General features: G+C 72.5%; 58 protein-coding genes (2 of these 58 only partly in view). 29 read left to right on the top strand and 29 right to left on the bottom strand.

What is annotated here, in order from left to right; genetic code table 11:
• Positions 1-490 carry the beginning of an ROK family protein gene (locus tag ACIQ6Y_RS01285; protein ID WP_404031146.1) on the bottom strand. Its footprint begins 677 nt before the window's first position, so only the first 490 of its 1,167 coding nucleotides appear in the window; it begins with the start codon at positions 488-490; the stop codon falls past the left edge of the window.
• A gap of 227 nt (positions 491-717) precedes the next feature.
• Between ACIQ6Y_RS01285 and ACIQ6Y_RS01280 the strand changes: the two genes are divergently transcribed.
• Positions 718-2,871 (top strand): alpha-galactosidase, encoded by a 2,154-nt coding sequence (locus ACIQ6Y_RS01280; protein ID WP_404031144.1) that lies wholly within the window; start codon positions 718-720, stop codon positions 2,869-2,871.
• 101 nt (positions 2,872-2,972) lie between these two features.
• Here the strand turns inward: ACIQ6Y_RS01280 and ACIQ6Y_RS01275 are convergent, their stop codons facing one another.
• From ACIQ6Y_RS01275 to ACIQ6Y_RS01255, 5 genes are all read right to left on the bottom strand, one after another.
• A complete protein-coding gene (locus ACIQ6Y_RS01275; protein ID WP_404031142.1) occupies positions 2,973-3,827 on the bottom strand; it encodes an RICIN domain-containing protein in 855 nt (284 codons plus the stop codon).
• Positions 3,828-3,947: 120 nt separating this feature from the next.
• Positions 3,948-4,778, bottom strand: a complete 831-nt coding sequence (ppk2, locus tag ACIQ6Y_RS01270; protein ID WP_404033635.1) for a polyphosphate kinase 2 — start codon at positions 4,776-4,778, stop codon at positions 3,948-3,950.
• 142 nt (positions 4,779-4,920) lie between these two features.
• Positions 4,921-6,249, bottom strand: a complete 1,329-nt coding sequence (locus tag ACIQ6Y_RS01265) for a phosphoribosyltransferase family protein (protein WP_404031139.1) — start codon at positions 6,247-6,249, stop codon at positions 4,921-4,923.
• A gap of 23 nt (positions 6,250-6,272) precedes the next feature.
• On the bottom strand, positions 6,273-6,857 hold the full coding sequence (locus ACIQ6Y_RS01260; RefSeq protein ID WP_404031137.1) for a hypothetical protein: 585 nt from the start codon (positions 6,855-6,857) through the stop codon (positions 6,273-6,275).
• Between the two features lie 115 nt (positions 6,858-6,972).
• Entirely contained in the window at positions 6,973-7,239 is a 267-nt protein-coding gene (locus tag ACIQ6Y_RS01255; protein ID WP_404031134.1) for a DUF1876 domain-containing protein, read from the bottom strand.
• A gap of 176 nt (positions 7,240-7,415) precedes the next feature.
• Between ACIQ6Y_RS01255 and ACIQ6Y_RS01250 the strand changes: the two genes are divergently transcribed.
• From ACIQ6Y_RS01250 to ACIQ6Y_RS01240, 3 genes are all read left to right on the top strand, one after another.
• On the top strand, positions 7,416-8,156 hold the full coding sequence (locus ACIQ6Y_RS01250) for a transcriptional regulator (RefSeq protein ID WP_404031131.1): 741 nt from the start codon (positions 7,416-7,418) through the stop codon (positions 8,154-8,156).
• 192 nt (positions 8,157-8,348) lie between these two features.
• Positions 8,349-9,326, top strand: coding sequence for a threonine/serine dehydratase (locus ACIQ6Y_RS01245; RefSeq protein WP_404031129.1), 978 nt, complete (start codon positions 8,349-8,351; stop codon positions 9,324-9,326).
• Between the two features lie 100 nt (positions 9,327-9,426).
• Entirely contained in the window at positions 9,427-9,792 is a 366-nt protein-coding gene (locus ACIQ6Y_RS01240; RefSeq protein ID WP_404031126.1) for a cupin domain-containing protein, read from the top strand.
• 42 nt (positions 9,793-9,834) lie between these two features.
• Here the strand turns inward: ACIQ6Y_RS01240 and ACIQ6Y_RS01235 are convergent, their stop codons facing one another.
• The 4 genes from ACIQ6Y_RS01235 to ACIQ6Y_RS01220 all read right to left on the bottom strand — a co-directional run bounded on the left by ACIQ6Y_RS01235 (position 9,835) and on the right by ACIQ6Y_RS01220 (position 13,764).
• Positions 9,835-11,193 (bottom strand): VWA domain-containing protein, encoded by a 1,359-nt coding sequence (locus tag ACIQ6Y_RS01235; RefSeq protein WP_404031123.1) that lies wholly within the window; start codon positions 11,191-11,193, stop codon positions 9,835-9,837.
• Positions 11,190-12,047 (bottom strand): AAA family ATPase, encoded by an 858-nt coding sequence (locus ACIQ6Y_RS01230; protein WP_404031120.1) that lies wholly within the window; start codon positions 12,045-12,047, stop codon positions 11,190-11,192. Before ACIQ6Y_RS01230 ends, ACIQ6Y_RS01235 begins: the two co-directional genes overlap by 4 nt.
• A 90-nt stretch (positions 12,048-12,137) precedes the next feature.
• The gene (locus tag ACIQ6Y_RS01225; protein WP_404031117.1) at positions 12,138-12,812 is read right to left on the bottom strand and encodes a VOC family protein; all 675 of its coding nucleotides are present in this window, start codon (positions 12,810-12,812) and stop codon (positions 12,138-12,140) included.
• A 106-nt stretch (positions 12,813-12,918) separates the two neighbouring features.
• Positions 12,919-13,764 carry an NAD(P)H-binding protein gene (locus ACIQ6Y_RS01220; RefSeq protein ID WP_404031115.1) on the bottom strand — a complete coding sequence of 282 codons (846 nt, stop codon included), beginning with the start codon at positions 13,762-13,764 and terminating at the stop codon, positions 12,919-12,921.
• 138 nt (positions 13,765-13,902) lie between these two features.
• On the opposite strand from ACIQ6Y_RS01220, the gene ACIQ6Y_RS01215 reads away from it, so the two are divergent.
• Complete coding sequence (locus tag ACIQ6Y_RS01215; RefSeq protein WP_404031113.1) at positions 13,903-14,289, top strand: winged helix-turn-helix transcriptional regulator; 387 nt, start codon at positions 13,903-13,905, stop codon at positions 14,287-14,289.
• A 249-nt stretch (positions 14,290-14,538) separates the two neighbouring features.
• Here the strand turns inward: ACIQ6Y_RS01215 and ACIQ6Y_RS01210 are convergent, their stop codons facing one another.
• From ACIQ6Y_RS01210 to rhaI, 6 genes are all read right to left on the bottom strand, one after another.
• Positions 14,539-15,177: a lactate utilization protein C gene (locus ACIQ6Y_RS01210; RefSeq protein ID WP_404031110.1), complete on the bottom strand. Its 639-nt coding sequence runs from the start codon at positions 15,175-15,177 to the stop codon at positions 14,539-14,541.
• Entirely contained in the window at positions 15,174-16,652 is a 1,479-nt protein-coding gene (locus ACIQ6Y_RS01205) for a LutB/LldF family L-lactate oxidation iron-sulfur protein (RefSeq protein WP_404031107.1), read from the bottom strand. The genes ACIQ6Y_RS01210 and ACIQ6Y_RS01205 overlap by 4 nt, the downstream gene beginning before the upstream one ends.
• Positions 16,649-17,404 (bottom strand): (Fe-S)-binding protein, encoded by a 756-nt coding sequence (locus ACIQ6Y_RS01200; protein ID WP_404031104.1) that lies wholly within the window; start codon positions 17,402-17,404, stop codon positions 16,649-16,651. The genes ACIQ6Y_RS01205 and ACIQ6Y_RS01200 overlap by 4 nt, the downstream gene beginning before the upstream one ends.
• A gap of 348 nt (positions 17,405-17,752) precedes the next feature.
• Positions 17,753-19,198, bottom strand: coding sequence for a rhamnulokinase family protein (locus ACIQ6Y_RS01195; RefSeq protein WP_404031101.1), 1,446 nt, complete (start codon positions 19,196-19,198; stop codon positions 17,753-17,755).
• Positions 19,195-21,234, bottom strand: coding sequence for a bifunctional aldolase/short-chain dehydrogenase (locus ACIQ6Y_RS01190; protein ID WP_404031099.1), 2,040 nt, complete (start codon positions 21,232-21,234; stop codon positions 19,195-19,197). Before ACIQ6Y_RS01190 ends, ACIQ6Y_RS01195 begins: the two co-directional genes overlap by 4 nt.
• Before the next feature lie 121 nt (positions 21,235-21,355).
• Positions 21,356-22,516: an L-rhamnose isomerase gene (rhaI, locus tag ACIQ6Y_RS01185; protein WP_404033633.1), complete on the bottom strand. Its 1,161-nt coding sequence runs from the start codon at positions 22,514-22,516 to the stop codon at positions 21,356-21,358.
• Positions 22,517-22,772: 256 nt separating this feature from the next.
• Between rhaI and ACIQ6Y_RS01180 the strand changes: the two genes are divergently transcribed.
• The 10 genes from ACIQ6Y_RS01180 (at position 22,773) to ACIQ6Y_RS01135 (ending at position 33,389) form a co-directional block, all read left to right on the top strand.
• Complete coding sequence (locus ACIQ6Y_RS01180; protein ID WP_404031096.1) at positions 22,773-24,290, top strand: sugar ABC transporter ATP-binding protein; 1,518 nt, start codon at positions 22,773-22,775, stop codon at positions 24,288-24,290.
• Positions 24,287-25,327: an ABC transporter permease gene (locus ACIQ6Y_RS01175; RefSeq protein WP_404031094.1), complete on the top strand. Its 1,041-nt coding sequence runs from the start codon at positions 24,287-24,289 to the stop codon at positions 25,325-25,327. Before ACIQ6Y_RS01180 ends, ACIQ6Y_RS01175 begins: the two co-directional genes overlap by 4 nt.
• On the top strand, positions 25,320-26,309 hold the full coding sequence (locus tag ACIQ6Y_RS01170) for an ABC transporter permease (RefSeq protein WP_404031092.1): 990 nt from the start codon (positions 25,320-25,322) through the stop codon (positions 26,307-26,309). Before ACIQ6Y_RS01175 ends, ACIQ6Y_RS01170 begins: the two co-directional genes overlap by 8 nt.
• A gap of 104 nt (positions 26,310-26,413) precedes the next feature.
• The gene (gene rhaS / locus ACIQ6Y_RS01165) at positions 26,414-27,478 is read left to right on the top strand and encodes a rhamnose ABC transporter substrate-binding protein (RefSeq protein ID WP_404031090.1); all 1,065 of its coding nucleotides are present in this window, start codon (positions 26,414-26,416) and stop codon (positions 27,476-27,478) included.
• 20 nt (positions 27,479-27,498) lie between these two features.
• The gene (locus tag ACIQ6Y_RS01160; protein WP_404031087.1) at positions 27,499-27,819 is read left to right on the top strand and encodes an L-rhamnose mutarotase; all 321 of its coding nucleotides are present in this window, start codon (positions 27,499-27,501) and stop codon (positions 27,817-27,819) included.
• 15 nt (positions 27,820-27,834) lie between these two features.
• The gene (locus ACIQ6Y_RS01155; protein WP_404031084.1) at positions 27,835-29,169 is read left to right on the top strand and encodes a BNR repeat-containing protein; all 1,335 of its coding nucleotides are present in this window, start codon (positions 27,835-27,837) and stop codon (positions 29,167-29,169) included.
• Between the two features lie 79 nt (positions 29,170-29,248).
• Positions 29,249-30,268, top strand: a complete 1,020-nt coding sequence (locus ACIQ6Y_RS01150) for a LacI family DNA-binding transcriptional regulator (protein WP_404031081.1) — start codon at positions 29,249-29,251, stop codon at positions 30,266-30,268.
• A gap of 123 nt (positions 30,269-30,391) precedes the next feature.
• A complete protein-coding gene (locus ACIQ6Y_RS01145) occupies positions 30,392-31,693 on the top strand; it encodes an alpha/beta fold hydrolase (RefSeq protein WP_404031078.1) in 1,302 nt (433 codons plus the stop codon).
• Between the two features lie 80 nt (positions 31,694-31,773).
• Positions 31,774-32,511, top strand: a complete 738-nt coding sequence (locus ACIQ6Y_RS01140; protein ID WP_404031076.1) for a PIG-L deacetylase family protein — start codon at positions 31,774-31,776, stop codon at positions 32,509-32,511.
• Positions 32,508-33,389: a sigma-70 family RNA polymerase sigma factor gene (locus tag ACIQ6Y_RS01135; protein WP_404031073.1), complete on the top strand. Its 882-nt coding sequence runs from the start codon at positions 32,508-32,510 to the stop codon at positions 33,387-33,389. Before ACIQ6Y_RS01140 ends, ACIQ6Y_RS01135 begins: the two co-directional genes overlap by 4 nt.
• Before the next feature lie 36 nt (positions 33,390-33,425).
• Here the strand turns inward: ACIQ6Y_RS01135 and ACIQ6Y_RS01130 are convergent, their stop codons facing one another.
• Entirely contained in the window at positions 33,426-33,614 is a 189-nt protein-coding gene (locus ACIQ6Y_RS01130) for a DUF5999 family protein (protein ID WP_404031070.1), read from the bottom strand.
• Between the two features lie 108 nt (positions 33,615-33,722).
• Positions 33,723-35,213 (bottom strand): cytochrome P450, encoded by a 1,491-nt coding sequence (locus ACIQ6Y_RS01125; RefSeq protein WP_404031067.1) that lies wholly within the window; start codon positions 35,211-35,213, stop codon positions 33,723-33,725.
• 107 nt (positions 35,214-35,320) lie between these two features.
• Between ACIQ6Y_RS01125 and ACIQ6Y_RS01120 the strand changes: the two genes are divergently transcribed.
• Together ACIQ6Y_RS01120 and ACIQ6Y_RS01115 are read left to right on the top strand one after the other, a co-directional pair.
• Positions 35,321-35,929: a TetR/AcrR family transcriptional regulator gene (locus ACIQ6Y_RS01120; protein ID WP_404031064.1), complete on the top strand. Its 609-nt coding sequence runs from the start codon at positions 35,321-35,323 to the stop codon at positions 35,927-35,929.
• Positions 35,930-35,990: 61 nt separating this feature from the next.
• Positions 35,991-36,710 (top strand): DUF2470 domain-containing protein, encoded by a 720-nt coding sequence (locus ACIQ6Y_RS01115; protein ID WP_404031061.1) that lies wholly within the window; start codon positions 35,991-35,993, stop codon positions 36,708-36,710.
• Here the strand turns inward: ACIQ6Y_RS01115 and ACIQ6Y_RS01110 are convergent.
• The 3 genes from ACIQ6Y_RS01110 to ACIQ6Y_RS01100 all read right to left on the bottom strand — a co-directional run bounded on the left by ACIQ6Y_RS01110 (position 36,678) and on the right by ACIQ6Y_RS01100 (position 39,810).
• A complete protein-coding gene (locus ACIQ6Y_RS01110; RefSeq protein ID WP_404031058.1) occupies positions 36,678-37,871 on the bottom strand; it encodes a lactonase family protein in 1,194 nt (397 codons plus the stop codon). The genes ACIQ6Y_RS01115 and ACIQ6Y_RS01110 overlap by 33 nt on opposite strands.
• A 164-nt stretch (positions 37,872-38,035) precedes the next feature.
• Positions 38,036-39,274, bottom strand: coding sequence for an aromatic acid exporter family protein (locus ACIQ6Y_RS01105; protein ID WP_404031055.1), 1,239 nt, complete (start codon positions 39,272-39,274; stop codon positions 38,036-38,038).
• 41 nt (positions 39,275-39,315) lie between these two features.
• Complete coding sequence (locus ACIQ6Y_RS01100) at positions 39,316-39,810, bottom strand: FBP domain-containing protein (RefSeq protein ID WP_404031053.1); 495 nt, start codon at positions 39,808-39,810, stop codon at positions 39,316-39,318.
• 197 nt (positions 39,811-40,007) lie between these two features.
• Here ACIQ6Y_RS01100 and ACIQ6Y_RS01095 point away from each other — a divergent pair, with 197 nt between their 5' ends.
• Positions 40,008-41,297 (top strand): ROK family protein, encoded by a 1,290-nt coding sequence (locus ACIQ6Y_RS01095; protein ID WP_404031050.1) that lies wholly within the window; start codon positions 40,008-40,010, stop codon positions 41,295-41,297.
• 61 nt (positions 41,298-41,358) lie between these two features.
• Positions 41,359-41,595, top strand: coding sequence for a hypothetical protein (locus ACIQ6Y_RS01090; protein ID WP_404031047.1), 237 nt, complete (start codon positions 41,359-41,361; stop codon positions 41,593-41,595).
• Positions 41,596-41,676: 81 nt separating this feature from the next.
• Here the strand turns inward: ACIQ6Y_RS01090 and ACIQ6Y_RS01085 are convergent, their stop codons facing one another.
• The 3 genes from ACIQ6Y_RS01085 to ACIQ6Y_RS01075 all read right to left on the bottom strand — a co-directional run bounded on the left by ACIQ6Y_RS01085 (position 41,677) and on the right by ACIQ6Y_RS01075 (position 45,252).
• Complete coding sequence (locus ACIQ6Y_RS01085) at positions 41,677-42,705, bottom strand: SDR family oxidoreductase (protein ID WP_404031044.1); 1,029 nt, start codon at positions 42,703-42,705, stop codon at positions 41,677-41,679.
• A gap of 213 nt (positions 42,706-42,918) precedes the next feature.
• Complete coding sequence (locus ACIQ6Y_RS01080) at positions 42,919-43,890, bottom strand: SDR family NAD(P)-dependent oxidoreductase (RefSeq protein WP_404031041.1); 972 nt, start codon at positions 43,888-43,890, stop codon at positions 42,919-42,921.
• 327 nt (positions 43,891-44,217) lie between these two features.
• Positions 44,218-45,252: a PHP domain-containing protein gene (locus tag ACIQ6Y_RS01075; RefSeq protein WP_404031038.1), complete on the bottom strand. Its 1,035-nt coding sequence runs from the start codon at positions 45,250-45,252 to the stop codon at positions 44,218-44,220.
• 98 nt (positions 45,253-45,350) lie between these two features.
• Here ACIQ6Y_RS01075 and ACIQ6Y_RS01070 point away from each other — a divergent pair, with 98 nt between their 5' ends.
• Both ACIQ6Y_RS01070 and ACIQ6Y_RS01065 read left to right on the top strand, forming a co-directional pair.
• Entirely contained in the window at positions 45,351-45,830 is a 480-nt protein-coding gene (locus tag ACIQ6Y_RS01070) for a hypothetical protein (protein ID WP_404031035.1), read from the top strand.
• 80 nt (positions 45,831-45,910) lie between these two features.
• A complete protein-coding gene (locus ACIQ6Y_RS01065) occupies positions 45,911-46,147 on the top strand; it encodes a hypothetical protein (RefSeq protein WP_404031033.1) in 237 nt (78 codons plus the stop codon).
• Here the strand turns inward: ACIQ6Y_RS01065 and ACIQ6Y_RS01060 are convergent.
• Positions 46,128-46,658 carry a VanZ family protein gene (locus tag ACIQ6Y_RS01060; protein WP_404031031.1) on the bottom strand — a complete coding sequence of 177 codons (531 nt, stop codon included), beginning with the start codon at positions 46,656-46,658 and terminating at the stop codon, positions 46,128-46,130. The genes ACIQ6Y_RS01065 and ACIQ6Y_RS01060 overlap by 20 nt on opposite strands.
• A gap of 206 nt (positions 46,659-46,864) precedes the next feature.
• Here ACIQ6Y_RS01060 and ACIQ6Y_RS01055 point away from each other — a divergent pair, with 206 nt between their 5' ends.
• Genes ACIQ6Y_RS01055 through ACIQ6Y_RS01030 form a run of 6 tightly spaced genes read left to right on the top strand, consistent with a single transcriptional unit; the run spans position 46,865 to position 50,601 of the window.
• On the top strand, positions 46,865-47,047 hold the full coding sequence (locus ACIQ6Y_RS01055; RefSeq protein WP_404031028.1) for a hypothetical protein: 183 nt from the start codon (positions 46,865-46,867) through the stop codon (positions 47,045-47,047).
• Positions 47,044-47,496, top strand: coding sequence for an MrpF/PhaF family protein (locus ACIQ6Y_RS01050; protein WP_404031025.1), 453 nt, complete (start codon positions 47,044-47,046; stop codon positions 47,494-47,496). The genes ACIQ6Y_RS01055 and ACIQ6Y_RS01050 overlap by 4 nt, the downstream gene beginning before the upstream one ends.
• Complete coding sequence (locus ACIQ6Y_RS01045) at positions 47,489-47,749, top strand: Na(+)/H(+) antiporter subunit B (protein ID WP_404031022.1); 261 nt, start codon at positions 47,489-47,491, stop codon at positions 47,747-47,749. Before ACIQ6Y_RS01050 ends, ACIQ6Y_RS01045 begins: the two co-directional genes overlap by 8 nt.
• A complete protein-coding gene (locus tag ACIQ6Y_RS01040) occupies positions 47,746-48,486 on the top strand; it encodes an MnhB domain-containing protein (protein ID WP_404031019.1) in 741 nt (246 codons plus the stop codon). The genes ACIQ6Y_RS01045 and ACIQ6Y_RS01040 overlap by 4 nt, the downstream gene beginning before the upstream one ends.
• A gap of 10 nt (positions 48,487-48,496) precedes the next feature.
• Positions 48,497-48,844 carry a sodium:proton antiporter gene (locus tag ACIQ6Y_RS01035; RefSeq protein WP_404031017.1) on the top strand — a complete coding sequence of 116 codons (348 nt, stop codon included), beginning with the start codon at positions 48,497-48,499 and terminating at the stop codon, positions 48,842-48,844.
• Positions 48,844-50,601 (top strand): complex I subunit 5 family protein, encoded by a 1,758-nt coding sequence (locus tag ACIQ6Y_RS01030; RefSeq protein ID WP_404031014.1) that lies wholly within the window; start codon positions 48,844-48,846, stop codon positions 50,599-50,601. The genes ACIQ6Y_RS01035 and ACIQ6Y_RS01030 overlap by 1 nt, the downstream gene beginning before the upstream one ends.
• A 15-nt stretch (positions 50,602-50,616) precedes the next feature.
• On the opposite strand, the gene ACIQ6Y_RS01025 is transcribed toward ACIQ6Y_RS01030, so the two are convergent.
• Both ACIQ6Y_RS01025 and ACIQ6Y_RS01020 read right to left on the bottom strand, forming a co-directional pair.
• Complete coding sequence (locus ACIQ6Y_RS01025) at positions 50,617-51,279, bottom strand: DUF4230 domain-containing protein (protein ID WP_404031012.1); 663 nt, start codon at positions 51,277-51,279, stop codon at positions 50,617-50,619.
• Positions 51,280-51,373: 94 nt separating this feature from the next.
• Entirely contained in the window at positions 51,374-51,754 is a 381-nt protein-coding gene (locus ACIQ6Y_RS01020) for an anti-sigma factor antagonist (protein WP_404031009.1), read from the bottom strand.
• A gap of 238 nt (positions 51,755-51,992) precedes the next feature.
• Here ACIQ6Y_RS01020 and ACIQ6Y_RS01015 point away from each other — a divergent pair, with 238 nt between their 5' ends.
• Positions 51,993-52,850 (top strand): hypothetical protein, encoded by an 858-nt coding sequence (locus tag ACIQ6Y_RS01015; protein ID WP_404031007.1) that lies wholly within the window; start codon positions 51,993-51,995, stop codon positions 52,848-52,850.
• 179 nt (positions 52,851-53,029) lie between these two features.
• Positions 53,030-53,497, top strand: coding sequence for a pyridoxamine 5'-phosphate oxidase family protein (locus ACIQ6Y_RS01010; protein WP_404031004.1), 468 nt, complete (start codon positions 53,030-53,032; stop codon positions 53,495-53,497).
• A 129-nt stretch (positions 53,498-53,626) separates the two neighbouring features.
• Here the strand turns inward: ACIQ6Y_RS01010 and ACIQ6Y_RS01005 are convergent, their stop codons facing one another.
• Complete coding sequence (locus ACIQ6Y_RS01005; protein ID WP_404031002.1) at positions 53,627-53,932, bottom strand: DUF4235 domain-containing protein; 306 nt, start codon at positions 53,930-53,932, stop codon at positions 53,627-53,629.
• Positions 53,933-53,950: 18 nt separating this feature from the next.
• Positions 53,951-54,321 carry the end of a glutathione S-transferase family protein gene (locus ACIQ6Y_RS01000; RefSeq protein WP_404030999.1) on the bottom strand. It continues 649 nt past the right edge of the window, so only the last 371 of its 1,020 coding nucleotides appear in the window; its start codon lies off the right edge, out of view; its stop codon occupies positions 53,951-53,953.

Genomic DNA, 54,321 nt, shown 5'->3' with positions numbered 1-54,321 from the left:
TGACGGTCGTGTGCCGGGCGACGCGTCCGCCGAGACTGACACCGACCCGGCTGAGCGGCGGGCCCTCGGCGGTGAGGTCGTCGGTGAGTTCGCGGACGGCGTTCACGACCGACTCCGGATCCCGGCCGGTCAGGGGCCTGCGCGCGGAGGCGACGACCTCGGCGCGGAGGGTCGTCAGGACGGCGTGGACGTCGTCGCCGGTCACCTTGGCGCCGACGAAGTGGTGCGCCGAGGGGTTGATGTCCAGCGGCCGGGTCCGCCGTCCGGTACGGACCCCCTGGTCGGGGCCGGTGTGCTCGAGGCCGGTGTCCACCTCCACGAGCAGCCCGTCGTCGACCAGCGGCTTGGTGAGCCGGGTGAGGCTGCCCGCCGACAGGTCCAGCCGCCGGGCCATCTCGCTGCGGGAGACGGGCCCGCGCAGGAGCACTTCCAGGGCGACGGCGCGCGTCGCCCCGGTCAGCGGGGCCGACGGCTCTGAGGTGGCATCCACCGGGGGTACCTCCGCGGGGTGGTGACGGTGGGCGGGTGGGGTCAGCGTCCCATAGGGTCAGATTACTTCCGGTACAGAAATCGGATACGGAGGTTCGCCTGGAATGTCGGGTCAGCCTCGGGGCTTGACGGCAAGACACTTTCGCGGTGAAAGTCTCTGGCGAGTCCGTGCCCACCTCCGCTCCAGAGTCCGCGCCCACTCCTCCACTCCTCTCGAGGGGACCCCGCATGCCCGACGACGACCTCCTCCACCTCCGCGCCGCCGGCACGAGCCTCGTCCTGGACTGCACCGGCGGCCTGCTGCCCCGGATCGTCCACTGGGGCGCGGACCTAGGTCCCCTCACCCGTGACGCCCTGGCCGGCCTGGCCCTCGCCGACGCGCAGCAGGTCGTGTCGTCCTCGATCGACGATCCGGTCCCGCTCAGCGTGCTGCCGCAGCAGTCCGCCGGCTGGCTCGGCACCGCCGGACTCACCGGGCACCGCGACGGACAGGACTTCTCAACGGCCTTCAGCGTCCGGTCCGTTCGGCCGGAGAGCGGCGAGGGCCCGGTCGCGCACCGCCTGACGGTGGACGCCGTCGACGACCACGCGCACCTCGCCCTGACCCTGGAGATCGAGGTGACCCGGTCCGGTCTGGTCCGGCAACGGGCCACCCTCACCAACGAGGGGGACCGCCCCTACACCCTGGACGGGCTGCTGCTGACCCTGCCCGTGCCCGGCCAGGCCACCGAGCTGCTCGACCTCACCGGCCGGCATCTGCGCGAACGCGCCCCGCAGCGGCACGAGTTCACCGTCGGCACGCACCTGCGGGAGAACTGGCGCGGGCGCACCGGGATCGACGCGACCCTCGTCCAGGTCGCGGGCGAGAGCGGGTTCGCCTTCCGCGCCGGTGAGGTGTGGGGTCTGCATGTCGCCTGGAGCGGCAACCACCGCTCGCTGGCCGAGCGCACCCCGGCCGGCGTACGTCTGCTCGGCGGGGGCGAGAGCCTGCTGCCCGGCGAGATCCGGCTCGCCACCGGTGAGCGGTACAACTCGCCTTGGATCTACGGCTCGTACGGGCGCGGACTCGACGAACTGGCCGGGCGTTTCCACGGCTACCTCCGCGACCGTGCCCACCACCCGCGCTCGCCGCGGCCGGTCACCCTGAACACCTGGGAGGCCGTCTACTTCCAGCACGACGAGGGCAAGTTGAAGGCGCTGGCCGATGTGGCGGCCGAGGCAGGGGCGGAGCGCTTCGTCCTCGACGACGGCTGGTTCCACGGCCGCCGCGACGACACCGCGGGGCTCGGCGACTGGTACGTCGACAAGGACGTCTGGCCGGAGGGACTGCACCCGCTGGTCGACCATGTGCACGCGCTGGGCATGCAGTTCGGCCTCTGGTTCGAGCCGGAGATGATCAACCCCGACTCCGACCTCGCCCGGGCCCACCCCGAGTGGATCATGGCCACGGGCGGGCGCACCCCGCCGGCCGCCCGCCACCAGCAGGTCCTCGACCTCGGTCACCCGCAGGCGTACGCCTACCTGCTGGAGCGCCTGGACGCGCTCGTCACCGAGTACCGCATCGCGTACATCAAGTGGGACCACAACCGGGACCTGGTCGAGGCCGGGCACAGCCCGCTCGGCACGCCCGGGGTGCACGCCCAGACCCTCGCCGTGTACCGGCTGATCGACGAGCTGCGCGCCCGCCATCCCCGTCTGGAGATCGAGTCCTGCTCGTCCGGGGGCGGCCGGATCGACCTCGGCATCCTGGAGCGCACCGACCGGGTGTGGACCAGCGACTGCATCGACGCCCTGGAGCGCCAGCAGATCCAGCGCTGGACCGGGCTCCTGCTGCCGCCCGAACTGCTCGGCTCGCATGTGGCCGCGCCCGTCGCCCACACCACCGGCCGGGCGCACACCCTGGACTTCCGTGCGGCCACGGCCCTGTTCGGCCACTTCGGCATCGAGTGGGACCTCACCCTCGCCTCCGCCGAGGACCGCGCCCGGCTCGCCGAGTGGGTCACGGCGTACAAGCGGCTGCGGCCCCTGCTGCACTCCGGCACGGTCGTCCACGGCGACCATCCGGACCCCGTCCTCTGGCTGCACGGGGTCGTCGCGGCCGACCGGTCCCACGCGGTCTACGCCCTGGTCCAGACGGCCACGAGCGTGCAGTCCCCGCCCGGCCGGGTCCGCTTGCCCGGCCTCGACCCGGAGGCCGTGTACCGGTTGTCCCCGCTCGCCCCCGGCGACCGCCCGGAGGGGCCGACCGGCTCGAAGCTGCCCTGGTGGCACGGCGGCGGGGTGGAACTGGCCGGGCGGATCTTGGAGGCCGTCGGCGTACAGGCTCCTGCGCTGTTCCCGGAGCGGGCGGTCCTGGTGGAGGCGCGCAGGGTCGGCGCCTGAACCGCCGTTGCGTTTGGCGTGGCGTGTCACGTGCAAAGGGACCGCTTCTCCGCTCCCACCGATGTCGTCGACGGCGGCGTCGGACCGGCCAGGGTGGAGGTTCAGGCGAGGGTGAGCTGCTTCCAGACCTGGGCGGCGGTGCCGTTGCACTCGTGGATCTGCAGCTGGACGCCGTTGGTGAAGTCGCCGTAGGGCACGTCCAGGCACTTGCCGGACCGGGGATTGCTGAGGGCCGCCGGGTTCGGCTGGTCGTAGCGCCACTGCTGGGCGCCGGTGGCGTTGCATGTGTAGATCTGCACCTTGGTGCCGTCGGCGGTGCCGCCGTTCGCGACGTCCAGGCACTTACCGGAGTGGGGGTTCACCAGGGTGCCCTCGGGCGTGCTCTTCCAGGTCTGCCCCAACGAGCCGTTGCAGTCCCACAGTTGCACCCGTGCGGCGTCCTCCTTGCTCGCGCCGCCGACGTCCAGGCAGTGCCTGCCGCCGTCGGGGCTGTAGGTGAACTCCGTGGGCGTGGCCACCGGGCCGGTCACCGTGAAGGCGCACCACGCGGACCAGGGGGACGCGCCCTCGGAGCTCTCGGCGCGGATGCGCCACTGGTAGTCACCCGCGCTGAAGGTGCCGGTGGGGATCTGAAGGCCCCAACCATGGCCGTCCGGACCGGTGTTGACCTGGTAGCTGTGGAAGGGCGCCTCGCCCGGACGCGCCAGCTCCAGCGTCCCGCCGAGGTTCGGCCGGGGCTCCACCCCCTTGACGGAGGCGGCGAACAGGGGCGAGAAGGTGTTGGCCGTGCTGAACGTCGGCGGGGTCGGCTCGCCGCACGCCTGGAATCCCGCATACGGGCCGTCCGAGATCCGCAGGGCCTCCGGGACGTCGGGCGTCGCGGCCCACGCGGCCGTGGGGACGCCGACGACAGCGGCGGTCAGGACGGCGGCGGCCACGGAACGCATCCGGCTCATGCTCACTCCATCACAAGATCGACAGTTGGGTCGATCAGGAGTTCACACCGCCGGGCGCGTCCGCGTCAGCCCCCTGCGGCCGGAGGTAAGGGGTCCGTCATATCTGCCTGCCCGCGGTGGTCAGAGCGTCGCCGCGTGGTCCGGGACGTAGGTCTGCAGGTCGCGCGGCGGACGTTCGTAGCCTGTGGACGCCGGGCGGTCCGGCAGTTCGAGGACCGGGGGCGGGACCTCCTTGTAGGGCACGGAGTCCAGCAGATGGGCGATCATGTTGACCCGGGCCCGGCGCTTGTCGTCGCTCTCCACGACGTACCAGGGCGCCTCCGCGATGTCGGTGTGCACCATCATCTCGTCCTTGGCCCGGGAGTACGCCTCCCAGCGGGTGATCGACTCCAGGTCCATCGGGGACAGCTTCCACCGCCGCAGCGGATCCTCCAGCCGGCGCCGGAAACGGTCCTGCTGCTCGGCGTCGCTCACCGAGAACCAGTACTTGCGCAGCAGGATGCCGTCCTCCACCAGCATCCGCTCGAAGATCGGGCACTGGCGCAGGAACCGCTGGTACTCCTCCATGCTGCAGAAGCCCATCACATGCTCGACACCGGCCCGGTTGTACCAGGACCGGTCGAACAGCACGATCTCCCCGGCGGCCGGCAGCTGCTCGATGTACCGCTGGAAGTACCACTGGCTGCGCTGGCGTTCGGTCGGCTTGGGCAGGGCCGCGATCCGTGCGACGCGGGGGTTGAGGTGTTCGGTGACCCGCTTGATGGTGCCACCCTTGCCCGCCGCGTCCCGGCCCTCGAAGACGACCACCAGCCGGGCGCCCTCCGACCGCACCCACTCCTGCAGCTTCACCAACTCGGTCTGCAGCCGCAGCAGTTCACGCTCGTACGCCTTACGGGGCAGCTTCGCCGTCCCCTTCGGCGTCTTCTTGTCCGCCGTCTTCTTGTCGCCCATGACGCCGCTCCACTGCCGGTCGAACACCAGGACGCCACCGTACTTTCCCGCCCCGCACCCCGCACGCGGACACCTCTGGTTCACCGGGACTTTGGGACAAGGCCCCTTCCCGGCCGGTGACTTCGAGCCGCCACGGGCCGTGTCATGCCGGACTGTGCCGTCGTACGGCGGTGTCGGGCCCGGTCAGATGCGAGGTGAACCAGTCGCGGGCCAGCTCGGCGACCGTGTCCAGCGTGCCGGGTTCGGTGAACAGGTGGGTCGCGCCGGGCACCACGGCGAGCCGGTGCTCGCAGTGCAGCCGGTCCGCCGCGAGCCGGTTGAGGCTGAGCACCTGCTTGTCGAGGCTGCCGACGACCAGCAGGGTCGGCGCCCGTACGCGGGCCAGCGTGGCGGCGGAGGCGAGGTCGGGCCGGCCGCCGCGGGAGACGATCGCGAGGACGTCGTCGTCGGCCGCGGCTTCCAGACACGCGGCCGCACCGGTGCTCGCCCCGAAGTACGACACCGGCAGCCCCGCCTCCCGGCGCAGCCAGTCGGCGGTGCCCCGCAGCCGCCGGGCCAGCAGCAGCGTGTCGAAGACATTGGCCCGGTCGCCCTCCTCGTCCTCGGTGAGCAGGTCGAGCAGCAGCGTGCCCAGACCCGCCCGGTTCAGCTCGGTGGCGACGTACTGGTTGCGCGGGCTGTGCCGGCTGCTGCCGCTGCCGTGCGCGAACACCACGACGGCCGGGGCGCCGCCGGGCAACGCGAACCGGGCGGCGAGCCGCACACCGTCCAGCGGGACCTCCAGCTCGGGGTCGGCGGGGAGGCTCCCCTCGTCGTCGCGCGGGTGTTCCCGCTCCCGCTCGGCGGCCCGCGCCAGCAGCGCGGTGACCTCCGCGTCGGGGGTCTGGTCGAAGTCGCGGTACCAGGCGCCGACCGAGCCGAACGCGGCCGGTGCCTCCAGGCACACCACGTCGTCGGTGACGGCGCGCAGGCGGGACAGCGTGCGGTCGGGGGCGACGGGCACGGCCAGCACGATCCGGGCGGCGCCCTGTCCGCGCACCACCCGGCAGGCGGCCAGCGCGGTGGCGCCGGTGGCGAGGCCGTCGTCCACGACGACGACGGTCCGCCCGCGCACCGGGACGGGCGGACGCCCGACCCGGTAGGTGGCGACCCGCCGCTCCAGTTCGGCCCGTTCGCGCTCCTCGACCCTGGCCTGTTCGGCGACGCTCACCCCGGCCGCGTCCAGGACGTCGTCGTTGAGGACCCGTACCCCGTGCTCGCCGATCGCGCCGAACGCGAGCTCCGGCTGCCAGGGCACCCCGAGCTTGCGCACCACCAGCACGTCGAGCGGGGCGTCCAGGCTGCGGGCGACCTGGTAGGCGACCGGGATGCCGCCGCGCGGCAGACCCAGCACGACCGCGTCCGCGCCGCGCAGGCCGTCCAAGGCGTCCGCCAGCCTGCGTCCGGCGTCCACACGGTCGTCGAAGCGCATGCGGCCACCTCCTCGCGGGCCGGTCAGCCTGTCTTGTGGCCGCCCCAGCGCGGGCCGACCAGCTCCCATTCGCGGCCCCACAGATCCAGGCGCCGCTGGTCCAGACGCCACCGCACGACGGCCCCGGCGCCCACGACGGTGCCGGCGAAGGCGACAGCGGCTGCCGCGCCGAGCAGGCCGGCCTCGACGGAGGCCTCCGTGCTGGTGGGCGGTTCGGTGGCGAGCGTGCCCCGCGGGTCCTGCCAGACCATGACCGGGGATCCGGTCTTGTGCCCGCGCTCCACGAGAGCGACGCCGGTCCGCGTGGTGCCGTCCGGGGCGGTCCATCGCACCTTCGCCCTCACCTGGTCGGAGACCGTGCCCGCGCGCGGGGCGTCGGACGGCGCGTCCGCGAGGACCACCGCGCGTACGGGGGTGCGCTCGGCGCGCTGCTCGGCGAAGGAGGCGTCGGCGGCGCGTGCCGCCATGGTGCCGGCCACGATCCCGCCGACCAGCGCGATCAGCCACACGGCCAGCACGACCCAGGCCTCGACGAGGTCGTCACGCCGCCGCAGCGGGTTCGTGCGCCACCGCCAGAACCAGTGCTTGGAGTACCTGTAGCCGTGCATCGCCTCGCACCTCCCTACCAGGGTCACACTCCGCCGCTACGGCGTCGAGCCCGCGGCGGCGGGTTGTCGCGTGCGAGCGGCGGGAGGTGCCGGGCCGTCCCCACCCGGGCAGGCCTCACGTGGTCACAGGCCCTGCCAGCTCCACGATGTCGTCGGCGGCCACGTCGTGCAGCCGGATGGCCAGGTCCTCCAGGGCGCGGCTGGCGGCGAGTTCGTCGCCGATCTCCGGTATGGGCCGGTCCATGGGGTTGCGCCGGGCCGTGCCGCGGCCGGTGACGCTGTCGGTCTCGGCCGTGCCACCCGTGGACAGGACGGCCCGCGCCTGCGTGTCGTCGCCGCTCTCGGTGATGTAGATCTGCACGGTCCACTGCTTGGCTTCCATCGCGCTCACTCCCGTACGGCGTTGCGGTGTGCCCCGTTCCCTCTCAGCGTGCGCCCCCGTGGGACCGGGGTCCAGTTCCCTCGAACGGGTGTTGCCAAGGCCCCGTGCTGTGCGCTTAGACTGTCTGTACAGACATTGGACTGCCAGTCCAGGCAGGTGCGGGAGGAGGGCAGGGCATGGCCACCGAGCAGGTCCTGGAGCAGGAACGGGACGCGATCATCGCCGCGCTCACCCCGGTCGTCGAGGGCATCGCGGCGACCTTCGGTCCCGTCTGCGAGGCGGTGCTGCACGACTACCGGCGGCCGGAGAAGTCCGTGGTCGCCGTGGCCGGTTCGGTGACGGGGCGCACGGCGGGCGGGGCGATGAGCGAGATCGGCATGCGCGTCCTCGCCCGCGGCGACGAGGCGGCCGACGAGCTCAACTACCTCACCCGCACCCGCGACGGACACCTGATCAAGTCCTCCACCATCGTGCTCCGCGACTCCACCGGCGCGGTCTTCGGCGCCCTGTGCCTCAACCTCGACATCGGCGCGGTCTCCCAGGCCCACGCCCTGCTCGGCGCCCTCGCCGGCCTCGGCAGCGCCCCCGCCGACCACCTGCCCGTCACCACCTTCGGCCACGACATCGACTCCGTGGTGGACGCCATCGTCGACGCCCACCAGCTCCACCGGCACCAGAACTGGGCCGGCCTGGACCGCGCCGCGAGACTCGAGCTGTTCCGCAGCCTGGACGAACACGGCGTCTTCGCCGTCCGCCGGTCTGTCGAACAGGTCGCCGCCCGTCTCGGCATCTCCCGCGCCTCCGCCTACAACTACCTGTCCCAGGCGCGTGCCGCGGACGAGACCGACTCCGCGCGGCGGGCCTCGGGCGCGACCGGCAGCGGCTCGGGCTCGGCCGCGAAGGGGGGTCGGTCGTGAGGGCGGTTGTGGACAGGCCCCGCCCACTGCTCTGAAGCGGACTCACCTGTGACGCCGACCGTGAAGGGAATCCGTCCGTGACGCTGACAAGGGAAGCCGCCCGTGACGCCGACCGTGAAGCGAACCCATCCGTGACGCCGACCGTGAAGGGAACCCGCCCGTGAGGACCACCGCTCCGAAGGGAGCCCGCCCGTGACGACGACCGCCCCGCCCGTCACCCTGGACGACGTCCGCGACGCCGCCGCACGCCTCGACGGCGTAGCCCACCGCACCCCCGTGCTGCGCTCACGCACCCTCGACGCCCTGACCGGCTGCGAGGTCCACCTGAAGTGCGAGAACTTCCAGCGTGTGGGTGCCTTCAAGTTCCGCGGCGCCTTCAACGCCGCCTCGCGGCTCACGCCCGAGCAGCGGGCGCGGGGCATCGCCGCCTACTCCTCCGGCAACCACGCCCAGGCTGTCGCCCTCGCCGCGCGCGAGCTGGGCACGACCGCGGTGATCGTCATGCCGGAGGACGCGCCCCGCTCCAAGCGGGAGGCGACGGAGGGCTACGGCGCCGAGATCGTCACCTACGACCGCTACACAGGCGACCGTGTCGCCATCGCCGAGGCCCTCGCGGCGGAGCGCGGTCTCACCCTGATCCCGCCGTACGAGCACCCGCACATCATCGCCGGACAGGGCACCGCAGCCCTCGAACTCCTGGAGGAGACCGGGGAGCTGGACACCCTGGTCGTGCCGGTCGGCGGCGGCGGATTGATCGCCGGCAGCGCCACCGCCGCGAAGGGCCTGTACCCCGGCACACGGGTCGTCGGGGTGGAGCCGGAGGCGGGGGACGACACCAAGCGGTCCCTGGAGGCGGGCCGGCGCGTCAGCATCCCAGTGCCGCACACCATCGCCGACGGACAGGCCCTGCACACCCCGGGCGAGCTGACCTTCTCCGTGAACCGGCGGCTGGTCGACGAGATCGTCCTGGTCACCGACGACGAGATACGTGCCGCGATGCGGTTCGCCTTCGAGCGGCTGAAGATCGTGCTGGAGCCGAGCGGCGCCACACCGCTGGCCGCCCTGCTGACCGGCCGCGCCGGACGCGGCTCGCGCCGCACCGGCCTGATCCTGTCCGGCGGCAACATCGACGCCGACCGGTTCGCGCACGTGTGCGCCGGGGGCACGTGATCGCATCCCCCGGATGGCGGACTACGGCTCGACGGGCGGACGATGAGAGGGGGCAGGACCGGACTCGGCCGTCGGCAGACGGCGGGAAGGGAGGAGCGTCATGCTGGAGACGAAGACGCTCGACCAGACGGACGACCGGCGCGAATTCGGCCACGGTCACCTCGAAGCGGTCCACCTGCAAGGGTGCGACTTCGCTGTGGCGACCTTCGAACCGGGCTGGCGCTGGTCCCAGGACGTGGGACCGATCGCAGGCACCGACAGCTGCCAGATGAACCACAACGGCTACATCGCCCAAGGCCATCTCCACATCCGCATGGACGACGGCGCGGAGACCGAGGTAGGCCCGGGTGACGTCTTCGTGTGCTCGCCCGGACACGACGCATGGGTCATCGGCGACGAGACCTGCATCGCCTACGACTTCGAGGGCCAGACGGCCAAGGAGTACGCGAAGGGCAAGCAGACATGAGGCAGAGGGATCGAGGTAGCGGTCCGCGTATCCCCTGAGCGATCACACAGGGAGCAACCGGCCGACCAGATCACCGAGCTGGCGCGCGGTACGGCACTCGTGCATCTCCACCAGCCCGGCGTAGTCGGGCGCGGCCGAGTCGCCGGTGCCCCACTGGGCGCGCGGCTCGGGGTTGAGCCAGTACACGCGGCGGGCCCGCCCGGCGATCCGTGAGAGCGCGGGGAGGTTCGGATCGGCCATGTTGGTCCGGGCGTCCCCCAGCACGAACACGGTCGTGCGCGGCCCGACCGCGTCGCCGTAGCGCTCCGCGAACTCGCCGAGGGCCACACCGTAGTCGCTGCTGCCGTGCCACCCGGCGATGTGCGCCTCGGCGCGGATGCGGGCGCCGAGGCCCTCGGGGCCGGCGTGGCCGTGCGCCAGCAGCCCGGTCACCTCGTCGACGCGGTTGACGAAGGCGAACACCCGCACCTTGCTGAACTGGTCGTGCAGCGCCTGCACCAGCAGCATCGTGAAGTCCGAGAAGCCGGACACCGAGCCCGACACGTCGCACAGCAGCACCAGTTCGGGCCGGACCGGCCGGCGCCTGCGCAGCACCGGGCGCATCGGCACCCCGCCCGTGGACAGCGAGCCGCGCAGCGTCCGCCGCAGATCGATGCTGCCCCGCGCGGCCCGGCGGCGTCGCGCGGCCAGCCGGGTGGCGAGCTTGCGCGCCAGCGGCCGTACGGTCCGGCGCAGTTCGGCGAGCCGGTCCTTGCCCGCGTACAGGAAGTCGACGCGGTCGGCGGTGGGCGCGACGGCCCGGCGGGCGATCTCCTCCCGGCCGCGCCGCTCGGCCACCCGGCGCCGTGCCTCGGCGGCCACCAGCCGGCGGAACTCCTCGATGCGCCGCCGGATCTCGTCCTCCAGCAGCCGGTCGGCGAACCCGGTCCGCGCGCCGCTCGCCCGTACGTCGTCGCGGACCCGGGCCAGCAGCGTCTGCGGGCGCAGCCGGTCCAGCGCCTGGTAGGAGGACCAGCCGTCCGAGCCGGAGGAGCCGCCGTATCCGCCGAAGCCGTCGACCGCCTCCACCGCGAGCCGGGCCATCGCCGCGCGGTCGTCGGCCGCGAGGGCGGCGGCGAGCCGGTCGCGCAGTTCGTCCCGGTCCGCCGAGGACGCCTCGGGGCCGCCCACCGCGCGCGGGAAGAACAGGTCGAAGACCGGGTCGAAGACCTGCCGCTGGGCGGGGGAGTGCAGCAGCGTCGCGGCCAGCCCCTCGCGCAGCAGCTCACGGTCGGTGAAGCCGAGCTCGGCCGCGGCCCGCGCGGCGTCCACGCTCTCGCCGGTACCGATCCGCAGCCCGTGGGCGCGCAGGGCCGAGACGAGCCCGGTCAGCCGGGCCGTGACATCCGCGGGCGCCGTCACACGGCGTCCAGGTCGAGCTTGGCGGCCGCCTTCAGCACGTCGTCCTGATGCTTGAGGACGACACCGAGGGTGGCCCGTACGACGGTCTCGTCCAGGGTGTCGGCACCGAGCGCGAGGAGGGTGCGCGCCCAGTCGATGGTCTCCGCGACCGACGGCACCTTCCTGAGGTCCATCTCGCGCAGCGCGCCCGCGACCCGCACCACGGACGTGGCCAGGGCCTCGTCCAGCTCGGGGACCTTCAGCCGGACGATCCGCCGCTCCAGTTCCTCGTCCGGGAACCCGATGTGCAGGAACAGGCAGCGGCGGCGCAGGGCCTCGGACAGTTCGCGGCTGGCGTTGGAGGTGAGCACGACGAACGGGCGGCGGGTCGCGGTGACCGTGCCCAGCTCGGGGACGGTCACCTGGAAGTCGCTGAGCACCTCCAGGAGCAGGCCCTCCACCTCGACGTCGGCCTTGTCGGTCTCGTCGATCAGCAGGACCTTGGGGTCGTCGCCGCGGATGGCGGTCAGCAGCGGCCGGGGGAGCAGGAACTCCTCGCTGAAGATGTCCGTGCGGGCCTCGTCCCACGTCTCGTCGCGGCCGGCGCTGATCCGCAGCAGTTGCTTGGCGTGGTTCCACTCGTACAGCGCGCGGGACTCGTCCACGCCCTCGTAGCACTGCAGCCGCACCAGCCGGGCGTCCGCGACCGCCGCCACCGCCTTGGCCAGCTCGGTCTTGCCCACGCCCGCGGGGCCCTCCACCAGCAGCGGCTTGCCCAGCCGGTCGGCGAGGAACACCGTGGTGGCCACGGAGGGGGAGGCGAGGTACCCCGTCTCGGCGAGGCGGGCGGTGACGTCGTCGACGGAAGTGAACAACCGGGCCTCCGGCGGTCGGCAGCGAGATGACCTCACCTATCTAAGCGCTTGTTCACCCCGGTGTCACTGCTTCACCGCCGCCGGGAGGCCCTACGCACGCTCCAGGGCCGTGCACACGCACACCTTGTTGCCGTCCGGGTCTGCGAGGACCGTGTAGGAGGGCGCGTTCGAGGCGTCGACGACGGTGCCGCCCGCGGCGACGGCGGCCTCGATCCGGGCGTCGGCCACCTCGGGCGCCAGCCACAGGTCGAGGTGCCAGCGCTGGCGGGGCGTGTCATGCGGATCGGTGGGCTGGAACCACATACTCGGCACCCGGTCTGTGGGGTCGAACACCGTGTCGTCCACCAGGTGGCCCGGCTCCCCGGTGAGCAGCGCGAACCAGAACGGCGCGAGCGCCTGCCGGCCGGCCGTGTCCAGCGCCAGCTCCACCTGCGCCACCTCACCGGGCACGGGGGTCAGACCGTGCTCCTCGGCGAGACCGCTGATCGCGCGGGCCAGCTCCAGGTCCGCCGCCGTGACCCCGCGCTCGCCGGTCGTGCCGTCCACGGTGCACAGCGCGACATCGATGCCGCCCCGCCCCCAGCGGATCTCCGGCTCCCGCCCGGCGTTCCCCGCCGCCTTCGCCACGGCCGCCACGAACAGGGCCCCCGTCACCCGGTCGGCGAGCCTGTAGCGAGCGGCCAGCGGCTGCGCCAGCTTCCGCCAGTCACCGAGACCACCGTCCTGGATCTCCCGCAGCACCTCACGATTGCTCAGCATTTCCATGGGGCCATGGTCCCAGCGAGCCCCGTCCAGGGCGCCTCGACGCGGCGAGGCGGCATTACGGTGGTGACGAGCAGTGGGGTGCCAGGCCGGCGGAACGCCCGCCCGATCAGCGGAACGCCTCCACATTGCGCCGCGCCCACTCCCCGTATGCCCGCGGCGCGCGCCCCAGCACCCTCTCCACATCAGGGCTGACGCGCCGCTCGGCCTCGGTCGGGTCGCCGAGGATCGCGAGGGTGGTGTCGACGACGGGCTCGGGCATGAACCGCGTCATCATGGCGCGTGCCTCCTCGCGGGACAGCTCGACGAACCGCACCGGCTCCCCGAGCGCGTCCCCCAGTGCGGCCGCCTGCTGCCGGGGAGTGATGAGCTCCGGCCCGGTCAACTCGTAGGAGTGTCCCGCGTGTTCACCCGAGCGGAGCGACACCAGAGCCATCTCCGCGATGTCGTCCGGGTCCACCACCGGCAGCCCCACGTCGCCGAAGGGCGCGGCCACCGTCCGCGAGGTGCGGACCGGCTCGGCCCAGGCGTAGGTGTTGGACGCGAAGCCGCCCGGCCGCAGGATCGTCCACTCCAGGCCGGACGCCCGCACGGCCTCCTCGATGGCGTACGCGACCTGTCCGTGCGACGCGGAGTCCGGGCGCGTCACCACGCCCTGCGACGACAGCAGCACCACCTTCTTCACGCCGCCCGCGACGGCGGCCTCCAGAACCTCAGCCGTGGGCATGAGATGGGCGGTCGGCCCGCCGTTCTGGAGAAACAGCGCCTCCGCGCCGTCGAACACCGGCCGCAGGCTCTCCGCGTCCGTCAGATCCGCCCGTCGCGCCAGGACACCCTCCGGCACGTCCGCCGCCGAGATCCCGCGCGAGGTGGCGGTCACCCGCTCACCGGCCGCCACCAGCTGCCGCACCAGCGACCGCCCCACGTTCCCGGTCGCACCCGTCACCACGATCATGTCCAACTCCCCTGTACCCAACAGTGATTGATGGGCCTCCACCGGGGCGAGAACCGCTCCCCGTGGCGCCGAGGACGACGCTAACAGCGCCGATATAGTAGGTACCTAGAGGAAAGTGACTACCTCGAAGGGATGCGCATGACCGCCGACCCGATGCCGATCGCGCCACCCGGCGCCGATCCCCAGCTCGCCTGTCCGATCGCGCCGGTCGTGGACATCGTCTTCAGCCGCTGGACCACCCCGGTCCTGTGGGCACTGCACACTTACGGCCGCCAGCGGTTCGTCGAGCTGGAGCGCCGCATCACCCGGATCACCCCGAAGGTCCTCACCCAGCGCCTGCGCCAACTGGAGCGCGACGGCCTGGTGGTGCGCACCTACCACCCCGAGGTCCCACCCCGCGTCGAGTACGAGATCAGCGACCTCGGCCGCAGCCTCGCCCCCCTCTTCGCACACCTCGCCGACTGGGCCGCGGCCAACCTGCCGAAGGTGGAGCAGGCCCGCGACGCCTACGACGCCGCCGACTAGGGCCTGTCGTTTGGATCAGGTCGGCTGAAAGGGACTGCGCTTCTTGGCCGGGTCGAGCGGGGTCTGGTGCGTGCAGCTGCAAGGCGGAGGAGGGAGTCGACGCGATGGGGGTCCCCCCGCTCGAGCGAAGCCGAGAGTGGGGGAGTCGGCGACCGACGACAACGCGGCTGGGGGTCCCCCCACGCCCTTAAGGCAGTGGGGGAGTGCGTGCCAGGCCCCGCGACGCCGGCATGATCCAAACGACAAGCCCTAGCCCTCCACCAGCACCACTTCGAGGGTGCGCGGGCCGTGCACGCCCTCCACCCGGTCCAGTTCGATGTCGCTGGTCGCGGAGGGGCCTGAGATCCAGGTCAACGGCCGTACCGGGTCGAGTCGTCCGAGCGCCTGCGGCACCGATCCGACGACCTGGTCGGGGACTCGTACGACGCAGATGTGGTGGTCGGGCACCAGCGTGATGCGACGGCGCCCCTGGTCGGGCGAGCCGTCCAGGACGATCGTGCCGGTCTCGGCGATCGCCACGGCGCATCCCGTGACCACGCTGTCGACACGGTCGAGTGCGTGCGGGCTGCTCTCCGCACGGTCCGCGACGCGCTCGACGTCCGTCGCCGCCAGCCAGGCCTCGTCGAGCCCCGGCGGGACCAGCACCGAGCCGGCCTTCCGGTCCGCCAGCAACTGGCCGATGACCGAAGGCAGTTCGGCGGCCGTGCAGCGATGCACCACCGCCCGGTAGTCCGCCAGGTTCTCCGCCAGCAGCTCCACCGTCTCCGCGACGCTCCGGCTACCGTGCTCCCGCAGATACCCGCGCTCGATCGGAGCGTCGGCGTCGGCCGGCGCCGCGTCGGCCAGTGCGCGCCGCACCCGGCCCAGAATCCGTTCCCTGCTGCTCACTTCGCCTCGCCCTTCCCGCCGTTCGTCCGCTGCCACCAGTCCCGGAACGGCTCCGCGGGTACGGCGGGCAGCTCACGGGACGCACTCCACGCCCGGCCCGGACCCGGCAGCGTCCGCGGATGCAGCCGCCGGGTGGCCGAGGCCAGCCGCTGCCCGGCCCGCAGGGCGCCCGGCCGGGCCAGCGCCCAGCGGGCCGCCCGCATCGCCGCGCGCTCGGCGGCATGCCCCTTGGCCGGCCGGAGCACCACCCGGTTGCCCGCCCGGGTCACCGGACCGCCCTGAGCCACCCGCTCCCGCAAGTGCACCAGCACCTCGGGGATGTCGATGGCGACCGGGCACACCTCGTAGCACGCCCCGCACAACGAGGACGCGTACGGCAGTGAGGCGTCGATCTCGCTGCCCGTGCCCCGCAGTTGGGGGCTCAGGATCGCGCCGATCGGGCCCGGGTAGACCGAGCCGTACGCATGCCCGCCGGCCCGCTCGTACACCGGGCACACATTCAGGCAGGCCGAGCAGCGGATACAGCGCAGAGCCTGGCGGCCGACCTCGTCGGCGAGGGTGTCGGAGCGGCCGTTGTCGAGCAGGACCAGATGGAACACCTCCGGCCCGTCCCCGTCGGCCGTACCGGTCCACATGCTCGTGTACGGGTTCATGCGCTCGGCCGTGGAGGAGCGCGGCAGCGTCTGCAGGAACACCTCCAGGTCCTGCCACGTCGGCACGATCTTCTCGATGCCGACGACCGAGATCAGCGTCTCGGGCAGGGTCAGACACATCCGGCCGTTGCCCTCGGACTCCACGACCACCAGCGTGCCGGTCTCCGCGACCATGAAGTTGGCGCCCGAGATGCCGACCTTGGCGCGCAGGAACTTCTCCCGCAGATGCAGCCGCGCCGCCTCGGCCAGCTCCGCCGGTGTGTCGGTGAGGCCCTCGGGTGCCGGGCGGCCCCACTCGCTCATCTCGCGCGCGAAGATGTCCCGGATCTCCCCGCGGTTGCGGTGGATGGCGGGGACGAGGATGTGCGAGGGCCGGTCCTTGCCCAACTGCACGATCAGCTCGGCGAGATCGGTCTCGTAGGCATGGATGCCCTCTTCGAGAAGGGCCTCGTTCAGCCCGATCTCCTGCGTGGCCATCGACTTGACCTTGACGACCTCCGACTCCCCGGTCGCCTTCACCAGTTCGGCGACGATCCGGTTCGCCTCGTCGGCGTCGGCGGCCCAGTGCACGACCCCGCCCGCGGCCGTCACCGACTCCTCCAACTGCACGAGATAGCGGTCGAGATGGCGGAGCGTGTGGTCCTTGATCCGCTTCCCGGCCTCTCGCAGCTCGGCCCAGTCGGACACCTCCGCCACGGCCTTCGCCCGCTTGGCGCGGATGGTGTGGGTGGCGTGCCGCAGATTGCCGCGCAGCGTGGTGTCCCGCACCGCCTCGCGCGCGGCCGTCGGAAACGCCGGCATCCCCAGATACGTACCGCTCATACCGCCGGCTCCTCCTCCGTGCTCGCCAGGATCTCCGCGATGTGCACCGGCCGCATCCCGGTGCGCAGCCGGGCCATCGTGCCGCCGATGTGCATCAGGCAGGAGTTGTCGGCCGCGCACAGCACGTCCGCGCCCGTCGACTCGGCGTTGCGCACCTTGTCCGCGCCCATCGCCGCCGACACATCGGCGTTCTTCACCGCGAACGTGCCGCCGAACCCGCAGCACTCCTCCGCACCCGGCAGTTCCACCAGCTCCAGCCCCTTCACCGCCTCCAGCAGCCGCCGCGGCCGCTCGCCGAGGCCCAGACCGCGCAGACCGTGGCAGGTGGGGTGATAGGTGACCCGGTGCGGGTAGTGGGCGCCGACGTCTGTCACGCCCAGCACGTCCACCAGGAACTCCGTCAGCTCGTAGGTCTTCGGCACCACGGGCGCCAGCGTGGCCGCGAGCGCCTCCCCGCGGCCCTCGGCCCGGGCCCGGGCGCCCATGCGCGGGTACAGCTCCCGCACCATCGCCCCGCACGACCCGGACGGCGTCACGATCGCCTCGTACCCGCCGAAGACCTCGGCGAAGTGCCGGGCCAGCGGCTCGGCCTCGTGCCGGTAGCCGGTGTTGTAGTGCGCCTGCCCGCAGCAGGTCTGCCCCATCGGGAAGTCGACCTCCACGCCCAGCCTGGTCAGCAGCTTCACCACCGCCCGCCCGGTGTCGGGATACAGCGTGTCGTTGACACAGGTCAGGAACAGGGCGACACGCATCGCGGCTCCTCGTGATCGGTCGTCGGACGGTTGCAGATTAGTGCGCGGGCATGGGCCGGCTCACTGGCGGCACGGGGCCGCGTGCTCGTTGGTGGTACGGGTCCGCGAACCCACTGGCGGCACGGGCCTCGCGACCCCGTCGGCGGTACGGGCCTGGCGAACCCGCCGGACTGGCGCGGCCCTGGCCGGACCTGCCGGACTGGCGCGGCCCTGGCCGGACCTGCCGGACTGGCGCGGCCCCGGCTGGACCTGCTGGACCGGCCGGGCCCCGGCTGGGCCAGCCAGACCTGCCAGACCTGCCAGACCTGCCAGACCTGCCGGACCGGCGGGGCCGCGGCCGGACCCGCCTCACCCCGTGGCGAGCCGGGCCTCGGCCTCACGCCAGCGTGCGGTGCCGCCCTGGGGCTCGTACCGCGTGAGCGACTGCGTACGGGTGAGCAGTCGCCGCATGTCGGCGAGGTCGCCGACGAGTCCGTGTGCCCGGGCCTGGACGAGGACGTTGCCCAGCGCGGCGCCCTCGGTCGGCCCGGCCACCACCGGCAGCCCGCAGGCGTCGGCGGTGAGCTGGCACAGCAGGGCGTTGCGGGTGCCGCCGCCCACGATGTGGATGACGTCGACGGCGTGTCCGGCGAGCCGCTGGGCGTCCTCCACGGCCCGCCGGTGCGCCAGCGCGAGCGAGTCGAGGATGCAGCGCGTGACCTGCGCCGGGGTCAGTGGCACCGGCTGCCCCGAGGCGCGGCAGGCCTCCGCGATCCGCTGCGGCATCCGCCCCGGCGCGAGGAACGCGGCGTCCCCGGCGTCCACGACCGACCGCAGCGCCGGCACCCCCGCGGCCTCCCGCAGCAGCGTGCCCAAGTCGTCCTCGCTCCAGGTGCGTTGGCATTCCTGGAGCAGCCACAGCCCCATGATGTTGCGCAGATAGCGCACGGTGCCGTCGAGGCCCAGTTCATTGGTGAAGTTGGCCGCCCGGCTCTCCTCGGTCAGCACCGGGGCGTCCAGTTCGAGCCCCGCCAGCGACCAGGTGCCGGTGCAGATGTAGGCGAACCGCTCGCCCGAGGCGGGCACCGCGGCCACCGCGGACGCCGTGTCGTGCGAGCCGACTGCCGTCACCGGCACCGGCCCCGTGAGCCCCGTCTCCTCCAGCACGCGCGGAAGCAACTCGCCCGCGGCATCGCCCGGTTGCCGCAGCGGCGCGAACAGCCCGAGGTCGACCCCCAGCCGCTCGGCCACGTCCCGGGCCCAGTCACGGGTGCGCGGGTCGATCAGCTGGGTGGTGGAGGCGTTGGTCAGCTCGGTGCCCTGCTCACCGGTGAGCCAGTAGGCGATCAGGTCAGGGACGAGCAACAAGCGTCGCGCCTGAGCCAGTTGAGCGGAAGGCGCGGCGGCGGCCAGCTGGTACAGGGTGTTGAACGGCGCGTACTGGATCCCGGTGGCCGCGTACAGCTCGTCCGCCGGAACCGTCGCCCACACCTTCTCCGCGACCCCCTCCGTGCGGGCGTCGCGATAGTGCACCGGGTTGCCGAGCAGCGCCCCGTCGGCGTCCAGCAGGCCGTAGTCGACGGCCCAGCTGTCGATGCCGACGGAGTCCACCTGCCCGGCGGCCCGCAGCCCGTCCAGCACCCCCGCGTACAGGCCCAGGATGTCCCAGCGCAGCCCCTCCGGCACCCGCACCGGCCGGTTCGCGAACCGGTGCGCCTCGGCCAGCTCCAGCGAGTCCAGGCCGACGCGGCCGACCATGACCCGCCCGCTGGACGCGCCCAGGTCGACCGCGGCGTACGCCTTCACGCGCGTCATCGCAGGAACGCGGCGGCGACGCCGGCGTCGACCGGGACGTGCAGCCCGGTGGTGTGGGTCAGCTCGCCACCGGTCAGCGCGAACACGGCGTTCGCCACATGCTCGGGCAGCACCTCCCGCTTGAGGATGGTGCGCTGCGCGTAGAACTCGCCCAGCTTTTCTTCCTCGATGCCGTAGGTCGCGGCCCGCTGGGCACCCCAGCCGCCCGCGAAGATGCCCGAGCCGCGCACCACACCGTCCGGGTTGACCCCGTTGACACGGATGCCGTGCTCGCCCAACTCGGCGGCCAGCAGCCGCACCTGATGCGCCTGGTCGGCCTTGGTGGCGGAGTAGGCGATGTTGTTGGGCCCGGCGAACACGGCGTTCTTGGAGGCGATGTAGACGATGTCGCCGCCCAGCCCCTGCGCGATCATCACCCGGGCCGCCTCCCGCGAGACCAGGAAGGAACCACGGGCCATGATGTCGTGCTGGAGGTCCCAGTCCTTCGACGAAGTCTCCAGCAGCGGCTTGGAGATGGAGATACCGGCGTTGTTCACGACCAGGTCGACCCCGCCGAAGGCGAGCACGCCCGCGCTGAAGGCCGCGGCGATCTGCTCCTCGTCGGTGACGTCGACGGTGACCGCGACGGCCTTGTCCGGGCCGCCCAGCTCCTCGGCGACGGCCTGGGCGTTGTCCCCGTTGAGGTCGGCGACGACGACACACGCGCCCTCGGCGACCAGCCGGTGCGCGATCGCCTTCCCGATCCCACTCCCGGCCCCGGTCACCAGCGCCACCCGCGTGGCCAGCGCCTTCGGCTTCGGCATCCGCTGGAGCTTGGCCTCCTCCAGCGCCCAGTACTCGATGCGGAACTTCTCCGACTCCTCGATGGGCGCGTACGTCGACACGGCCTCGGCCCCGCGCATCACGTTGATGGCGTTGACGTAGAACTCGCCGGCCACCCGCGCGGTCTGCTTGTCCTTGCCGAAGGAGAACATGCCCACACCGGGGACCAGCACGATCGCCGGGTCGGCGCCGCGCATGGCGGGGGAGTCGGGCAGGGCGTGCCTGTGGTAGTAGGCGGCGTACTCCTCGCGGTACGCGGCGTGCAGCTCCTTGAGCCGTGCGACGGCCTCCTCCAGGGGCGCGCTCGGCGGCAGGTCCAGCACCAGCGGCCGCACCTTGGTGCGCAGGAAGTGGTCGGGGCAGGACGTACCGAGGGCGGCGAGGCGCGGATGCTCCGCGCGGGAGACGAAGTCCAGGACGACGTCCGCGTCGGTGAAGTGGCCGACCTGCGGCCGGTCCTGCGAGGCGACGGCCCGGATGTGCGGGGCCAGCGCGGCCGCCCGCGCCCGGCGCTCCTGCTCGGGCAGAGGCCCGTAACCGTTCAGGACGGGCCCGAACGGCTCCGGCCTGCCACGCTCGGCGAGGAACGCCTCCGCGGTCCGGATGATGTGCAGCGAGTTGCGCTCGCACTCCTCGGAGGTGGCGCCCCAGGCCGTGATGCCGTGGCCGCCCAGGACACAGCCGATCGCCTGCGGGTTGGCCTCCTTGATCGCGGCGATGTCCAGCCCGAGCTGGAACCCGGGCCGCCGCCACGGCACCCATACGACCGCGTCGCCGAAGCACTCGGCGGTGAGCTTCTCCCCGTCCGCCGCGCAGGCCAGCGCGATGCCGGAGTCGGGGTGCAGATGGTCGACGTGCGGCGCGTCGACGAGGCCGTGCATCGCCGTGTCGATCGACGGCGCCGCACCGCCCTTCCCGTGCAGGCAGTAGTCGAACGCGGCGACCATCTCGTCCTCGCGTTCCACACCGGGATACACCTCGACGAGCGCCCGCAACCGGTCCAGCCGCAACACGGCAAGACCGCCCTCGCCGAGCGTCCCGAGATCACCCCCGGACCCCTTGACCCACATCAACTCCACGTCCCCACCGGTGACGGGATCGCTGTCGGTGCCCTTGGCGGAGGTGTTGCCGCCTGCGTAATTGGTATTTCGAGGATCGGATCCGAGCCGATGTGATCGTTCGATCAGAGCGGCAGCTTCAGGGTGAAGTGTCATGAGAAGTGTTCCTTATGCGAACAAAGAGCCACGGACAGCAGCGCCCCTCCAGGGGCGCGGGGAACTGCGCGACCAGCCACAACCGGCCCGCAGTCCGAAGACGACAGAACTCGGCAGACGCTCACGCCCCCCAGCCGGCCTGCGACCCTCCGACCCGCTCAGCAACGATCTCCGAAGCCCACCCGGACCGCGCATACGCCTCCAGCGGCGAGGGGTCCAGCCCCATCTCCTCCCGCACCTCCCGCAGCAGCGGCCGCACATCCGTGGCGTACGCATCCATCACCACGGCATTCGCCCCGAGCACATCCCCGGAGGCCTGCGCCGCAGCCAACGCCCCCCGATCGACGAGCAGCGCCTTCGCCGTGGCCTCCTGAACGTTCATGACCGATCGAATGATCGCGGGGATCTTCGCCTCGATGTTGTGACACTGATCGAGCATGAAAGCGACATCGGACGTGAACCCCCCACCCCGAACGACCTCGTACATGATCCGGAACAACTGGAACGGATCGGCGGCCCCGACCATCAGGTCGTCATCGGCGTAGAACCGCGAGTTGAAGTCGAACCCGCCGAGCTTCCCCTCCCGCAGCAGCGTCGCCACGATGAACTCGATGTTCGTCCCCGGCGCGTGATGCCCGGTATCGACCACGACCTGCGCCTTCGGCCCCAGCTTCAGACAGTGCGCGTACGCCGTCCCCCAGTCCGGCACGTCGGTCGTGTAGAAGGCCGGCTCGAAGAACTTGTACTCCAGCAGCATCCGCTGCCCGTCCCCGAGCCGCTCGTACACCTCCGCGAGCCCCTCCGCGAGCCGGTCCTGGCGCGCGCGGATGTCGTCCTGCCCGGGATAGTTCGTGCCGTCGGCGAACCAGAGCTTCAGATCCGCCGAACCGGTCGCGTCCATGATGTCGACGCACTCCAGCAGATGGTCGACCGCCTTGCGGCGCACCGCCGCGTCGGGATGGCAGATGCTGCCGAGCTTGTAGTCGTCGTCCTGGAAGGTGTTGGAGTTGATCGCCCCGAGCCGCACCCCGCGGTCCTCGGCGTGCTTGGCGAGCGCGGCGTAGTCGTCGACCTTGTCCCAGGGGATGTGCAGGGCGACGGTCGGCGCCACCCCGGTGAACGCGTGCACCTGGGCCGCGTCGTCCAGCTTCTCGAAAGGCGTACGCGGCACACCCGGCTGCGTGAACACCTTGAAACGGGTCCCCGAGTTCCCGTACGCCCACGACGGCGTCTCGACGGCCTGGGTCTTCAGCGCGGCCTTCACCGCGGCGAGGTCGGTCACTTCGGGCTCCTGCATCAGTCGGAAGACTCCTCGATGAAACGATTCAGAACGCGAAGCTATGGGCCCCCGCAAGGTGTGTCAACCCCTCTGTCCAGGCCCGTTCGCGCGCCATGGAACTGCGCTTCACCTTTCGAAAACTTTTCGAGACGGACCCATTGACGCCGCATGGCCGACGTGCCTACCGTCCCGGCAATCACTTGAAACCTTTCACGCCGTGGGGCCGGGACCGCTCCGCCCCCGTCGTCGAGGAGCCCCCATGACCCACCCGTCCGACACGGGACAAGCCCCCGTGCTCGCGCTCAGGGACGTCTCCAAGTCCTTCGGCGCCGTACGCGCGCTGCGGGACGTCCGTCTGGAGCTGTTCGCCGGCGAGGTGCACGCGCTCGCCGGGGAGAACGGCGCGGGCAAGTCGACCCTGATCAAGACGCTCGTCGGCGTGCACCGCCCGGACACCGGCCAGGTGCTCCTCGACGGCGAGCCCGTCGCCTTCCACGGGCCGGGCGACGCCCGGGACGCCGGCATCGCGGTGATCTACCAGGAGCCGACGCTCTTCCCCGACCTGTCGATCGCCGAGAACATCTTCATGGGCCGCCGGCCCCGCCGCACCCTCGGCCGCATCGACCACAAGGCCGTGCACGCCGCCACCCTGGCCCTGATGCGCCGCCTCGGCGTCGACCTCGACCCCGACCGGCCCGCGCGCGGCCTGTCCATCGCCGACCAGCAGATCGTCGAGATCGCCAAGGCGCTCTCCTTCGACGCCCGTGTCCTGATCATGGACGAGCCGACCGCCGCCCTGACCGGCAGCGAGGTCGCCCGCCTCTTCGGGGTCGTACGCACACTGCGCGAACAAGGCGCGGCCGTGCTGTTCATCTCGCACCGTCTGGAGGAGATCTTCGAGATCTGCCAGAAGGTGACCACCCTGCGCGACGGCGCCTGGATCGCGAGCGAACCGCTGGCGGACATGACCGACGACGACCTCGTCCGCCGTATGGTCGGCCGCGACCTCGACGAGCTCTACCCCAAGCAGGACGTGACGCCCGGCGAAGTCGCCCTCAGCGTGCGCCGGCTGACCCGCGAGGGCGTCTTCACCGACGTCTCCTTCGACGTACGGCGCGGCGAGATCGTCGGCCTGGCAGGCCTCGTCGGCGCGGGTCGCACGGAGGTCGCCCGAGCCGTGTTCGGCATCGACCGCTGGGACGCGGGCGAGGTGTCCGTTCAGGGCAAGGCCCTGGTCAACGGCGCCCCGTCCACCGCCATGGCGTCCGGGCTCGCCCTCGTCCCCGAGGACCGCCGCGCCCAGGGCCTGGTGATGGACATGTCCATCGAGCGCAACATCGGCCTCACCGGACTGCGGACGACCGTGAAGGCGGGCCTCGTCGACCGGGGCGCCGAACGCAGCCGCTCCCTCGACTGGGCCGTGAAGCTCCAGGTCAAGTACGCGCGGATCGCCGACGCCGTGTCCACCCTCTCCGGCGGCAACCAGCAGAAGGTCGTCCTCGCCAAGTGGCTCGCCACCGGCCCTAGGGTGCTCATCGTCGACGAGCCGACCCGAGGCATCGACGTCGGCACCAAGGCCGAGGTGCACCGGCTGCTGTCGCAGCTCGCCGCCGACGGCGTGGCCGTCCTGATGATCTCCTCCGACCTGCCCGAGATCCTCGGGATGGCCGACCGCGTGCTCGTCATGCACGAGGGCCGGCTCACCGCCGAGATCCCCCGCTCCGAAGCCACCGAGGAAACCGTGATGGCCGCAGCCACGGGGAGGGCCGCCGCATGACGGTCACCGCCCCCGAGCACACCCCCGTGTCGGACGTGCCGAAGTCCAGCGGCACCCGCCTGGTCGACCGCGTCTTCAAGATGCGCGAACTGGCCATCCTGGTCGTCTTCCTGGTGATGATCGCCGTCACCCAGGCGGGCAACAGCGAGTTCCTGTCCGAGCAGGGCATCAAGGACCTGCTGCTGAACGCGACCATCCTGGTCCTGGTCGCCACCGGCCAGTCCCTCGTCGTCATCACCCGCAACGTCGACCTGTCCGTCGGCTCCACCCTGGGGATCAGCGCCTTCGCCGCCGGCACCTACCTCCAGGGCGGCGGCAACCCCGTGGTGGCCGTCCTGCTCGCCGTCCTCACGGGCGTCGGCTTCGGACTGCTCAACGGCCTGCTGGTCAGCCTCGGCCAGGTGCCCGCGCTCGTCGTCACCCTCGGCACGCTGTACATCGTCCGCGGCATCGACTCCATCTGGGTCGGCTCCCGGCAGATCACCGCGGCGGACCTGCCCGGCGGCTTCGTCGACTTCGGCTCCGGCGGCATCTCCGCCGTGCCGTACCTGGCGCTGATCGCGCTGGCGGTGCTGGTCGCCACCGCGTACTACCTCAAGCACTACGGCAGCGGACGCGAGCTGTACGCGCTCGGCTCCAACCCGGAGGCCGCACGGCTCGCCGGCATCCCGGTGCGCAAGCGGATCCTCACCGCCTACACCTTCTGCGGGGCGGCCGCGGGGCTCGCGGGGGCCATGTATCTCGCCCGGTTCGGCAACGTCGACTCCGGCACGGGCAACGGCTACGAACTGACCGTCGTCAGCGCGGTCGTGGTCGGCGGAGTGGTCTTCACCGGCGGGTCCGGGAGCGTGTACGGAGCGGCCCTCGGTGCGCTGCTGCTGACCTCCATCAACAGTGTGCTGCCCGCCCTCGGCGTCAGCTCCGTCTGGGTGCTCGCGATCAACGGTCTCCTGCTCATCCTCGCCATCGTGGTCGACCGGATCGTCGGGCTGCGCGTGGCCGACGCCCTGAAGAAGAGGAACGCCCGCCATGCCTGAGTCCCTTGTGCGCGCGGTCCGATGGTCCTCCTGGAAAAGGTGGGATTCAGCCGTCGGTGCGCTTCTGATCGTTGTGCTGCTGTTGTCCTTCGGATCCGTCGACGGTTTCGGAAACGCGCTCAACCTGTCCTTCCTGATCGGAAACACGCTTCCGATCGCACTGATCGCGCTCCCGATGACGCTTCTGGTCGTTTCCGGCGAGATCGATCTTTCGGTCGCCTCGACCGCCGGTCTGTCCGGTGCGGTCATGGGCGCCCTGTGGAACCAGGGCATGACGATCGAGACCATCATCCCGATCTGCCTGCTGCTCGGTGTGGTGTGCGGTCTGGTCAACGGACTGCTGGTGACCAGGCTCGGACTGCCGTCCCTGGCCGTCACCATCGGCACGCTCGCCGCGTATCGCGGGATCGCCCAGATCGTGCTCGGTTCGGACGCGGTCACCGACTTTCCCACGCAGTACCTGGATTTCGCGGCCGGGCGGATCGGGGACACGTTCATCCCCTATGCGTTTGTGCCTTTCCTGGCGCTTCTCGCCATCGCCGTGATCGTTCTGCACGCCACGCCGTTCGGCCGATCGCTTTTCGCGACGGGCGCGAACGAGGAGGCCGCGCGGTTCGCCGGCATCCGGGTCAAGCGGCAGAAGCTCGTCCTGTTCACGGTGACCGGGTTCATGGCCTCGCTCACCGGCGTCTTCTGGGCCCTGCACTATGCGAGTGCGCGGTACGACAACGCCACCGGCCTGGAGCTTTCCGTCGTCGCCGCGGTACTGCTCGGCGGTATCGACTTCGACGGGGGCAAGGGGACGCTCGGCGGTGCCTTCGCCGGGGTGTTCCTGCTCGGTGCGCTGCAGAACGTCATGAGCCTTCAGGACGTCTCCGCGCAGTCGCAGATCGTCGTCACCGGTGTGCTGCTCGTTCTTTCCGTGCTCGGGCCTCGGGTCGTGCGGCAGATCGCCGTCGTGCGTGCTCGATCGTCCGGCTGACCGGTTGTTCGTGGCCGGCCGCGCCCACGCGGCGGAGCCGCAGATCGATACAGCCCCGCGCCCCTGAGGGGCGTCTTCCTTCCGCTCGTCCAAAGGACCTCACCATGCCCATGCGCCGCACCCTCGTCCCCCTCGTGATCATCGGCTCCCTCGCCCTCGCCGCGTGCGGCGGCACCACCAAGGAGGACGTCGCCAAGGAGGACGCCTCCGCCGCCACCGCCGGCAAGGCCGATCCGAACGCCCAGCTCAAGAAGGGCCTGACCGTCGGCTTCCTGCCCAAGCAGGTGAACAACCCGTACTTCACCAGCGCCGACCAGGGCGGGGAGAAGGCGCTCACCGAACTGGGCTCCAGCTACAAGGAGGTCGGCCCCTCCAGCGCCACCGACACCGCCGGGCAGGTGAGCTACGTCAACACGCTCACCCAGCAGCAGGTCGACGCGATGGCCGTGTCCGCGCAGGATCCCGGCGCGCTGTGCACCGCGCTGAAGCAGGCCATGAAGAACGGGATCAAGGTCGTCACGTACGACTCGGACACCACCCCCGGCTGCCGCAACGCGTTCATCTCGCAGGCCTCCGCCGAGGACCTGGGCCGCACCGAGGTGCAACTGCTCGCCGAGCAGATCGGGTACAAGGGCGAGATCGCGATCCTGTCGGCCGCGCAGACCGCCACCAACCAGAACACCTGGATCGAGTTCATGAAGGACGAGCTCAAGGATCCCAAGTACAAGGACATGAAGCTGGTCAAGGTCGCCTACGGCAACGACGACGCCCAGCAGTCCTTCCAGCAGACCCAGGGCCTGCTCCAGGAGTACCCGAACCTGAAGGGGATCATCTCCCCGACCACCGTCGGCATCAAGGCGGCAGCCCAGTACCTGTCCGGCTCCAAGTACAAGGGCAAGGTCGAGCTGACCGGCCTCGGCACCCCGAACGACATGCGCAAGTACGTCAAGAACGGCACCGTCGACGCGTTCGAGCTGTGGGACCCGGCCAAGCTCGGCGACCTCGCAGCCCGCACCTCCGTCGCGCTGGTGTCCGGCCAGATCACCGGCAAGGAGGGCGAGACCTTCAAGGCCGGCGACACGACGTACACGATCGGCAAGGACGGCGTGATCAGCCTCGGCAAGCCGACCGTGTTCGACGCGAAGAACATCGACCAGTACAACTTCTAGCCACGGGGCGGTACGTCACCATGCAGCGCGTCTGTTTCCTGCTCAAGGTCCGCCAGGACCGGCTCGAGGAGTACCGCGAGCGCCACGCCGCGGTATGGCCGGAGATGCTCCAGGCGCTCACGGCCACCGGCTGGCGCAACTACTCCCTCTTCCTGCGCGACGACGGCCTCCTCGTCGGCTACCTGGAGACGGAGGACTTCCAGGCGGCCCTGGCCGGCATGGAGGCCACCGACGTCAACGCCCGCTGGCAGAAGGAGATGGCGCCGTTCTTCGAGGCACTGGACGGCGCCCGCCCGGACGAGGCGATGAAGCCGCTGCGAGAAGTCTTCCACCTCGCCTGATCCGGGAGCCGGACGATGAAACCGTCGCTCACCCTCCGAGGCAGCACCCGACTGGACGCGCACGCCCTGTACTTCGTCTCCTACGACGGCCTGGTCAACAACAACTCCTTCCAGAAGAACGGCCTGTTGACCTACCGCGGCCATCAGTACGCCGCCTGGTACACCGCAGACCGCTCCGCCGTGGTTGCCCGGCGCGCCCTCGGCGAGGACACCTGGGAGACCGTCCGGCTGGGCCACCGCCTGCGCTACGACGACTCCCACAACGTCATCTCCATGGGCGTCTCCGCCGTCGACGGCCGGCTGCACCTCGTCCTCGACTCGCACAGCGACGGCTTCTTCTACGTCAAGTCGGCCGCCGGTCTCCTCGACACGGACGAACCGGCGGCCGGCGCCTGGACACCGGCCGCACTGGGCCCCGTACACACCACCCTGGACGGTCTGTCGCTCACCCCGCGCTTCACGTATCCGCAGTTCCTCACCACCCCCGAGGGCCTGCTCCAGCTCAGCTACCGCGACGGCGTCTCCGGCGACGGGCGCAACGCCCTCGCCGAGTACGACGGTTCGCGGTGGCGGGCGCCGGGGGAGTGGAGCAGCTCCACCGGCGTCTACCGATCCCCGATCGGCGACCACCGCACGTCCACCGCCCGCAACATGTACCTGCACGGCATCGACTACGACGCCCGCGGCCGCCTGCACGCCTTCTTCACCTGGCGCGAGCAGGACCCGGCCGTGCTGCGCGCGGCCGGTGGCCTCACCAACCACGACACCGGATACGTGTACTCCGACGACCGCGGCCGCACCTGGCGCAACGACGCCGGCGAGGCCCTGGGCGAGGTGGCCGTGATGTCCCCCGGCGTGGTCGTCGACCCGCTCGGCCCGGACCACTGCCTGATGAACCAGGAGAGCCAGGCCGTCGACTCCGCCGGGCGCCCGCACGCGATCATCAGCCATGTGCCGGTCCGCCTCGGCCCGCGCACGGGCGACTACGTCATCGAGCGCGTCCGGCACGCCCGCGCCCACCACCTGCGCAAGGACGCCGCCGGCCGCTGGCTCAAGACCGAGATCCCGGTCCCGCTCGCCTCCAGCCAGCGCACCAAGCTGGTCCTGGACCGCCACGACAACGCCTACGCCGTCCTGCCGTACGGGCGAATCGCCGCCGCCTCCCGGGCCTCCGGTCACACGGACTGGACGCTGCTGTTCGACGGCGAGGGCCTGAACGCCTTCGGCGAGGTCGTCGTCGACGAGACGCGGATCGCGGCCGACGGCGTGCTGTCGTTCCTGTACCAGGAGAGGTCCACGGGAACCACCCCGTCGGCCCTGCACGTCGTGGACTTCGCCCTGCCCCTATGACCGGGGCCCCAGCCCGCGGGGACGGCGGTAGTGTGAAGCTCTTCCCGCCGCCCCTCGTTCACCTGGAGGACTTCGCCCGATGGCCCAGTCGGTGGGTATCAAGGACGTCGCCCGAGTCGCCGGAGTGTCCGTCGGCACGGTGTCCAACGTCATCAACCGCCCGGACACCGTCGCCGCCGAGACCCGCGCGCGGGTGCTCAGCGCGATCGACCGGCTCGGCTATGTGCGCAGCGAGTCCGCGCGGCAGCTGCGGGCCGGCCGCAGCCGGATCATGGGCCTGCTCGTCCTCGACATGGGCAACCCCTTCTTCGTCGACGTTGCACGCGGCGCCGAGCGGGCCGCCCGGGACGCCGGGCTCGGTGTGATGGTCTGCAACAGCGCCGAGAGCGCGAGCGAGGAGGCCGAGTACCTCTCCCTCTTCGCCGAGCAGCGGGTGCGGGGCGTGCTGCTCACCCCGGCGGACGCCACCGGCCGCAACATCGCGGCCTTCCGCCGGCACGGCATCCCGTTCGTGCTGGTAGACCGCGTGTCGGAGGGCACCAGCGAGTGCTCGGTCTCCGTGGACGACGTGGCGGGCGGCGCGCTGGCGGTCCGCCACCTCATCGACGCCGGGCACCGCTCCCTCGCCTACGTCAGCGGCCCGCCCGGCTTCACCCAGGTCCGCGACCGCCGCATCGGCGCGCTGAACGCGCTGGCCGAGGCCGGCCTCGGCCCGGAGTGCCTGCGCGAGATCCCCACCGAGCGCCTCGACGTCACGGCGGGCCGCGACGCCGGCGCCCGCCTCCTCGGTCTCGCCGACCGCCCCACCGCAGTGTTCTGCGCCAACGACCTGCTCGCCCTCGGGGTGCTCCAGGCGATGTACGCGGCCGGCGTCGACATCCCCGGCGACCTCGCGATCGTCGGCTACGACGACATCGAGTTCGCCGCCGCGGCCGCCGTACCCCTCACCTCGGTCCGCCAGCCCGCCGTCACCATGGGCGCCCTGGCCGCGGAACTCCTCCTGGAGGAGACCGAGGAGACCGCCGGCCCTCACGAACACCGCCGGGTCGTCCTCCAGCCGGAACTGGTGGTCCGCCGCTCCAGCCTGTCGGCCCGCTGAGCGGCGGTTCAGTAACGGTTCATGATCCCTGGGTTCGGCAGAAGCCTGTCCATATGTTGGACTGGGAGCTGACCTGCACGTAGAGCCTGCGACCCAGGTTCTCCGACCGCACCGGGAGCACCCTTGACCCTCAGCTACCGTCAGCCCGGCGTCGTCCTCACCGACCGCCGCTTCACCGTGCCGCTCGACCACGACGACCCCGCGGGCGAGACCATCGAGCTGTACGCCCGTGAGGTCGTGGCGAGCGACAAGGCGCACCAGGGCCTGCCGTGGCTGGTCTACCTCCAGGGCGGCCCCGGCTTCGGCGCCAACCGCTTCATCGGCAGGCCCGCCTGGCTCGGCCGCGCCCTGAAGGAGTACCGCGTCCTGCTGCTGGACCAGCGCGGCACCGGCCACTCCACACCCGCCAACCGCCAGACGCTCCCGCTGCGCGGCGGCCCCGCCGAGCAGGCCGACTACCTCACCCACTTCCGCGCCGACTCCATCGTCCGCGACTGCGAGGCCATCCGCCCTGAGGTCACCGGCGGCGCCACGTGGACGGTCCTCGGCCAGAGCTTCGGCGGCTTCTGCACCGTCAACTACCTCTCCACCGCCCCCGAGGGCCTGACCGCCGCCCTGATCACCGGCGGCCTGCCCGCCCTGCACGCCCACGCCGACGACGTCTACCGCGCCGCCTACCCGCGCATCGAGCGCAAGGTCGCCGCCCACTACGCCCGCTACCCGCAGGACATCGAGCGGGCCCGCGCCATCGCCGACCACCTCCTGCACCACGAGGTGACCCTCCCGGGCGGCTACCGCCTCACCGTCGAGGCCTTCCAGTCCCTCGGCATCCTCCTCGGCGGCGGCGAGGGCAGCCACCGCCTGCACTTCCTGCTGGAGCACGCCTTCGTGCCCACCCCGCACGGCCCGGCCCTCTCCGACGCCTTCCAGGAAGAGGTCCAGGGCCTCCTCTCCTACGCCGGCCATCCCCTCTACGCCCTCGTCCACGAGGCCATCTACGGCCAGGACCCCCGCCCCACGGCCTGGTCCGCCGAACGCGTCCGCGCCGAGTTCCCCCAGTTCGACGCGGCCAAGACCCTCACCGGCGACGGCCCCCTGCTCTTCACCGGCGAGACCATCCACCCCTGGATGTTCGACTGCGACCCCGCCCTGCGCCCGCTGGCCGAGACGGCCGGCCTCCTGGCCACCCGCACGGACTGGACCCCGCTGTACGACGCCGCACGCCTGGCGGCGAACGAGGTCCCGGTCGCGGCCGCGATCTACCACGACGACATGTACGTCGACACGGCCCACTCCCTGGAGACGGCGAGGGCGATCAGGGGCCTGCGCACCTGGGTGACCAACGAGTACGAACACGACGGAGTGCGGGCAGGCGGCCCGAAGGTACTGGACCGACTCCTGGCTCTTGTCCGGGACGAGGTGTAGCCACTTCAGACGGTGCGATCGACCACGCACAACCCGCAGACATAGGACGGCACTTCAAGCCCACGCATTACTCTGCGATCATGACAGAGATCGCTCAGCTGAACCCCATGCCCGAGGACTGGCAGCGCGCCCTCGCGGTGGTGGCCCACCCCGACGACCTCGAATACGGCTGCTCCGCCGCCATCGCCCAGTGGACGGACGGCGGCCGCGACGTGGCCTACGTCCTGGCCACCCGCGGAGAGGCCGGCATCGACACCCTGGAACCGGACAAGTGCGGCCCGCTGCGCGAGCAGGAGCAGCGGGCCAGCGCCGCGGTCGTGGGCGTCGCCACCGTCGAGTTCCTCGACCACAAGGACGGTGTCGTCGAATACGGCACGGCCCTGCGGAGGGACATCGCCGCAGCGATCCGCCGTCACCGCCCCGAGCTGGTGATCACCCTCAACCACCGCGACACCTGGGGCGGAGTCGCCTGGAACACCCCCGACCACGTCGCCGTCGGCCGGGCCACCTTGGACGCGGCGGCCGACGCGGGCAACCGGTGGATCTTCCCCGAGCTGACCGAGCAGGGCCTGGAACCCTGGAACGGTGTCCGCTGGGTCGCGGTGGCCGGTTCCAGCACGCCCACCCACGCCGTGGAGGCGACGGCGGGCCTGGAGCGGGCGGTGCACTCCCTGCTGGAACACCGCAGCTACATCGAGGCCCTGACGACCGAGGACCCGGAGACGTACGTCCGCGGCTTCCTCACCGGCAACGCCGAGGCCGCCGCCGCCCGCTTCGGCGGCAGGCCGGCCGTGACCTTCGAGCTGTTCAGCCGATGACGGCGCAGACCTTCGAGGAGCACCGCGACCATCTGCGCGCGGTGGCCTACCGCATGCTCGGCTCGCTCGCCGAGGCGGACGACGCCGTGCAGGAGACCTGGCTGAAGTACCACGGGGCCGACGTCACCGAGGTGCGCAACCTCGGCGGCTGGCTGACCACCGTGATCAGCCGGATCTGCCTCAGCATGCTGCGCTCGCGCACCTCGCGCCGTGAGCAGCCCATGGACGAGGCGTTCGTGCCCGACCCTGTCGTGCGGCCGCTGTCGGAGATCGACCCGGAGCGGGAGGTGCTGCACGCCGACTCGGTGGGCCTCGCCCTGCTGGTGGTGCTGGAGAACCTGGAGCCCGCCGAGCGCCTGGCGTTCGTGCTGCACGACATGTTCGCCGTGCCGTTCGACGAGATCGCCCCGATCGTGGAGCGCAGCGTGGACGCCACCCGGCAGCTCGCCAGCCGGGCCCGGCGAAGGGTGCGCGGCGCCTCCCCGTCCGCCGCCCCGGATCTGGGTCGGCAGCGCAAGGTCCTGGACGCCTTCATGGCGGCCGCGCGCGGCGGCGACTTCGACGCGCTGCTCGCCGTCCTCGACCCGGACGTCGTACTGCGCGCCGACTCCGGTCCGCTGGTGCGCGGCGCGGCCGCCTCCAAGGTCGTACGCGGTGCCCGCCCGGTCGCCGAACAGGCCATGCTGTTCCGGCAGTTCGCCCCGAACGCCCGCTTCCTGCTGCTGGGCGACGGGATCGGGGTGGCCAACGTGGTGGACGGCCAGGTGCTCTCCCTCATGGGCGTCACCGTCACGGACGGCCGTATCACCGAGATGTTCATCCTGGCCGACCCCGAGCGGCTCGCCCGTCTCGACCTGCCGTCGTTCGCGGAGGACTGACGGTACGTCAGGCACCAGCCGGTGTCTGACGGTACGTCAGACGCCGGCCGTTGTGCGGTGCGGGTCCACGACCCGCCCGTCCGGCAGGAGTTCACCGGTGTCGTCGAAGACGATCGTGCCGTTGCACAGCAGGCTCCAGCCCTGCTCGGGGTGGGCCGTGACGACGGCCGCGGTGTGGTGGTGCGGGCTCTCGGCGGTGGGGCACGGCGGCTGATGGCTGCACATGGCGTCTCCTCGGTCCGGTGGGGCTCCTGCCGCGGCTCGGGTTCCTCACCCCAGTGGTAGCCGACGTTGTTTTCGGCTGAATGAGGGGACCCCCACAGGCCCGGAAACTCAGCGGTGAGTTCGCGCCTCCGCGGGCGCGCGCCCCGCTGCCGGAGCGGTCCGCCGGCGCAGCCGCAGCCGTAGCCCCTCGGGCATCAGGGTGAGGCGCTCGGCGACCCGCAGCCGGTAACCGGGATCGGGCACCAGCTCGTAGCGGCGCAGCAGCAGCCCCAGCACGAGCGTGGCCTCGTGCAGCGCGAACTGGCGTCCGATGCAGGCCCGCGCGCCGGTCCCGAACGGCTTGAAGGTGTGCGGGGGACGCGCGCGTACGGCGGCGGCGTCGAAGCGGTCCGGGTCGAACCGTTCGGCGTCCGGCCCCCACGCCTGCGGATCGCGGTGCAGGGACGCGGTGAGCACCAGCGCCCACGCGCCGCGCCGCATCGGATGCGTCCCCGCGAGCACGGTGTCCGTCCGCGCCTCGCGGGCGAACGCGGGCGCCGTCGGCCACAGCCGCAGCGACTCGTCCAGCACCCGGCGTACGTACCGCAGTTTGGCCACCTGCTCGTACCCCGGTGTCTGCGCGTCACCCCACACCCGGTCCACCTCGGCGCGGGCGCGCTCGGCGATCTCGGGGTGCAGGGCCAGATAGTGCAGGGCGAAGGAGAGCGCGCCGGAGGTGGTCTCGTGGCCCGCGACCAGGAAGGTGATCACCTGGTGCCGGACGTTCCGCGCCGCCAGCCGCTCACCCGTCTCGGGGTGCGCGGTGTCGAGCATCCGGTCCAACAGGTCGCCGCCGCCGCTCGCCCCGGACGCCCGCCGGGCTTCCACCAACTCGTCGACGGTGCGGTTGAGATACGCGATGTCGGCGGCGTTGCGGCGCGCGGCTCCGCGTATCAGCAGCGGCGAGGGCACGGAGTTGAGCCGCTGGGCGTAGCTGAGGGTGCCCACCATCGCGGTGACGAAGGGGTGCGGCCGGTCCCGCTCGAAGGAGCCGAAGTCATGGCCGAAGCCGGTGCGCGCGATCGTCTCCAGCGTCAGCTTGGTCATGTCCCCGGGCACGTCCACGGACCGCCCGGCGGCCGCCCGCGTGTCCCAGTGGTCCGTCAGCCGCGCGGCCACGTCCAGCATCATCGGGTGGTAGCCCGCCATCGCCTCGCGGCTGAAGCCGGGCGCGAGCACGTCGTGCGCCAACTGCCAGTTGGACTCGTGGTTGTACGCCGTGAACAGGCCGTCCCCGGCCACCGGCCGCAGGTTGGCGATGCCGAGCCCCACATGCTTGGCGAAGCGTGACTCGTCCGCCAGCTCGGCGGCCAGGTCCGCGCCCCACACGAACACGAACTCCCGCCCGAACGCCCGCCGCCGGAAGATCGGGCCCAGCTCGCGGCCGATACGCATCGAGTCCTGCAGCGGGGTGCGCAGGCTGACCCCGAGGACATCGCCCAGCAGGGGGAGCCGGCGGGGCGGGTGCGGAATGCGGTGCAGCTCGGGCCAGCCCTGCTCGGCGCTGCGGAATCCCCGGGGCAGCCCGTCCGGTGTCCGCTGCGTCGCCGTCTCCGCCATGACGCGATCTCCCTTGATCCAACGGCAGGTTGAGCCTGTTGTACGTGGGTTCAACAGTGCGGCCAGTCTCCGCCCGTTGTTGAACCGACGTCAAGTAAAGTGCGGCCATGGCCGCGAACCAGGGTGAGCGCACACGCCGTCGGCTCAGCACCGAGGAGCGCCGTGAGCAGCTCCTGACGGTCGGGGCGCGGCTGTTCTCGGAGAATCCGTACGACGACGTGTGGATCGAGCAGGTCGCCGAGATCGCGGGCGTCTCCCGCGGCCTGCTCTACCACTACTTCCCGACCAAACGGGACTTCTTCGCCGCGGTGGTGGAGCGGGAGAGCGAGCGCATGCTGCGCATGACGGCCGCGGTGCCGGGCGTCCCCGTGCGTGAACAGCTCACCGCGGGCCTGGACACATATCTGGAGTACGTCGAGTCCCATGCCCACGGCTACCGCGCCTTCCACCGCGCCGACGCCGCCGGCGACCAGGCCGTCCGCCGTGTCTACCAGCGGGCCCTCGCCGCGCAGGAAGAACAGATCCTCGCCGCCCTCGCCGCCGACCCCGAGTTCGGCCCGGCCTTCGCCGAACGCCCCGACCTCCCCCTGGCCGTCCGCGGCTGGCTCGCCTTCACCACCGCGGTCTGTCTGGAGTGGCTGCGCGGCCCGGGCCTGAGCCGGGAGCAGGTCCGGGACTTGTGTGCGCGGGCGTTGCTGGGGGTGGTGACCGACTGAGCGGCTTGGCGGCGGCCGCGATCTCCGATAGGTTAGGTGAGCCTTACCTAAGGAGGAACGCATGGGTGACCCCTGGACGGCCGTGCCCGGCGCGGCGGAACGCGCGCGGTCGGTGCTCTCGACGGCGTGGTCGTGCTCGGTGACGGCGGACGGCGGCCGGGAGGAGCTCGTCGGCGCGCACACCGTGACCGACGACGGCCGGGTCGTGCTGCAGCTGCCCGAGGACAGCGCACTGCTCGCCGCCGCGCTCTGCGCACCCCGCGGCGAGCCGTCCGCCGTCCTGGAGTTCGCCGACGTCGCCCCCGTCCCCGTACGCAACCGGATCCGCGCCCGGCTGTGGATCGCCGGCTGGTTCACCCCCGAGGACGGCGGCCTCGCCCTGCGCCCCACCCGGGTCGTGCTGCGCCGCCCCGCCGGTGCCGAGCTCGTCGACCTCGACGAGTTCACGGCCACGGCCCCCGACCCGCTGGCCGGCGCCGAGGCGCACCTGCTGACCCACCTCGCCGACGCCCACCCGGACGCCGTCGAACGCCTCACCCGGCTCGTCGAGCCCGACAGCCTGCACGGCGCCGTCCGGGTCCGGCCCCTCGCGGTCGACCGGCACGGCCTCACCCTGCGCATCGAACGCGTCCGCGCCCACGGCGACGTACGCCTGCCCTTCCACGCCCCCGCCGACACCGTCGCCCAGCTCACCGAGCGCATGCACGTACTGCTCGGCCAGGCCGCGGCCACCGGCTGCCCGCGCGCGCTACAGAGGCACCGCGCAGACGGCGACCGCTGACGGGAACGGCCGCCCCGCGAGCCGCAGCCCACCGCTCGCCGCGTCCACGTGGAACACGCTCACCGTGCCCGACCGCTGATTCGCCGCGAACAGCAGGCGCCCGTCCGGCGACAGCGCGAGCTGGCGGGGGAAGTCCCCGCCCACCGGCACGGTGTCCAGCAGCCTGAGCCGGGCGCCCGCCGCCTCCACCGCGTAGCGCGTGATGCTGTTGTGCCCCCGGTTCGCCAGATACGCGAACGCCCCGTCCGCGGTGACCACGAACTGCGCCGGATAGCTGGTGCCCTCACCCGTGCCCGTGGACTGCGGCGCACCGATCGTCAGCCGCCCGGTCCCGCGTTCGTACGCGCACACGGCCACCGTGTTGTCGACCTCGTTGGCCAGATACGCGTACCGGCCACCCGGATGGAAGGTCAGGTGCCGGGGCCCCGCACCCGGCCGCGTGTGCGCCTGCCCGATCTCCTCCAGCGTGCCCCTGCGCAGGTCCAGGCGGTAGCTGTAGACGGTGTCCGTGCCGAGGTCCACGGCGAGGACCGTGTCCGGGTCGGGCCCGGTGACGAACTGATGGGCGTGCGGACCCTCCTGCCCGGGTCCGGGCGCCGGGCGCGAGTGCGTGACGAGGTCCGTCCGCTCACCGAGCGCGCCCGAGGCGTCGACGGGATGCACGGCCACGCTGCCCGAGCCGTAGTTCGCGCTCAGCAGCCAGCGCCCGCCCGGATGCACCGACACATGACACGGCCCCGCCCCGCCCGTGCCACGGCTGCCCAGCACCTTCCGGTCCGCGAGGCGCACCGCGGTCACGGTGCCCCGCTCGCGCTCGTTCACCGCGTACAGCGTGCGCCCGTCCGGGTGCACCGCGAGATACGACGGGTCGGCGACACCCGTGACGGTCCCGACCCCGCGGATGCGCCCACTTCCCGGATCGTAGGAGGCGAGTCCGATGCCCCGGCCGCCGCCCTCGGCGGAGGTGTACGTGCCGAGGTAGAGGGGGCGGGGGCCGGAGGGCCGTGACGGCCGCCGGCCGGTCGCCGCGGGGCTCTCGCCGCGCGAGGTCGCCGGACCGCCGGACGGAGGCGCCGGACTGCCGCACCCCGCCAGCGGAAGGGCCGCCACGGCCGCCACGAACCCCCGCCGGCTCCAGCCACGTGCCGTACCGCTCCCCATGCCACACCTCGGGTCGTCGCCTGCGTCTCAGCAGCAACCTTGACGCGGACGCCCCGTGGGAGCCAAACCGGGCCCGGCCGATGTGGGCACGGTTTGTTGCGGCGGGGGCGTGTGCAGAGGGGGCTGGAGTGCAACAAACGGTGCCCACACCGAGGCCCTTGACGTCAGCGCCTGCGGCTCGCGCGGCGGGTCCATCGGGGGAGCTGGAGCCGCTCGCGCAGCCAGGTCAGCCACGGTCGCCGTTCGCGCTGCTCGCGGGAGACGCGGTCCAGCTCCTCCAGGAGCCGGCGCGAGCGGTGCTCGGTGTCCATCTCGTCGAGGATCCGGTTGACCTCGGTCAGCACGGCACCGCGCAGCTGCCAGTGCTCGGCGTCCAGGCGTACGTCGTCCAGCAGCAGGTCCGCGAGCTTGTCGCGGGTCGTGGCGGCCTGGCGCAGCTCGGCGGTCAGGCGGGCCTCCGCGGACTCGGCGTTCTCGCTGACATGGGTGGTGACCAGCACGGCGAAGCTGACCACCGCGTCGGCGACCTCGGACAGCAACTGCTCCAGGACCGCGCCGGTCTCCTCGCGGAACAGCGGCTCCGGCTCGCGTTCCTTGGCGAGGTCGGTGAGGGTGCGGGCGAGCACCCGCAGGACGACCGTGACGATCTCCAGCGTGTCCAGGCCGGTGCGCAGCACGATCCGGTACAGCAGGCCCTCGCGGACGCGCGGGTTGAGCCGCAGGCTGTCCTCGGCCTGCCGCAGGGCCGCGTCCACGCCGACGATGTCGTGGTCCAGGCGCCGTGCCTCGTGCAGCCGCGCCGCCGCGCGCAGGAACGGGGTGTGGCCCGCGGCCTGCTCGCCGAGGCGCAGCATCAGCTGGCGCACCCGGCGGGCCAGCCCCTCGATGGACTCGCCCGCCTCGCCGACCCACACCGGCGGCGGCAGCAGCACATTGATGGACAGGCCCACGACCGCGCCGATCAGCGTCTCCAGGACCCGCGCCCAGGCGTAGTCGCCGACCGCGGTGACGCCGAGCACCAGCATGGCGCTGATCGCCACCTCGGGGACGTACTCGTCGACTCTGACGAGATGGCCCACCGCCAGCGAGGCCACGATCAGCAGGGCCAGGCTCCACCAGGTCAGGCCGACCAGCAGGCTGAACGCGATGGCCACCAGGACACCCGCGACCACGGAGTTCACCCGGCGGATGCCGTTGGTGAGGGTGGCGTAGAGGGTGACCTGGACGACCAGCAGCGCGGTCAGGGGAGCGGTGAGCGGGGCGGCCTCGGGACTGAGGTGCAGGGCCACGACGTACGCGATCGTCGCCGCGGCCGAGGACCGCAGCGCCTGGACGACCACCGGCTCCCGGCGCCGCCTCGCCATGCGCACGAGGGGCGCGGGCCACTCATGTACCACGCGCATCCCTAGGGCTGTTCCCCATCAGTGGGCAGGTCGAACGCCTCTCAGGCGTAGACCTTGTCGAGGAAGGCGGAAAGGTTGGCCATCGTGCGTGTGACCTGCTCCTCCACGCCGAGGGTCTCCTTGATCCGCGGACCCGAGTCGGGGACCTTCTTGCCCCGGACGTAGAGGGAGCACGCGAGGTCGGTGCACATGTACAGCCCGACCGAGTTCCCCTCGCGCCCGGCCGTGCCCGCCTTGCGCGCCGTCATCAGGGAGACCCCGTTGCCGGGATGCACGGTCAGGCACAGCGAACACATGCTCCGGTGCAGAAACCCGCGGTACGAGGACGGGAACCGCATGGAGAGACCCACCAGCCGCCCCTCCCGCTCGGAGACGAGATAACTGCGGTCCGGCGCCCCTGGATCCCGCCACCCGAGGAAGTCGAGGTCGTCCCACGGCAGCAGCTCGAGGTCGCGCGGGACGGCCAGCCGCTTCGCCTCGCCCTTGGAACAGTTCACGAAAGAGTCGCGGATCTCCCGCTCGGTGAGTGACTTCATGACGGCAGCCTCCAGAAACCTAAAGCCTTTAGGGACGCACCTAGGATAGGCAGCCAAGGAGGGGGACTCCAGTGGATTTCCGGGCGCGACGACACGGCTCCACTTTGCTCAGTACGTGAATTAAGGGCTGTCGAATGTCGCGTGCGGGCCCATGGCGAGGGTATGTTGCAGGTCGGGCAGGGGGCGGAAGGAGCCACATGGCGGGGCGCAACGGGCGTACGGTACGGGATCTGCGGCGGGCCAACCGCGCTGCTGTGCTGCAACGGCTCTACTTCGACGGGCCGCTCAGCCGGTTCGAACTCGGGCCGGCCACCGGGCTGAGCTCCGGCTCGGTGAGCAATGTCGTCGCGGACCTGCTGGCCGACGGGCTCGTCGAGGAAGCCGGCAGCGTCGACTCCGACGGCGGCCGGCCGCGCACCCTGCTGCGGGTGGCGCCGGGCAGCGGTCACATGATCGGGGTCGACGTCGGCGAGACCCGGGTGCGGGTGGAGCTGTTCGACCTCACCCTCACCGAACTCGCCCGCACCCAGCGCCCCCTGGCCCCCCAGCACTACGACGCCGACGTGGTCGCGGGCCACATCCGCGACGGCATCGACGAGGTCCTGGCCGAGGCGGACATCGCCCCCGACCGGCTCCTCGGCGTCGGGATCGGCGTCCCCGGCATCGTCGAGCGCACCCCCTCCCAGGGGGCCGTCGTGTACGGCCAGACCATCGGCTGGGACGCCGTACCGCTGGAGGCGCTGCTGCGCGAGGGCTCCCGGCTGCCGGAGACCGTGTCCTTCTTCATCGACAACGGCGCCCGCACCCTCGGCCAGGCCGAGATGTGGTTCGGCGGCGGCCGTGGCGCCCGCAACGCCGTCGTGGTCCTCTTCGGCTCCGGCGTCGGCGCCTGCCTGGTCACGCCCGAGGTCGAGCACGGCCGGGCCGTCGAGTGGGGCCATCTGACCGTACGGGTCCGGGGCCGACGCTGCCGATGCGGTGCGCTCGGCTGTCTGGAGGCCTACGCCGGTGCCGAGTCCCTCCTGGAGCGCTGGCGCGAGGCGGGCGGGCGTCCGCCCGAGGGCGCCGACGAGGAGACCGCGCTCACCGCCATGCTCGCCGCCGCGTACCCGCCCGAGGGCGCCGAGCCCGACCCGGTCGCGGTGGGCGTGCTGGAGGAGACTGCCGAGTACCTGGGCGCGGGCCTGTCCGACCTGATCAACCTCTTCCAGCCCGAGCGCATCCTCATCGGCGGCTGGGCCGGACTCCAGCTCGGCCCGCACTTCCTGCCCGCCGTGCGCCGCCACGCCGTCTCCTACGCGCTGCGCCACCCCGCCGAGAAGGTCACCGTCGATCTCGGCCGGCTCGGCCCCGACGCGGTCACCGTCGGCGCCGCGATCCTCCCGCTCGCCGACTTCTTCGCCCGTGGCGGCCGCCGCCGCGAGCCCACCCCCGAGGAACCCGCCCCCGCGTGGCGTGCGGCCCTGGAGGAGCGGGCCCTGCACTGAGCGGCGTTTCGCCCGGTGTGCCCCGCGGTACCCGCGTGGGGCTCGCAGGAGGGAGCACGCCATGGACGACCACCGGCAGGACACCCCGGGCGGGAACGGCACGCCCGTGCCCCACGACATGCAGGACCAGGAAGCCGGCACCGACGACCGCTGGGACGCCCGCCCCGAGCCCGAACCGGCCGGCACCCCCGACGAGGACGTCCCCGACACCGACGAGGCCGGCACCGGCCGCCGGGGCGCCCCCCACGCGGCCGGCACCCGCGCGGACCAGCCGGTCCCGGACGAGCCGTCGGCGTAGCCGACCGCCCCGTCGACCGCCCCTGGGGCGAGGCTCCCTCACGAGAGCCTCGCCCCAGGCATTTCCCTTGGCGCGTTCCCCTCAGCCCACCTTCCGCCCCCGCAGCGGCACCGTGTCCGCGCCCGCTCCCTGCCGGAAGCCCTGCAGGAACTCCTCGACCGTCTCGGTGGCGGTGCGCTCCGGCTCCCAGCCCAGTTCGGTCCGTGCGCGCGTGCAGTCCATCAGCGGCAGCCGCAGTACCGCGTCGAAGAGGTGCGGGGAGGCCGGCAGCAGCCGGACGCCCCACGCGGCGGCGATGGCCGAGCGGGCGGCCGTACGGGGGAGCCGCACCGGACGGGCGCCGAACATCTCGCCCAGCAGCTCAGCGTCCACCGGCGGGTCCGCCGCCAGGTTGAACGCCCCGCGGACATCGGTGTGCACCGCGAGCCGGTACGCCTCGGCCGCGTCGTCGGTGTGCAGCGCCTGCACCCGCAGCCCGGGGATGTCCGGCAGGAACGGCAGCAGCTCGGGACGCGCCAGCGGACCCGGCAGGAAACGCCCGCCGAAGATGCGCCGCTGCTCGCTCGCCGCCTCCCGCTTGAACAGGAACGCCGGCCGCATCCGCACCACCCGCACCTCGGGGTGCTCCCGCTCGAACGCGTCCAGCACCCGCTCCAGATACGCCTTCTCCCGGCAGTACGCGGCGTCCGGCCAGCCGTGCGTCGGCCATGACTCGTCGACCGCCCGGTCCTTGGGGCCGGGCGAGTACGCCCCGACCGACGAGGCGTGCACCAGCACCGGCACCCCGGCGGCCGCGGCGGCCTCGAACACCCGCAGGGAGCCCAGCACGTTCGTCTGCCAGGTCCGCACCGGGTCGTGCGTCGGCTGGAACGCCCAGGCCAGATGGACCACCGCTGAGGCGCCCTCGAACTCCGTCGCGAGATCCGCCTCGTCGTCGGCCAGGTCGACCGACGACCACTCCGTCTTCGGGGGCGACCAGTCGGGGAGCCGGCGCGCGAGCCCGCGCACCGACTCCACCTGGGGATCCTCCGACAGCAGGCGCACCACGCTCGTGCCCACGTTCCCGGTGGCCCCGGTGACGACGATCCTGCTGCCCGCTGTGCTGCTCACTGTCGGCTCCTCTCGGCCGTCGGCTCGGCGGGAACACCGAGTACCCGGCGCGAGCGGGCCGAACGCGGACGGCGGCACGGCGGCGTGGCAGGGCGGCGGCGTGGCCGCGTGGCCAGGGGCCGTCAGGTGAAGGCCTTCAGACCGTCATGCGAGCGGCCTCACGCCCGTCAGGCGAAGGAGCTCAGGCCCGTCGGGAGACGCAGCTCAGCCCCGTCACGCGAAGGCGTTCGCGCCCGTCAGCTCGGCCGACACGGTCCACAGGCGGGCCGCCTGCTCCGGGTCGATCGCCCAGTCCTTGACGCCGACCAGCTCGGAGCCGTCCGCGGGAGCGGGCCCGGCGATGTCGCAGTCCTCCAGATAGACGCCGCCCATGCCGTCGAGCTGCGGCGAGGTCGCGGCCCAGACCTGGGTCGCAGCGCCCTGCTGCGGGGTCTTGAAGGCGTCGGGGTCGAGCACGTTGCCGTCGGCGTCGATCCAGCCGCGGTCGATCATCTCCTGCTGCGGCAGATAGCGCTGGAGCGGCGTGAGGATGCCGCCGGGGTGGAGGGAGAAGGCCCGGACACCGCGGTCCCGGGCGAGCCGGTCCAGCTGCACGGCGAACAGCACGTTGGCGGTCTTGGCCTGGCCGTAGGCGCCCCACTTGTCGTAGCCCTCGCGCCAGTCGAGGTCGTGGAAGCGGATCGCGGAGAAGTGGTGGGCGAGGGAGGACACGGACACCACCCGCGCACCGCCCGGCTCGATCGCCGGCCACAGCCGGTTGACGAGCGCGAAGTGCCCGAGGTGGTTGGTGGCGAACTGCAGCTCCCGGCCGGGGCCCACCCGCGTCTCCGGGCAGGCCATGATCCCGGCGCTGTTGATCAGCAGGTCGAGGCCGCGCCCGGAGGCCAGGAACCGCTCGGCGAAGGCACGCACGCTTTCCAGGTCCGCCAGGTCCATCGCTTCGACCTCGACCCCGTCTACCCCGGCCAGGTTCTCCCGGGCGAGCTCCGGGCGGCGGGCCGGGACGACGACCCGGGCCCCGGCCCGCACCAGGGCACGGGTGGTCTCCAGGCCGATGCCCGAGTAGCCGCCGGTCACCAGCGCGAGCCGGCCGCTGAGGTCGATGCCCTTCAGGACGTCGTCGGCGGTGCTGCGGGCGCCGAATCCGGAGTCGATGCTGTGCTGCGGTGTGATCGCTGAGGTCATGCCGGAACGCTACGAATTGGAGCGCGCTCGAAGTCAAGGAAAGCGGCCCTGCTCCGGCCACTGCGTCACCACATTCCGGCCACTGCGTCACCACGCGCAAGGGAAAGCCCCGGCCACGACGGGGGAATCGCGGCCGGGGCGGCTCTGTGGTGGGTGCGGACGGCGGTCGCCTCTCGGCGAAAGGCTCCACAGGGCTTCAGCCGAACGATCGTCCCTGTGGGCAAAAGGTGAGGCCCGGGGACACTGTCCCGCCCGCACCCACGGACTGTTCAACGGACAACCACCCCTCGGTGTTCCGGAGAAGGCCGACATCCAGGGTGATCCCGGTCACCCCGGCCGCGACGCCCCCGACCGCGTCCACTCCAGCAGCCGCTCAACCGGCCACGTGGTCACCACCCGGTCGGCGGGCACCCCGCACTCCTCCGCGCGGGCGCACCCGAGGATCTGCCAGTCCAGCTGACCGGGCGCGTGCGCGTCGGTGTCGATCGAGAACAGCACACCCGCGTCCACCGCCTGCCGCAGCAGCCGCCGCGGCGGGTCGAGCCGCTCCGGCCTGCTGTTGATCTCCACGGCCGTACCGGCCTCCGCGCACGCGGCGAACACCTCCTCCGCGTCGAACTCCGACTCCGGCCGCCCCCGCCCGGTCACCAGCCGCCCGGTGCAGTGCCCGAGGATGTCGGCGTGCGGATCGGTGACGGCCCGCACCATCCGCCGGGTCATCGAGCGGGCGTCCATCCGCAGCTTGGAGTGCACGGAGACGACGACCACGTCGAGCCGGTCCAGCAGCTCCGGCTCCTGGTCCAGCGAGCCGTCCTCGAGGATGTCGCACTCGATCCCGGTCAGCAGCCGGAACGGCGCCCAGGTGCGGTTCAGTTCGGCCACCACGTCCAGCTGCTCGCGCAGGCGCTGTGCGGACAGCCCGCGTGCCACGGTGAGGCGGGGCGAGTGGTCGGTGAGGACGGCCCACTCATGGCCGAGCGCGGCCGCGGCCCGGCCCATCTCCTCGATCGGGCTGCCGCCGTCCGACCAGTCGGAGTGCAGATGGCAGTCGCCGCGCAGCAGCGCCCGCAGCTCCGCGCCCACCCGGTCGGGCGCCACCGCGGCCTCCACCGCCTCCTCCTCCAGCTTCACCAGATACCCGGGCACCTGACCGGCCAGCGCCTCCCGCGCCACCTGCGCCGTCTTCGGGCCGACGCCCTTGAGCGACTCCAGCGTCCCGGCCTCCGCCCGCTGCCGCACCTCCTCGGGCCCCAGCGCGTCCAGCGTCCGGGCCGCCGTACGGAAGGCACGTACGCGGTACGAGGGCGCGAGGGACCGCTCCAGCAGGAACGCGATCCGCTCCAGTGCCTGTACGGGGTCCATGGCCACCTCCTCCTCCAGGGTTGCCCGGGCACCGGCGCACCGCACCCGTTTGCGGGCCGGGCGCGCGGGTGCTTCCCGGAGCCCTGAGACTGCGCACCGTGTCCTGTGACCGCCCGCAGTTCACCCGGGTGCGCTGCGGGCGCGGCTTCCGCCACCGGGACAGTGCCGGTGAGCCGCTCACCGACCCCGGCCAGCTCGCCCGCATCCGCGCCCTGGTCATCCTGCCCGCGTGGCAGGACGTCTGGATCTGCCCCTGGCCGGGCGGCCACCTCCAGGCCGTCGGCACCGACGACGCCGGCCGCCGGCAGTGCCTGTACCGAGGAGATCGCGTTCAGCTGCCCGCCAAGGGCGGCACCGAGATCGTCCGCGCCCTGGTGGACGAGCAGGTCCACAGCGTCGTACGGGCGCTGCTGCGCCGTCCGCGCGGCGGGGAGCGGCTGCTGGCCTACTGGGAGCGGCGCCGCTGGCACGAGCTGCACGGGGACACGCTTTCCCGGCTCGGCGAGCACGGCCGCTACGGCCGTCCGGCCACCCATGGCGCCGTGGAGGCGGCGGTCCTGGAGCTGCTCGGCGGATGACGCCGTCCGGCCGAAGGGGCGGACCGAGCTCACCCGTCTGAACCGGTCATGGTGGCCGGATCCGCTCTACGCTCTATGACATGACCGAAATCTCGAGCCCCCACATCTCCCATCCGCGGATCATGGTGCTCGGTGTCCAGCCGGGCACACCGCCGTTCCGGATCATGGAGATCGACGGAGAGGTGGTCGGTGAGGCCCGGGCCGTCACCGACGTGCTGGAGACGGCCGCCGCCTTCGGCATCACGGTTCACGACCTGGACGACCCCGACGTGGTCCGCTGGGTCGGCGGCGACAAGTTCACCTGGACGCGTCACTGACCCGGTGCCGCCGAGCGTGCACGGCCCGGCCCAGCCGGCGCCCGAGCAGCAGGTGGCCGAGCAGCGCGCCCGTGGTGTTCAGCAGGACGTCGTCGATGTCGAAGGCGCGCCCGGTGACCATCGCGCCCTGCGCCAGCTCCACCATCAGCATCACCGTCGCGGTGAGCAGCAGCACGCGCAGCATCCCGCGCGCGCCCGGCGCGAGCACCGGCACCAGCACGCCGAACGGCACCCCCAGCAGCACGTTCCCGCCGATCTGCCGTACGGCGTCCACCGGTCCGGCGTGCTCGACGTAGGCGCGCAGCGAGCGGCCCAGGTGCAGGTTGCTGTGCGTCAGCGCCTCCGAGGCGGGGGACGGCTCCAGGGTGATCCGCGCCAGGACCACCGCGAAGGCCACCATGCACACGAAGGCGAGCAGCATCGCCGGCAGCCGCACGGGAAGGGGAAGGGGCCGCACCTCGACCGGCGGGGGCTTGGAACGTGCGCGTAGCGACGGCACGACACGGGCCATGGAGTCCTCCCACCTTCAACTTCCCTGCGTGGTAAGCCGGTTACCCCGGACCGGCGGCCGCATGCCGCGGCCCGGGCGCACGCCGTTTCCTTTCCCGCCGTCGGGGCACTCCGGGCTGTGACCCGCGCGCGCCGCCGCCTGCGCCGTTCGCGGCGGTGCTTGGATGACGCGCAGTGACGAACCGTGCACGCGGAGGGGTGACGTCCATGACCCGGCGTACGAGCCTGCTCGCCGTGGCCGAGTTCCTGGTCTGGTGGACGGTGCTCGCGGCGCTGTGGCTGGTCCTGATCGGCACGGTGGACCCGCTCGAACTGGCCGTGGGCGCAGGTGCCTCGGCCGTCGGAGCGCTCGCGGCCGGGGCGGCGCGCCGGGCGGTGACCCGCCCGTGAACGGCTGGACCTGGGCCGCGGCCGTCGTCCTCGGCGGCGGCCTCGCCGGAGCCCTGTGGGGCGTGACGACCGGGCCGCTGCCGCGCCGGGTCGTCGCCCAGAACCTCGCCACCGCCGCCCTCTGCCCCGGCCTGCTGCTCCTCGCCCAGGGCTACGACCGCCCCTCCTACGTCGATGTCGCGCTGGTTCTCGCCGTCCTCGGCCCGGTCGGCACCCTCGTCTTCGCCCGCCTCCTCGCCGACGACCTCGCCGCCGACCCACCCCGCGCCTGGCGGGCCACCTGGGCCCTCGCCGCACTCGGCGCGGGGGTCGTGCTGGCCCTGTGCCTGGCCCGGAGCCCCGGCCGCCAGACCGTCAAACTCCTGGTCACCGGCGCCCTCCTGATCGGCGGAAACCTGATCGCGTCCCGGGCCCTGGCGGGCGGCTTCCGGGGGGTGCGCCGTGGCTGACGTCGTCGTCGCCGTCACCCTGTTGGGCGTCGCCGCCGCCGCGACCGCCGCCGTGGCCGTGCGGGACCCCGTACGGCAGGCGCTGGTGCTGTCCGTGCTCGGGCTGGCGCTCGCCGTGCTGTTCACCGTGCTCCAGGCACCCGACGTGGGCCTCTCCCAGCTCGCCGTCGGGACCGCCGTCACGCCGCTGCTGCTTCTGCTGACGGTGCGCAAGGTGCGGCGGCGCGCCCGGGACAGGGAGGGGCCGCGGTGAGCCGGCGCCTGCGGCTGTGGCTCGTCCTCGCGGGCGGCGCGGGGCTCGCCGTGCTGCTGGTCGCCGCCTGCCTCGAACTGCCCCGCTTCGGCGGCGACCACCACCCCTACGGCGACCGGGCGGTACGCGCCTCCCTCGCCCGGCACACCGCCAACACCGTCGCCTCCGTCAACTTCGACCAGCGCGCCTTCGACACCCTCGGTGAACTGTCCATCCTGTTCGCCGCCGTCGTCGGCTGCGTCGTGCTGCTGCGTCAGACCCGCGACGAGCACCGCGCCCGGCCCCAACCCGCCGACGTCTGCGCGCCCGTACGCCGCTACGCCCTCACCGTCCTGCCCGTCGCCCTGCTCATCGGCCTCTACGTGATCGCCCACGGCCAGCTCAGCCCCGGCGGCGGCTTCCAGGGCGGCGTGGTGGCCGCCACCTCCCTGCACCTGCTCTACCTGGGCGCCGACTACCGCGCCCTGGAACGCGTCCGCCCCCTCGGCCTGTACGAGGTCGGCGACGCGCTGGCCGCCTCCGCGTACACGGTTCTCGGACTGGCCGGGCTCCTCGGCGGCACCGCGTTCCTCGCCAACACCCTGCTGTCGTACGGCACGTTCAACACGCTCTCCTCCGGCGGCACGGTCCCGCTGCTGAACGCGGCCGTCGGCATGGAGGTCGCCTGCGCGGTCGTCGTGCTGATCGCCCACTTCCTGGACCAGGCCGTCGAGATCGAGGAGGGGAAGGAGAGGTGAGCCCGCCGTGATGGACGTACTGCCCTACCTGGTGTCCGTCTGGGTGTTCCTGGCCGGCTGCTACGGCCTGGCCACCAGCCGCAACCTCATCCACGCCGTCGGCTGTCTGTCCGTGTGCCAGGCCGCCACCTACGTCCTGCTGCTGGCCGTCGGCTACCGCGACGGGGCCACCGCGCCCGTCCACTCCGACCTGAAGCCGGGCTCGCGCCCGGTCGTCGACCCGGTCGTGCAGGCGCTGGCGCTGACCGACGTCGTCGTCGGGGCCACCGTCACCGCCCTGCTGCTCGCGCTGGTCGTGCAGGTCGCCAAGCGGCACGGCACCCTCGACCCGGACGAGCTGTCGGAGCTGCGCGGCTGATGCACCGACTCCTGCCCCTGCTCGTGGCCGTCCCGCTCCTCGGCGCCGCCCTGCTGGTCGCCGGGGGCCGGCGGCTGCCGCGGTTCGCCGCCGAGGCCGCCGGCTGTGTCGTCTCCGCCGCCACCGCCGCCCTCGCGCTGGTGCTGCTGCTCAACTCCTCGCCGCCGATGACCGAATGGGCCGGCGGCTGGACCCCGAAGGACGGCACGACCGTCGGCATCGTCCTGGTCGGCGACGGCCCCGGGCTCGGCCTCGCCGCCCTCGCCTCGCTGCTGACCCTGGCCGCACTGGCGTACTCCTGGCACTACTTCGACGAACCGCCCCGCCGGCACGCCGGTTCCTTCCCCGCCCTGCTGCTGGTCTTCCAGGCGGGCATGTGTGGCTTCGCCGTCGCCGGTGACCTGTTCAACGCGTTCGTGTTCTTCGAGCTGATGAGCGTCGTGGCGTACGCGCTGACCGGCTACCGGGTCGAGGAGGCGCGGGCCGTGCAGGGCGCGCTGACCTTCGCCGTCGTCACCTCCCTCGGCGCATACGCGATGCTGATGGGGATCGGCCTGCTGTACGGCCGTACCGGCGAGCTGGCGATGGACCGGATCGGGCGCGAGCTGGACGCGCGCGGCGAGCCGGACGCGCTGGTCCTCGCGGGCTTCGTCCTCGTCCTGACCGGCCTGCTGGTCAAAGCGGCCGCCGTGCCCTTCCACTTCTGGCTGCCCGACGCCCACGCGGTCGCCCCGACCCCGGTGTGCATGCTGCTGTCCGGCTCCGTGGTGGAGCTCGGCGTGTACGGCGTATGGCGGGTCTACGGCAGCGTGTTCGCGGGCCCGGGCGGCGTACCGGCGGCCGAACTCACGCGTGTCCTGGTCGTGCTGGGCGTGCTGACGGCAGTGGTCGGCGCGGTGATGTGCTGGTACCAGCGGCACATCAAGCGGCTGCTGGCCTACTCCACCGTCGCCCACACCGGACTGTTCCTGGTCGGCATCGGCGTGCTGAAGCCCGGCGCCGCCGAGGGCGTCGCGCTGTACGTCCTCGGGCACGCCGGGGTGAAGGCGGCCCTGTTCGCCTGCACCGGCATCCTCCTCGACCGCTACGGCAGCGTCGACGAGCACGCGCTGCACGGCCGGGCCCGGCGACTGCCCGGTGTCGCCGTGCTGTTCGCGGCCGGCGCGCTGGCGCTCGCGGGCCTGCCGCCCTTCGGCACCGCACTCGGCAAGGCCGTCACGGAGGAGGCGGCCGGCGGACCGCTCACCGTCCTGTACGTCCTGGCCTCCGCGGTCACCGCAGGGGCGGTGCTGCGAGTCGCCGCCCGGGTGTTCCTGGGGCTCGGCCCGGCGCCCGAGGAGGACGACGCCTACGAGACGACCGGCGCGGGGGAGCGGCCCGAGACCGAGCGGCTGCTGCGCCGGGTCCCCGACACCATGACGGCCGTCCCCGCGGTGCTGCTGGCGGCCGCGCTCGCGGTGGGCGTGCCCGGCTTCGGCGAGGTCGTCGCCCGGGCGGTCGCCGCGGCCCGGCCCGGCACGCCGGCCGTGCCGGTGCACTGGAGCGGCGCCGGGATTCTGCTCGGCCTGGTCTCGACGACGCTCGCGGCCGGGCTCGCCGCCACGGCGGTCCTGCGGCCGAGGGCCCTGTCGGCACCGGGCTGGGCGCTGCCGCTGCGCAAGCTCCAGTCCGGGCACGTCGGGGACTACGTGGCCTGGCTGGTGGCGGGGGCGGCGCTGCTGGCGGCGCTCACGGTGCCGGGGCTGCTGTCGGGGTGAGGGGGCAGGCGAGGGTCAGGGGCCGTACGTGACCCGCACCCGGCTGAACCCCAAGGAGTGCAGCAGCCCTTGCAGCATGTCGGTGGTGTTGCGCTCGGCGCGTGCGGTCAGCCCGCTCTCCTTCGCCGCGTCCGCGATGTGCCGCACCGCGAGCTGCTGTACGGCCTGTTCGCCGTTCGGGTTGTCGGAGAACAGGTCGCCGAGCCGGTCCAGCAGGCCGCGCTGTTTGGAGACGGCGTAGGAGCGGTCGGGGTCGAGGGCGGGCTTGCCGAGGGCGGCGTGCGGCAGGTGCAGCGTGGCCGAGGTGCGGTCCTCGTCGACCTGCACGTCGTCCGCGCCGACCTTGCCGAGATCTACGTACGCGTCGACCGAGCCCGCGCCGACGTACAGCGTGCGGGTGCCGCGGACCGCGTCCGGCAGGAACCGGGCGTCCTTCTCCAGGTCCACCACCACCTGGAAGGTGCCCGAGGCGGCCTCGTAGCGGCTGAGGTCCTGGATCGACTCCAGCAGGGCGGGTCCGGTCCGGTCCCGGGTCTCGGTGCCGAAGACGTCCCTCAGCCCCGGCAGCGCGCTCAGGCCGAGCCCGGCGGCCAGCAGCGCGAGCACCAGCACCACGGCGCCGGCCGCCCAGGCCCAGCCCCGCGGGCGGCGGGAGGCATGTGCACGGGTCGTCGTCACGGGGTACCCCCTTCCTTCCCTCCTTCTCGGATGCCCGTCATCAGCCTTTCCAGACCGATGAGTTGGCGCAGTGGAGGGGTGGCGGGGGAGGGGCTCATAAGTTGCCGGACGTCGTCTCGGGCTGCTCCAGGGCCGCATCCAGCGTCGGCCGCGGGGGCAGCAGCCGGGCCATGCCGGTGACCCGCAGGACGCGCAGGGTCAGCGGGTCGGTGCACACCAGGTGCAGTCGCCCGTCCCCGTCGAGCACCCGGGTTCTGGCCCGGGCGAGCAGACGCAGTCCGGAGCAGTCGAAGAACTCGGTGGGGCGCAGGTCGAGCACGACCCGGGCTCCGGGGGTCCCCGTGGCGGCGTCCAGGTGCGGCAGGATCTCCGCCGCGGCGGCGATGTCGATCTCACCGCGGAACTCCAGAACGGTGTAGCCCCGCTCGCCCCGGACACGGAGATGCCGGGTGAGCGGCGCGGGTTCCTGCTGCACGACGACTTCGCCTCCTGCCCGGGCGGTCCCAAGTCCTGTTACTGCCCCGCAAGTTACCCTCGAACGCATGTATTGCAGCATGTTCGGTTGACATATGTCGCCGAATTGCGGCGGAGATCGTCCTCGGCGTTCACCCGCGGTTCGAAGAGCCCGCCGGGAGGACGGCCGACGGGGTCGAACGCTTCCGGCCACCGCGGCGTCGTAGGAGGGACACAGCGGCGAGGGACAGGGGCGGGACATGCGCGGAGCGTTTCGGGCGGCGGGGGCGGGACTGGTCCTGACCGCGGCCGTGACGGGCCTGGTCACGGGGTGCGGGGCGGGCGGCGAGGACGTCGTCGTCACGGGGACCCCGCCCGTCACGCCGTACCGCGGGCCGCTGCACGTTCCGGCCAGGAACCTCGACGAGGACAGTCAGCGGGCCGTGCGGATCGAGTCCGGCGCGGCGGGACGGGCGCTGGAGTGCGAGGGGGAGATCTTCTCCGGCGGCCCGGGCGAGCGGTGGAGCGAGGGCGACGGCGGGGACACGCCCGAGGAGGGCCTGGAGGCCTACTTCGACATCGAGCAGCCGGACGTGCCGCGCCACGGCTACCGGGTCGAGCGCGAGGAGGGCGACCGGGTGCTGTTCTCCCTCGACGTCGACGGCCGCACCAAGGTCGCCGTCGTCGTCGCCAAGGACCGACCGAACGCCCCCGGTTGGGGCCCCGAGACCAGCGCCGCCTGCGACCCCTCCGAACTCCCGGACAGCTACCTGGCCGACCGCCCCTACACCCTGTGGACCGACTCCACCGGCCACCGCCTGCCCTACACCGAGATCCACAGCTACTCGGGCCCGTCCCACTGCGACTGGCAGTCCGCCGACTTCATCGCCCTGGCCGACGCCACGTACGCCCGGGACCCGGAGAAGGTCCTCCCGGAAGGCACCCTCACCGCCCCCTACGTCCCCCGCACCACCCTCCCGACCGACGCCCGGCCCCTCGGTTACCACCAGAGCGACCACACCCTCTGGCACACCACCGACCCGACGTACCTGTACGTCCGCAGCTCGGACGGGGTGGAGGCGTGGCCTCGGGTGAGCGAGGACTTCGGCTGCCGGTGAGGGGCTGCCGGTGAGGGGCTGCCGGTTCCTGCGAATGACCGAGAAGTGATCACCCGCCAGGGTGAAAAGACGGCACCGGGCATCGACACCGTACGGCCACCTTGTGTGGTGCCGGGGTGGGCCAGGGCGCGGGGGCAGACTGGGGAGGAGGGGGTGTCGGTGCAGCTGGAGGTGGTCCCATGAGTGGTGCGGAGCCGGTGCGGCCGGGTGAGCCGCGGTTGCGGGAGGCGTTGGGGCGGTTGGAGGAGGGCGGGGACGCATGGGTCGCCACGGCGGGGGAGGAGCCGGGTGCGCCCTATCTCGTGCCGTTGTCGTTCATCTGGGACGGGACGACCGTGCTGATCGCCACGCCGGAAGGTTCCCGCACCGGGCGGAACCTGGCCGCGAACGGCAGCGTGCGGCTCGGGGTGGGGGAGACGCGGGACGCCGTTCTGGTGGAGGGCACCGCCGACACGGTCGCCCCGGCCGACCTGTCCGAGGAGGAGGCCGACCTCTTCGCCACGAGGACCGGCTTCGACCCGCGGCAACTGTCCACGCCCTACCTGTACTTCCGCGTCCGGCCGGTCCGCATCCAGAGCTGGCGCGGCGGCACCGAGCTCGACGGCCGGGAGCTGATGAGCAACGGAACCTGGCTGATGGCCGGCTGAGCGTTCCCCACGCCCTTCAGGGCATGTCCCCAAGGGGCGCGGGGAACTGCGCGAGCAACCCACCACGGCCCGCGGTCGCGCACACGTCCAGGCCCGTACGGCGGGCGGCGGTGTCGAACGGCCGGAGGCCTACGCGCGGCCCTCCTTGGGGTCGCCCGGCCAGACGCCCGTGGAGCGTTCGATGGCCTTGGCGCCGCCACGGTCCACGGCGCTGCGGACGGCGGCGAAGATGGCCCCCTGGATGGCCGCGGCGAGCAGGATCTCGCCCCAGCCGCGGTCGCGGTCGAGCGGGTCGGGGGCGTTGTCCTCGTGCCGGATGGCCCGCCACGTACGGCGGAAGGCGAGTCCGGAGAGGGTACCGCCGGCATAGCCGAGGACGAAGCCGAGCGGCTTGTACGCCAGCGGCAGCTTCTGCTTCTTCTGCTTCTTGGCCACGGAGGCTCCTTTCAGGGGTCAGGGCCGGCCCGCCGAGGGGACCTTCTCGGCGGCCGGGACCGGGCCGGGCGGCGTACCGTCGCCGAAGGGGCGTCCGCCCAGCTCCTCCCGGCGGTGCGGGGTCGCCCAGCCGGACAGGTCGGGCCCGAGCGGCACGATGCGGCTCGGGTTGATGCCGGTGTGGACCCGGTAGTAGTGCCGTTTGATGTGGTCGAAGTCGACGGTGTCCCCGAAGCCGGGCGTCTGGAACAGGTCACGCGCGTACGCCCACAGCACCGGGTCCTCCGCCAGCTTCCAGCGATTGCACTTGAAGTGGCCGTGGTAGACGGCGTCGAACCGCACCAGCGTGGTGAACAGCCGGACGTCCGCCTCGGTGATCGTGTCGCCGA

The sequence above is a fragment of the Streptomyces sp. NPDC096205 genome, from assembly GCF_044763135.1.
GTDB lineage: Bacteria > Actinomycetota > Actinomycetes > Streptomycetales > Streptomycetaceae > Streptomyces.
Note: the sequence above shows the minus strand (reverse complement) of the source record. Positions and strands in the feature narration are given on the sequence as shown.

What these genes read in the sequence shown, in the direction of transcription:
- ACIQ6Y_RS01110 (WP_404031058.1), bottom strand. Translation starts at nt 37,871, where the DNA reads ATGGGGAGCGGTACGGCACGTGGCTGGAGCCGGCGGGGGTTCGTGGCG.
- ACIQ6Y_RS01120 (WP_404031064.1), top strand. Translation starts at nt 35,321, where the DNA reads ATGGCCGCGAACCAGGGTGAGCGCACACGCCGTCGGCTCAGCACCGAG.
- ACIQ6Y_RS01150 (WP_404031081.1), top strand. Translation starts at nt 29,249, where the DNA reads ATGGCCCAGTCGGTGGGTATCAAGGACGTCGCCCGAGTCGCCGGAGTG.
- ACIQ6Y_RS01240 (WP_404031126.1), top strand. Translation starts at nt 9,427, where the DNA reads ATGCTGGAGACGAAGACGCTCGACCAGACGGACGACCGGCGCGAATTC.
- ACIQ6Y_RS01220 (WP_404031115.1), bottom strand. Translation starts at nt 13,764, where the DNA reads ATGATCGTGGTGACGGGTGCGACCGGGAACGTGGGGCGGTCGCTGGTG.
- ACIQ6Y_RS01125 (WP_404031067.1), bottom strand. Translation starts at nt 35,213, where the DNA reads ATGGCGGAGACGGCGACGCAGCGGACACCGGACGGGCTGCCCCGGGGA.
- ACIQ6Y_RS01105 (WP_404031055.1), bottom strand. Translation starts at nt 39,274, where the DNA reads ATGCGCGTGGTACATGAGTGGCCCGCGCCCCTCGTGCGCATGGCGAGG.
- ACIQ6Y_RS01135 (WP_404031073.1), top strand. Translation starts at nt 32,508, where the DNA reads ATGACGGCGCAGACCTTCGAGGAGCACCGCGACCATCTGCGCGCGGTG.
- ACIQ6Y_RS01015 (WP_404031007.1), top strand. Translation starts at nt 51,993, where the DNA reads ATGCGCGGAGCGTTTCGGGCGGCGGGGGCGGGACTGGTCCTGACCGCG.
- ACIQ6Y_RS01175 (WP_404031094.1), top strand. Translation starts at nt 24,287, where the DNA reads ATGACGGTCACCGCCCCCGAGCACACCCCCGTGTCGGACGTGCCGAAG.
- ACIQ6Y_RS01200 (WP_404031104.1), bottom strand. Translation starts at nt 17,404, where the DNA reads ATGCGTGTCGCCCTGTTCCTGACCTGTGTCAACGACACGCTGTATCCC.
- ACIQ6Y_RS01260 (WP_404031137.1), bottom strand. Translation starts at nt 6,857, where the DNA reads ATGCACGGCTACAGGTACTCCAAGCACTGGTTCTGGCGGTGGCGCACG.
- ACIQ6Y_RS01155 (WP_404031084.1), top strand. Translation starts at nt 27,835, where the DNA reads ATGAAACCGTCGCTCACCCTCCGAGGCAGCACCCGACTGGACGCGCAC.
- ACIQ6Y_RS01010 (WP_404031004.1), top strand. Translation starts at nt 53,030, where the DNA reads ATGAGTGGTGCGGAGCCGGTGCGGCCGGGTGAGCCGCGGTTGCGGGAG.
- ACIQ6Y_RS01280 (WP_404031144.1), top strand. Translation starts at nt 718, where the DNA reads ATGCCCGACGACGACCTCCTCCACCTCCGCGCCGCCGGCACGAGCCTC.
- ACIQ6Y_RS01265 (WP_404031139.1), bottom strand. Translation starts at nt 6,249, where the DNA reads ATGCGCTTCGACGACCGTGTGGACGCCGGACGCAGGCTGGCGGACGCC.
- ACIQ6Y_RS01030 (WP_404031014.1), top strand. Translation starts at nt 48,844, where the DNA reads ATGCACCGACTCCTGCCCCTGCTCGTGGCCGTCCCGCTCCTCGGCGCC.
- ACIQ6Y_RS01130 (WP_404031070.1), bottom strand. Translation starts at nt 33,614, where the DNA reads ATGTGCAGCCATCAGCCGCCGTGCCCCACCGCCGAGAGCCCGCACCAC.
- ACIQ6Y_RS01250 (WP_404031131.1), top strand. Translation starts at nt 7,416, where the DNA reads ATGGCCACCGAGCAGGTCCTGGAGCAGGAACGGGACGCGATCATCGCC.
- ACIQ6Y_RS01035 (WP_404031017.1), top strand. Translation starts at nt 48,497, where the DNA reads ATGGACGTACTGCCCTACCTGGTGTCCGTCTGGGTGTTCCTGGCCGGC.
- ACIQ6Y_RS01055 (WP_404031028.1), top strand. Translation starts at nt 46,865, where the DNA reads ATGACCCGGCGTACGAGCCTGCTCGCCGTGGCCGAGTTCCTGGTCTGG.
- ACIQ6Y_RS01170 (WP_404031092.1), top strand. Translation starts at nt 25,320, where the DNA reads ATGCCTGAGTCCCTTGTGCGCGCGGTCCGATGGTCCTCCTGGAAAAGG.
- ACIQ6Y_RS01100 (WP_404031053.1), bottom strand. Translation starts at nt 39,810, where the DNA reads ATGAAGTCACTCACCGAGCGGGAGATCCGCGACTCTTTCGTGAACTGT.
- ACIQ6Y_RS01225 (WP_404031117.1), bottom strand. Translation starts at nt 12,812, where the DNA reads ATGGAAATGCTGAGCAATCGTGAGGTGCTGCGGGAGATCCAGGACGGT.
- ACIQ6Y_RS01095 (WP_404031050.1), top strand. Translation starts at nt 40,008, where the DNA reads ATGGCGGGGCGCAACGGGCGTACGGTACGGGATCTGCGGCGGGCCAAC.
- ACIQ6Y_RS01215 (WP_404031113.1), top strand. Translation starts at nt 13,903, where the DNA reads ATGACCGCCGACCCGATGCCGATCGCGCCACCCGGCGCCGATCCCCAG.
- rhaS (WP_404031090.1), top strand. Translation starts at nt 26,414, where the DNA reads ATGCCCATGCGCCGCACCCTCGTCCCCCTCGTGATCATCGGCTCCCTC.
- ACIQ6Y_RS01115 (WP_404031061.1), top strand. Translation starts at nt 35,991, where the DNA reads ATGGGTGACCCCTGGACGGCCGTGCCCGGCGCGGCGGAACGCGCGCGG.
- ACIQ6Y_RS01195 (WP_404031101.1), bottom strand. Translation starts at nt 19,198, where the DNA reads ATGACGCGCGTGAAGGCGTACGCCGCGGTCGACCTGGGCGCGTCCAGC.
- ACIQ6Y_RS01140 (WP_404031076.1), top strand. Translation starts at nt 31,774, where the DNA reads ATGACAGAGATCGCTCAGCTGAACCCCATGCCCGAGGACTGGCAGCGC.
- ACIQ6Y_RS01090 (WP_404031047.1), top strand. Translation starts at nt 41,359, where the DNA reads ATGGACGACCACCGGCAGGACACCCCGGGCGGGAACGGCACGCCCGTG.
- ACIQ6Y_RS01190 (WP_404031099.1), bottom strand. Translation starts at nt 21,234, where the DNA reads ATGACACTTCACCCTGAAGCTGCCGCTCTGATCGAACGATCACATCGG.
- ACIQ6Y_RS01180 (WP_404031096.1), top strand. Translation starts at nt 22,773, where the DNA reads ATGACCCACCCGTCCGACACGGGACAAGCCCCCGTGCTCGCGCTCAGG.
- ACIQ6Y_RS01075 (WP_404031038.1), bottom strand. Translation starts at nt 45,252, where the DNA reads ATGGACCCCGTACAGGCACTGGAGCGGATCGCGTTCCTGCTGGAGCGG.
- ppk2 (WP_404033635.1), bottom strand. Translation starts at nt 4,778, where the DNA reads ATGGGCGACAAGAAGACGGCGGACAAGAAGACGCCGAAGGGGACGGCG.
- ACIQ6Y_RS01065 (WP_404031033.1), top strand. Translation starts at nt 45,911, where the DNA reads ATGACCGAAATCTCGAGCCCCCACATCTCCCATCCGCGGATCATGGTG.
- ACIQ6Y_RS01060 (WP_404031031.1), bottom strand. Translation starts at nt 46,658, where the DNA reads ATGGCCCGTGTCGTGCCGTCGCTACGCGCACGTTCCAAGCCCCCGCCG.
- ACIQ6Y_RS01205 (WP_404031107.1), bottom strand. Translation starts at nt 16,652, where the DNA reads ATGAGCGGTACGTATCTGGGGATGCCGGCGTTTCCGACGGCCGCGCGC.
- ACIQ6Y_RS01080 (WP_404031041.1), bottom strand. Translation starts at nt 43,890, where the DNA reads ATGACCTCAGCGATCACACCGCAGCACAGCATCGACTCCGGATTCGGC.
- ACIQ6Y_RS01275 (WP_404031142.1), bottom strand. Translation starts at nt 3,827, where the DNA reads ATGAGCCGGATGCGTTCCGTGGCCGCCGCCGTCCTGACCGCCGCTGTC.
- ACIQ6Y_RS01255 (WP_404031134.1), bottom strand. Translation starts at nt 7,239, where the DNA reads ATGGAAGCCAAGCAGTGGACCGTGCAGATCTACATCACCGAGAGCGGC.
- ACIQ6Y_RS01160 (WP_404031087.1), top strand. Translation starts at nt 27,499, where the DNA reads ATGCAGCGCGTCTGTTTCCTGCTCAAGGTCCGCCAGGACCGGCTCGAG.